Genomic DNA, 57,671 nt, shown 5'->3' with positions numbered 1-57,671 from the left:
GAGGTTGAAATATAAATCGGCCAGAATGGCGTTTGACTAATATACAAAAAAACTCACATAATGCTCTAAGCTCTGTTTTATCTGGATACTTATGTTTTATTTAAATAATGACTTCACGGTTAAAAAAATTACGATCCCTTCATCAAATCACATACTATTTATCATTGACGACTTCTTAAAGAACCCAGAAGTTCTTGTTAACTTCGCCAAAAACACAGCTTATTTTAACCCTCCAGGTGCAGATGGCACATTTTATCCCGGAAAAAGAGATAAAATGCCTGCACCTTATAAACGTGCTCTTAGTGAATTACTGCATACACTCACTACACAAGGTTATAGTGATAAATTTTTAGATGTAGATGTTTATAGAAGTGAAATTTCAATAACCACCTTAAAAGAAAATGAGCTCTCTATTTATCAAAAGCTACCCCATGTAGATTGTTACGAGAATAACGAATTTGCGACTGTTCATTATTTATGCAGCGAACAACATGGTGGGACTTCTTTTTATAAATACAAATCTACCGGTGAAACAGAAATTAATGGTGACAACGCTGTCATCGATATGATTAAATCATTAAAAGAGTTTGAAAATGAGCACTCTGGTTACTTACAAGGAAGCACACGCTTATTCGAACAAGTTTTTACCGTGAAGCCTAAGTTTAATCGCATCATTATTTATTCTGGAAATATACTACACTGTGCTGATTTAAAAGGTGAAATTAACCAAACCTCTGATTTAAGTTTGGGTAGATTAACCGTTGCTTCTTTCTTTTGTATCAAAAAATAAAAAGACAAGGTTTACCATGACAGATTTGAGAAATGTAATTGTAGTCGGTGGTGGCACCTCTGGATGGTTAAGTGCAACTTATCTAGCAAGTAGCTTTAAAAAAACAGGCCGTAATATCAAAGTTACTTTAATTGAATCAGCCAACATTCCAACGATTGGTGTCGGAGAAGGTACATTTCCGACTATAGTGAATACCTTGTATGAAATAGGTTTATCTGAAAAAGATTTCCTTGCCTCTTGTGATGCGAGCTTTAAACAAGGTGCACTGTTTAAAAATTGGCTCCATGACCCTCAAGAGCGCACTCATGGCTATTATCATCCTTTTGAACCACCTGAAATGCCAAAAGGCATAGACCTCAGTGCCTATTGGGTAAAAAGAAAAAAGGCAGGAACAATGTCACATGATTTTAGTCATGCTACCTGTGTTCAGGCCCAATTATGTGATCATAATTTAGCGCCCAAAACTACAGAAACACCCGAATTTTCATGGCTTGCTAAATATGCATATCATCTGGATGCCGCCAAACTCGGAAAAGTTCTACAAAAGCATGGTACCGAAAAGCTCAATATTGAGCATATCTTTGCTGATATTGAAGACGTGAATATAGATAACGATGGTTATATCGCGTCGATAACAAGTAATGAAGGTAAAACATTTTTAGCTGATTTTTTTGTTGATTGTACGGGTTTTAGATCTTTACTGTTAGGCAAAGCACTAACAGTACCATTCGTTAGTCAGTCGCAATATTTAAGTGTCGATTCAGCGGTAACGCTGCAAGTATCGTATGAAAAAGATGACTCACCAATAGCAACCCATACTATTTCAACGGCTCAAGAAGCCGGTTGGATTTGGGATATATCGCTTCAATCAAGACGAGGGACTGGTTATGTCTATTCATCAAAACATACTACTCCTGAACGGGCAGAAGCCGTTCTTAAGGCTTATCATAATATTGATGCAGACACTGATATTTCGCTAAGGCATATTCATTTTGATGTGGGTTACCGTGAAAAGTCATGGTACAAAAACTGCTGTGCGATTGGTTTTTCCAGTGGATTTGTTGAACCTCTTGAAGCGACGGCTATTGCGATGGTTGAGGCTGGAGTTCGCTCTCTTGCTGCACGCTTCCCACAACACAGAGCTGCGATGGACATAAGACAACAGCAATACAATGAAATTTTTGTATCGCGCTGGAAAAATATCATTGATTTCATCAAGCTTCATTATTGTCTCTCTAAACGAAAAGATACGGCTTTTTGGCAAGAACATACCAGTAGTAAGACACTACCTGCTAGTTTAAAAGCTCGGCTTGAGGCATGGAAATATTATGGTATTACCGATGGTGACTTACCATATAAATATGACTTATTTACCTTGGCCAGCTGGCAATATATTCTCTATGGGCTTGAGTTTTTACCTGATTACGTGGAATCAGCGCCATTACCCGATACATTAATCGATAAAGCATTTGAATCTATTCAAATCAAAGGCTCTAACGCGAAAAAGCAATTAAAAAATAATCGCGATTTAATTCAAAATTATCTATAAAAAAAGCCCTTAGGGGCTTTTTTTTATAGCTTACTGAAGTCAAATCTAGCAAGTTTATCTATTAATTCGCGATGTGAAGGAAGGCTCGCTATTAATTTTTGACTATGATCTTCTACTTGTTGAGCCAATATTTGATCTTGCTCGAATGACTTAGCGTCTATATATGATGGCTTAGTTAAATAATGCATTCCATACAAAACATATAAATAATTTTCTACATCAAACACTTCAAACTTTGAAAAGAAGTCGGTCGATAAAGGCGGATTATTTTGCCAAATCGCTAACTTTTGTTTTAGTTCATCAGATAAGCGATCGACGTTTTTCCAATCCAACCAAAAAGCAGAATCCTGTCTATCTGATAAATAATAATGCAATTGTATAAAATCAATAACGCGATCCCATGCATATTTTACATTACGGTTGAACCGGCTCTGACAAGCTGGTAGCTCTGATTTTGAGCGAGGAAAACGCTCTGCTAAATGTCGAGCACAAAAATCGGTTACTAAAATGGCAGTTGCTTCTAATGGTTCAACAAAACCTTGGGACAAACCAATTGCAACGCAGTTGCCTTGCCAAAACTGTTCTCGATAGCCAATTTTCATTGGAATTACTCGAGAAACTATGCCCTCTAAAGACTGACCGAGATAACGCTCAAACTTTTGTTTTGCCTCTTCATCTGAAAGATAGTTTGACGAATAAACAAAACCGGTTCCACGCCTATTTTTTAGCGCTATATCCCATATCCAACCTGCTTCATGTGCAGTAGCAATTGTATATGGAGGGATTTCAGCATCATCCTCAGTAGGTATTTGCGCCGTAATAGCTTTATCTATGGGGAGCTTATGGCTCATATCCACAAATGGTATATTTAATTTTTTACCCAACAAGTAACAATTAAATCCCGAGCAATCTACATAAAAATCAAAAACTTGCTCACCATGAGTGTCCGTTACTATCAACTCAATGTCAGTATTATTAACAGTCGCATCAATCACAGTACTCACTTGATGTGCAACAGAAAACTTATTTACTGCATGGTTTTGTAATAATTCGGCAAATTTTTTCGCATTAAGATGATATGCATAAGTCGTTTCGCCGACATATTCAGGTGTTGAAATCTTTTTTGGGGCTTTTTTAGCCTCGCATACATTTGCTTGAAATGAGACCGTTTGGGCAAATGACTTGTGTTGTGTGCGTAGCCAAAAAGGAGTTAAATCTCGATTATTTGGAAAAGGAAAATCAAATAAGTGATGATAAAAATTACCTTCACCGTGTGCCGTTTTGTCTAACCAATTTACAAACTTGATAGATTGCTTAAATGTCGCATCACATTCTTTGATAAATTGACTTTCGCTGATCCCAAAGTATTTGAGTGTTTCTCTCATCATAGGCACAGTCCCCTCACCAACACCTATGGTTGGTATATCAGGAGACTCAATTACGGTAATTGATATACCTTGCCCGATCAGAGCTTTACCTAAGTGATTTGCTGTTAACCACCCCGCAGTGCCCCCACCTAAAATAGCGACTTTTTTTATATCCATATTAAATCCAATGAAGATATTAATTGACTACGAAGTAACCCTATCATTACTATTTCAAAAAATACAATAGCTTATACTGATAGCGGCTATATAAAATGCTGTTGATTTTAATACATATAAAAAACCCGAGCTTAAGCTCGGGTTTTTTTGTCCAATTCGTTATTAGAAACGGAATTGAACACCTAGTGAGTAACGCGCTTCACCTTGGTAAGCGTATGCAGGATAACCTTTGCTAAAGCGTTTAGCATCTGAACCGCCCCACTTTTGATGATTACCAATCTGAACGCTATCTTCTTCAAGAAGATTTGTAATATCAGCAATTACAGTGAAGTTATCACTAATCTTATATGTAGCACTTAAATCAAGTGTACCAAAGTCTTGATGTTCACGAGCACCATAGAAACCTGTTTCACGGATCATATACTCTGAACGCCATGAATAAGCAGCTCGAGCTGAGAAATCATCATTCTCATAGAATAACACGGTATTAACTGTGTGCTCTGATGAATCAGAGAAGATTGGGTTGTGATCAACAAAGTTTTCAGCATTTGCATTTGCATCAGCGTAGGTGTAGTTAACAATTGCACCAAAACCATTATCAAATGAATGTTGTAATTGAAGTTCTAAACCTAAAACATCACCACCATCACCATCTTTATATGATTGTAATAACCAGCTATCTTCACCTGTACCTGGATCAACAATACCAATTGCTTGGTCTGCTACCTGAGAGAAAGTAGTAAATGTAGCTACATCTTTCCAGAATATCGCAGCAGATACTAAGCTCGACGGAGAGAAATAATATTCAACACCTAAGTCAGCTTGATTTGCTTTAAACGGGCTAAGTGTTGGAGTACCTTTAACAACTGTTTGGTTTTGTGGATCATTATCTGCGTAACCGCTAAGTGCAGAGTTTGCAAACATGTCGTTGTAGTTAGGACGAGAAATTACTGTTGATGCTGAAGCACGGATAATAATATCTTCAGAATAGTTATACGCAATATTTACACTAGGTAAAAACTCAGAATAATCATGATCTTCTGTTACCGTATTCATGCTGTAACCATTGTTAATAGGGTTAACAGTATCAACTAACGTCGGATCTAGTGCATATGCTGTTGAACTTGCATCTGTACTTACGTAACGAAGACCGAAGTTACCACGGAAGTTATCACCTTGGAAATTCGCCATTACATAAAGTGCAATCGACTCTTCATTAAGTGAGGCATAACCTGAACGAGCTCTTACCCAGCCATCGATAAACTCTTTAGAGTAAGCAACCATTGCTCCGCCATCAGCTTTAGGGATTGATGTATTATCCATACCCGCAGCAATTGTGCCATTCACAAAACGAGAAGAATCCACTAGCGCAGCTTGTGCGTCGCCATCAAATCCTTTTAGGATTGGACGATTTTGGTCACGAACAACATCATGATCAGACCAACGAGCACCCGTTTTAATTGACGTAATTAAACCAAAATCAGTATCAAATTCTAGATCAATTTGTGCATATGTTTCTTCGTCTGTACGTGGCTCGTTAACGATTGAGTTTGGTTGTAAACCTTCCCAACCAACATATTCGCCCGCAGATGGAAGTGGGAAAGACTTATCAACTAGGTCTAAATCAATGACATTACCAGTTGCATCGATAGTACCTACAGCACCACCCACACCTGAGATGTATGCAACATTCGTTTCAAAATTAGTACCACCAGTGGCTTCAGACGTACCGATTTGACCTTCAACTTTAAAACCATCACCTTGGAATTTAAAATCAAATGCAAAAAGTTCAGTTTCCATAGTCGCATTACGAGGACGCACATCGTAATAACCATTACCACCTAAACCATTCTCAGTAACCCAAGCTTGATCTGTAGTACATTTAATTTCAACACCATCAGCATTTTTTTCACATGCATCAGATAAATTTTGCGGTACCCAAACTTGATTGTTAACACCATCAGCACCTAATTCAAGGTTCATATAATGTAGGCCAAAATCTAGATTTTCAGTTGGAGCATATTGCAAAACAAAATCAACAGCTGTTCGTTCTCGTTCTTGAACAAATGCTGTAGGTGCGATACGACCACCCCAGTTAGGAAGCGCTTCAACACCGCGGCGTTCTAAAGAATAATCAGAACGAGCAATCGAGCCTAAAATACCAAAGTTTTCAGTATCATTTTTCCAACTAACTAATGCAGATAAAGCAGGATCAGTCTCATCACCAATTGAAGATTTTGTAGCTTTAGCTGAACCAAACACAGTTAAAGCATCTAAATCTAAAGGCTTGCGCGTTTTAACAACAACAGTACCACCCACACCACCTTCAAGAAGGTCAGCTTGTGAAGATTTATAAACATCCATGCCTGCAATTAACTCAGGTGGCAACATAGAATAGTTAAATGTACGATCGATTGCTTGTTGTGAATACCAACCAGCTGAGGCTACGTTTTGACCATTTAAAGTCGTTAACGTTAGTGAGTTAGAAGCACCACGAATTGATACTGAAGAGCCTTCACCGAATTGACGAGATACTGTAACACCTGGAACGCGGCCTAATGCTTCAGCAACATTGTTATCTGGAAACTTACCAATGTCTTCTGCTGACACTGCATCAACAACAGCATTTGCAAAACGTTTTGTATTCATTGAAGCTTCAAGTGAACGACGAATACCACGTACTTCGATTACTTCAACGTCTTCTTTAACTTTAACTTCATCTGCAGCATAAACAGTACCAGTCAAGCCAGCGGTCATAATTAGACCGATGTTAACTGCTAGTAAGCTTTTTTTAAAATTTTTAGCTAACACAGGATTCCCCTTGAATCAATTTTGTTGGTTTTTTAAATCACTTCTGCCCAGTGATGATGACAACGCTGTCATCTAGTAACAAACCATACACGCAAAATTACAACTTCGCTACATTTTTTTTGTGTACTTTGTACAATTTTTCCACTTAATTTAAACGAAAAAATACTTTGAATTAACAAAATAAGCACAAAAAAGCCCGCAAAGAGCATTTCGCTCCTTTGCTAAACTTTATCTTACCTATCGATGCATCATGATGTAAAGCCGAAAGCGATGAGAAACATAGTCACTAAAATGTAATAAAATATGAACAAGCTTAAATAAAAATAAAATATTGATTTAAAACAACAGGATAGAACTTTACACTTTGAATAAGTTAAACTGGAGTGACCAGCTCGACCTGATATTGATTTTTAAGTCAAATAAGCCTTAAAAGCTTATTCGACTTAAAAAAGAAATAAATAGCGCAGTAATTAGATTCAAAGGGGGAAAATCAATACACTATCACAGCAACAAATAATTCGGGCAGGAGTTATTTGCAAAGTAATAGTTAGAATACATAAATGACAGCGCTGTCATTTATGTATTCTAACTATTACTTTGCTGAAAATCTAGTATTAAACAGATTAATCCTAAAGATAAATTCAACTATTTGTATTTTAAAATGCTGGCACTGTTCTTTTGATTATCCAACTCACTCAGTATGCTATTGCTGGCTAAGGCGAGTTAAATTTTGAGTTTGGCTTGTATTAATAGAATTAACTGAAATTTAAGTGATTTTCTAAGATACAGCTATAGACCTTAAAAACTGATTGTTGGGTACAATAAAAAAGTGAGTTTGCATTATAAACTCACAAATTATAATTTTTAAATTTTGGATAAAGGCACCTTAAGATGCCCATTATTGATGCTAACCCCCGACTCATTCGAGGGTTATTTTTAACATTTAGTACAAACAACTAAAGTGATACCTTTATTGTGATATCAAGTTAAAAAGCTGTTTGATTTAAAATGCTTTTTACACCCTAAGGTGCCCAATATACCTCAACTAATACGTTATCTTGATGTAATACCGCACTAACTGGTGTTGCGTCGATATCAGCTTTTTCTTTTGCCTTCATGTACACATCTAATTTTTCTTGACCACTAATCAACAGTTTAATCACTTTTGAATTTAAAATACCATTTAAACTCAAAGTCATACGCTCGGTAATATCACCTGTTACTTCACTTTGCATTGCATTTATGGCACACACTAATTCCTTGGTAGTTAAACCATGCGCTAAACCATCAGCATGTGGAAAAAGTGACGCAGTATGGCCATCTGGCCCCATACCTAAAATAGTTACATCAAATGGCTGCTTTAACTTTTGATATTCAGCTTCGCACTGCGCTGTTCCCTGCACAGCTGACAAAGCACTATTTTTCATCGTAATGAAATTCGCTTCTTTGGCATAACCTTGTAATAAAGTCTCTTTAATAAATACTTCATTACTTTTCTCATGAGTCGCATCAACCCATCGTTCATCAACCATAGCCACATCAATATCATGCCAAGGCAATGCTAAACCAGATAAATGTTTGTATGCCGGTGCTGGTGATGAACCACCAGATACTAATAATGTTGCGCGACCATCAGCTTCAATACCTGCCACCAACGATTTTTCTAATGAGGCCGATAATTCTGCATTAAGCGCTTCTTTGGAATCAAAAAACTTCTCAACAATCGCCATCTTAAACATTATCTCCTGCGTTGTACCAAGTATGATTTCGCTCAGCTAATAACTCATCAGCATCAATTGGGCCCCAAGAACCAGCTCGATAAAGCGCTGGAACACCTGATTTTTGCCATTGTTCAACAATAGGATCAATCCACTTCCACGCTTGACGAACTTCGTCACGATGAATAAATAACGCAGGATTATTGGCTGCTGCATCAAGCATTAAACGCTTATAAGCATCACCTTGATAGTTATTATTATAATCTTCCGCTAATTCGATGTTTAACGTTACAGGTTCAAGTTGCATTTCTAGACTATCAAGACGTTTTGACATCAAAGTTAGTTGAATACTTTCTTCTGGTTGAATTTGGATCACCAGACGATTAGGTTGAATTGGACCGACATTTTGCTCATAAACATTATGTGAAACCGATTTATATTCAACCACAATCTCAGCGCAACGCTTTTTCAAACGCTTGCCCGTTCTTAAATAAAATGGCACACCTGCCCAACGCCAGTTATCAATGTGAGCGCGAATAGCAACAAAGGTTTCTGTGGTGGAGTTATCACCTAATTCTTCTAAATAACCAGGTACCACTTTACCATTCATTGTTCCAGGTACATATTGCCCACGCACAATGTTCTCTTTAACTTCTTTACCTACTATAGGGCGTAGCGCTTCAAGTACTTTTAATTTTTCAGCTCGAATACTATTCGCATTCAATTTATGCGGCGATTCCATCGCAACTAAACATAAAAGTTGTAATAAGTGGTTTTGCACCATGTCTCGCAGTGCACCTGCTTTGTCATAAAAACCAGCACGAGTTTCTAAACCAACGGTTTCTGAAATACTAATTTGAATATTATCAATCGTTTTAGCATCCCATAAATTCTCAAACAATACGTTCGAAAAACGCAATGCCATTAAATTTTGTACTGTCTCTTTACCTAAATAATGGTCAATACGGAAAATTTGCTCTTCTTTAAAATACAGAGCCACTTGAGAGTTAATTTCTTCAGCAGAAGCACCGCAGTAACCGATTGGCTTTTCCACCACGACACGCGAAGTTTCAGTAATAAGCTCCATCTGCGACAACAACTCACAACAACGACCGTAAACAGCTGGCGGTAAAGATAAATAAAACACCCGCGAACGATCTGAGGCTTCGGCTTCAAGACGTTCTTTTAATAAAGTCCAGTTTTCATCAATCTCTGTAACATTAATCGCTATCGGATGAATAAACTCTGCAAATACAGCCCAATCTTTTTTGTTATATTCGCCAGTGCTTAAATGGGCTTGCAAGGCGTTGTCTACTTTTTCAATAAATTCGGCTCGATCAGCTAATTCTCTTACTGTTGGCATAATACGACTACCAGCAGGCAAATTACCTTCTTGATAAGCGCGATACCATGCCGGTAGGAGTTTACGTAGTGATAAATCACCACCACCACCAAAAATAATAATATCAAATGGGTTTAGCATAATTAATTCTCTTTTATTAGGAGCGAGAGCTCTAAGTCTGGGCACTTCTTACTGTCGTGCTGAGGATAATAGTATCGTTTAATTGGCAATTGCTTTAATGAATTGCAGATTATTTAAAAGCTTTTTTAATGAATTCGTATGCAAGTTTAATTTTACAGATGATAAATATGCCCGAAGCACACTAAGGAGGCAATTAAAACATCTTGCTTTAATTCAGTTTTTTGCAAGATAAGGGGTTAAGAGCCTGCAACCCTCTCACAAATTGCAAGGCTCTAGGACACCCACGCTTACCCGTTCAAAGGTTCTTTTACCAGTTAAGGCAGATAATGAGCCTTGGGACACTGCAACTCCTCTCACAAAATTACAGGTCCAAAGTACTCAGCGCTACCCGTTCAAAGGTATATGGTTGAGTAAAATGGCTCTCGAAGATCACAGAGTTGAACCCCGATAATCTTCGAGCCGCCAGCGCTACTCATCATTAATCACAACTGTGATTAACTAAATTCTAGATTGTACGTTTTTGTTTAAAATAATTAACTAGGCCGTTAGTCGAGCTATCATGACCTAAAACAATATTATTAGTCGCAAGCTCGGCTTCAATATTACTCGCAAGCCCCTTGCCAAGCTCAACGCCCCATTGATCAAATGAACAAATTTCAAGCAAGATACCTTGGCAAAATATTTTATGTTCATAAAATGCGATTAAACGACCAAGGCCTCTGGCATCAATTTTATCTAAGATAATAGACGTTGTTGGTCGATTACCTTGATGAACTTTATGTGCTACTAACTGTTCTATTTCTGTATCGCTAAGCCCTTTTTTACCGAGCGCTGCACGCACTTCATTTGCATCTACACCATTCATTAATGCTTGGGTCTGAGCAAAGAAATTCGACATTAATACTTGATGATGATGACCAACCGCAACGCTTGGCTCAATTGAGCCAATAAAATCAGCAGGTACAATTGTGGTACCTTGATGCAGATACTGGTAAAAAGCATGCTGCCCGTTTATACCTGTCATCCCCCAAATTAATGGCACGGTCGTATAATCAACCGAGTCACCTGCAAACGTAACTGATTTTCCATTACTTTCCATTTCTGCTTGTTGTAAATACGCAGGCAACATATGCATAGTTTGATCATAAGGTAAAATTGCTTGCGCTTTTGCGCCTAAAAACGAGGTATTCCATACACTCAAAAGCGCCATAATCACAGGGATATTTTGGCTTAGCTCGGTATTAAAAAAGTGCTCATCCGCATCAGCAGCCCCAGCTAACAATTCAGTAAACGTATCAAAACCCAAATACAGTGCAATCGGTAAACCGATGGCAGACCAAAGCGAAAAACGTCCTCCTACCCAATCCCACATAGCAAAAACATTGGCACTATCAATGCCAAACTCAGCGGTTTTAGTGAGGTTTGAGCTAACAGCTACAAAATGTTTTGCTACTGCGCCTTCAACATCTGTCGCAGCATTTAGCCACGCTAATGCGGTGCGTGCATTGGTCATTGTTTCTGATGTAGTAAAGGTTTTTGAAGAAACCACAAACAATGTTGTTGCCGGATTTAACCTTGCTAATACTTGATGAATTTGAACACCATCAGCATTAGAGACATAATGCACGTTTAATCTGTCATCTGCATAAGGCTTGAGCGCTTCCGTGGCCATTTGTGGGCCAAGGTTTGAACCACCAACTCCGATACTCACCACATCAGTGATCGCTTGATTATCATAACCTAACCATGCACCTGAACGTACTTGTTCAACAAATACGCTCATTTTTTTTAATTCAGTATGTACCGCTTGATTAATATTCTCGCCATCAAGCATAAAAGGGTTGTCTGCGCGCTGGCGCAATGCCGTGTGTAATACTGAACGATTTTCGGTAAAATTAATTCTTTCGCCACGAAACATTTTTTCGCGCCATTCGATTAAATTAACGTCTTTGGCTAATGCTAATAATTGCTCGTGAATTTCAGGTGTAATTAAATTTTTAGAGTAATCAAAAAGTAATCCATCGATTGCAATTGAGTAGCGCTCAAAACGTTCAGCATCATCTGAAAAAAGCTGTTTTAGATGAACACCTTGAATGTTTTTTGCTAACAATTGCAATGATTGCCAACTAGGCAATGCAGTACGGTTACTCATATTAATTCCTCAAAAAGTTAGCTCTACCCCAAGGTAAAATTAACTACTTAACTACAAGTCAATCCTATTTATTAGAATGACTTTATTTGATAGAAGTTAACAATAAGTAAAAATGACAACGCTGTCAACACTCCAAAAGAAATATTTGACACCGTTGTCATCGCTAATTATGAAATATTTTCTGCTATCTTAGTCAGAAGTTAGATAGACTAGGTTAAATCAATTCGATTGATGTAAATAAAAAAGTTAAACATCAAGCTCACATGAGTTAAAGGGGTCGCGACAGGGTCTGTTTTTGTAATGATCCGGTCTGATATTTTACGCTGTATTCGAATATAGAATAACAATATGAAAGTAACGATTAATGACGTCGCAAAACTAGCTGGCGTATCAATGAAAACCGTTTCACGTGTGATGAACAACGAACCATCAGTACGCAAAAAAACCTATGATGAGGTAATGAAAGCGGTTAACGAATTAAAATACCAACCTAACCTTGCTGCACGTAGCTTGGCTGGTACAAAGTCTTTTACTGTTGGCTTAGTGTACGATAATCCAAACGCCTATTATGTCCTTGACATGCAAAAAGGTATTTTATCGCGCTGTAAAGATGAAGGATATGAATTACTTATTCACCCTTGCTCTGGTAAAGATGAAAATATGCTCGAAGAGTTAACTACCATGGTGACTCGTGCTCGTATTTCTGGGCTGATTTTAACGCCTCCACTGTCTGAACGTGAAGATGTTATTGAAGCGCTAGATAAACTCGAGGTGAACTACGTTCGAGTTTTATCTGGTCGCCAAACCGAAGAGACCCAAACTGACTGTATTTTTGTTAATGACCGAGATGCTTCGTTTGCTATCACCGAGCATTTAATTGGACTTGGCCATCGCAATATAGCTTTTTTATCTGGTGATAAAGAACATAAATCAACTCTTGAACGCCTTGCTGGCTATAAAGAGGCATTATCGAGCAATAACATCAACATTGATGATGCCTTAATCATCGATGGTCACTACTCATTTGAGTCTGGTGTTAATAATGCCAAAGCCTTATTAAGCGAGAATAAGTCAGTCACCGCTATTTTTGCCTGTAATGATGAAATTGCGGCTGGTGCCCTTTTCGCGGCACGGCTCATGACAATAAAAATCCCTCAGCAACTTTCGATTGCTGGGTTTGAAGATAACCCCTTCTCTCGCCAAACTTGGCCAAAACTAACGACTGCACATCAATCAATTGAGACGATTGCACAGCACGCAGCTCAGTTATTATTTACCAAAACACGAGGTACACGTAACAAGCCAAAAGAGTTACGCAAAATGTTTACACCTGAACTTGTGATCCGTGATAGCACTGGCGCTTTAGAATAAACATGTGATTGTTCATAACAAAAAAGCCATCGGATGATGGCTTTTTTGTTTAATTTTTAAAAATATTTAAGCCAGTGCCATTCCACCTTTAATGTTAAAGACATGCTCAAAGCCTAACTGTTTTAAATTCAGGCATGCTTGCCTTGAACGATTACCACTGCGGCATAACAATACATATGATTGGTTTTTAGACAGTTTACCTTGCCAAATCGCATCCGATATACGATTGAGCGGAATATTAATGACTTGTGAAGCATTAATGCCAAACATCTTTTGTGGAAGCGAAGCATTATGTTCATAAGACTCTCGAATATCAATCAGGACCGCAACGTTATCCGACACCATCTCAATAGCGTCCTCTAATGATTGCTCTATCAAAGGATCGGTTGCCACGTTCAATACCGCCCCACAAAAATACTCGTTTTGCTGCGCTAGGGTTTCATCAATTTTTACTTTTTGCGTAATAAAGTCATTTTGCGTAATGATACCATTAACAACTTGCTCTAAAAGATGATTTGTTCGTATTTGAGTTTGCCAATCAGTTGCAAAACTTTGCGAATAGTCATGTGATGAGCACATTAGCGTGTTCGCTGTTACTTGCTCTGATAATGCTTGTATCGATTGATACATAATTCCAGCATCGCCTTGTTCTAAGTTAGTTCGACCAAGCCCACCCGTTAAAATTAAATCGCCACAAAAACATAACTCAGTAACCCCATTATTTTTTAGTAGATAGCTCACACTATCTGATATGTGACCTGGTGTTGCTATCGCACTTAATTCGTACTGCCCTAATCTCAATGATTGCACACCCACTGGCCAACCTAAATGATTCATTGCAGCTAAAGGCTCAAGCTGCGCCATTTGGTAAAACAGCTCTATCATTGATTCTTGTTCAGGGTGCTGATGAGAGGCCAGCACAGCAACTAGTTCTAACTTTTGGCCTTGAATTACATTAATTAAACGAGGCATCAGCTCCAAAACAGGGTCAATAACCACGGCTTGTTTTTCATCGGTTACAAACAGCCAGCTACACGCGCCTTGATGCCTAAATTGGCTAAGACCAAGTGAACAAACTTCTTTATCACCCAGAGGCTCACGGTCAGAAACAATCAAACAAGCCGATGCTAAAACCGACTTAAGCTGCGAAATACGCTTACATGCCAAATCAATTTCTATTTGGGTTGCAGCAGGACCAAAAGACAAACGAATTGCATTTTCTGATTGCCAGTTTGGCACGCTCATGGCATCAAGCACATAACTGCGAGAAGCTCCAGAACTGCAGGCCGAACCCGCACTGACCCTGATGCCTGCGGCATCAAATAAGTCCATAATCTCTTTGCTAGATACATTCTTCACTGCAAAGTTTATTGTTGTGGGTACTGACTTATTAAAATCATGATTAAATACAATTTCAGGAAAAACAAACTGTAGGACTTGACTTAATTGCTCTCGATAAGCAAGCAATTGCGAATAAGATTTAAACACAGTTTGTTGTTCATCAAGTAATAAATTAAATAAACAATTAAGCCCCGCGATCCCAGGTAAGTTTTCGGTCCCTGAACGCATACCACTTTCTTGCCCACCCCCGGCAATAAAAGGCGTGTAAGCGCTGTTTTCTCTGATATATAAAAAGCCAATCCCTTTTGGAGCATATAACTTATGGCCAGAAAAAGGGGCATAATCAATACTGGTATCACTTAGTTTTAATGAGGTTTTACCGAGCGCTTGAACACAGTCAACCATCCAAGCAACTGTTGAATTATTATTTCGAATGGCATGTTCTAATTTTTCTAAATCTTGAAAAACCCCAGTTTCATTATTCACAGCCATAGTGCAAATCATTAATGCGTTTGGCACATGCTCTGCAATAAAAGTTAAATCCAACAAACCGTCAGGGTTAACAGGAATGGCCAAAATCTCTGCATTAATTTCAAGCACTGCATTCCAATGCTTTAACGTATTAGGCACAGCTTTATGCTCTGTTGCACCATACAGTAATACTGGTTTTTTAATGCTATGATTTTTCTGACTCAACAAAGCAGAGACTATCGCGGTTTGGATCCCTTCGGTTGCACCCGATGTGAACAGCACTTGCCCTGTTTTTGCACCTATTACCGTCTTAGCCAATAGCCGTGTTTGCTCCATCAAATGCTTGGCTTTAATACCGGTAATATGTGAACTAGAAGGATTACCAAAACATACTTTCATCGCATGAGACACGACTTCTGCAATTTGAGGTAATACGGCAGTTGTCGCATTTGCATCTAAATAAATTTGGTTATTATCTAGTTGCAATTGAATATTGTTTGGCATGGTCAACTCTATATCACTTTAAGTTATATCTTATAACCTATGTTACACAAATTTCGAAAAATCGCTAATAACCAATTTAAGTGATCTTGCTCATTTTTATGCTTTAACACACCGTTTTAACTACAAACAAAAAAAGGTCTGCATTTCGGCAGACCTTTTGTGAATGATTTACAGCACTAAAACTAAGTCAAAATTGTGATAACAACCACAAAAAGAAGTAACATTTGACCGAGTAAACTAATAGATGACATCACTCTTAATAAAAATAGGCTCCAAGGATGCTTGATATATGGGTATAAATTACATCGCTTAAGACTAACAGCATAAAACAGCATTAATAATGTGCTGATCACAATAAAGAATGAACTTTCAACTTTATAATCAAAATCGGGTTTAAAAAAGAAAAACAATTGTAATGGTAACAACCAACAAACCAATGCATGCAGTAAATGTACAATATCGATACGTTTAATTTGTTGCTTTGCACTGAGCTCCTTAATACCAAAATCTTTTTCAAACTGACGCAATACTAACCTAAAACCCTGATCTACAGCAGTTTGATAGGCTGTTTGCCCAGCTTTATTCTTTTTAGTGTAATCAACGCCATTTTTTAACAGTAACGCTATGCATGATTCACTTTGCCCAAGTACTGCATAATGCAACAAAGTATTGCCCGCTTTATCAACAGATTTAAGCGTTGTTGGAGATAAATTATTCACTAATATATCAACAAAGCCGCGTTCAGCCGCCCACATCATGGCTGTACAACCTTGCTCATCAGCAACACAACCCGTCGCACCTTGGGTTAAAAAACGCTTACACAAGCTTTGTTTTGCTGATTTATCTTTAATATGAGCCAATAGCGCTTGTTCGAGTAAATTTAAATCAGTGTCATCTTCTTGTAATGCCACCAGCAAGCCAAAATAATCTTCACCTTGCAATAAACGCTCAGTTAAAATTTGCACCAATTGTGGGGTTTGCTCAACCGCTGTTTTTAAATAAGGAGCGAGTAAAGCATGCAACTCTTCATCACGCCAAAGAGACATTACATCGTCTTGTGATAATACTAATCCTTGGGCCAATGAATATTGCAAAATTTGATACGCATGAAGCTGATGACACAAACGTGCCAAGCTTAATTGACTGTACTGAATAAACTGGCTTTTTATCGGCAAATAATTGAGCAACCGTTCGAGCAATAAAAATGTTACCTGCTCATTTGACATAGATTGGCTTTTTAAATGGGCAAGCACTTGTTCTATATAGCGCTGCTCATCATCATCATACTCATAAATATGTTGAAAGCAGCAACCTTGAAACGGCTCTGCAGGCTTTTGCCACAACAAATAAAATAAAGGTGGAAGTACCGTTAGTGCAATCCCTTTATCGTCAATTCTTTCCTGACAAACGGGCCATTGCTCTAAAGCATCTAAAATATGCGCGCCATTTTGCTCTAACAAGCCCTTTATTAACAAAGGATATTGCTTGGGCCAAATCAGCACATTTTCATTAGACAAAACATCTCTCCACACATAAAACACAGTCAACTTCGGCCGTAATGGTAACAGGAAAATCCCAGCGCAAAAAGCGTTAATCACTGCACTCAGCGCTTTTTAATAATGACTTTTGCTCAGAATTAACGCACACTTAATAAGCTGTAAATAAATGAGAAAATGACCATGCAAACGTGGCAAATTATCGGCATCATCGTGATTGTGGTTGGATTTATTTGGGGGAATTTAGCATTGTTGCGTTATAGCGCAAAATTTGACCTCACTAAATTTAATCAAGACCCAATCGAAAAAGCAAAAGCGTCGTTAGCGGAACAAGAAAAACGGCAAAATGCAGAAAAAACGGCAAAAAAAAACGAACACTAAAACGTGTTCGTTTTTTTCATTCTATAACCTTATACCAACCAATGAGCCATTAATGCAATAACCGGCAAAGTGATCAACGTGCGCAGCAAAAAGATTACAAACAACTCAAGGATATTGACCGGAATTTTACTACCAAGCAATAACGCCCCTACTTCTGACATGTAAATCAATTGAGTGACACTCATCGCAGCAATAATAAAACGTGTTACATCACTTTCAATCGAGTTGGCAGCCAAAATTGATGGAATGAACATATCGGCAAAACCCACCACGATTGTTTGCGCGGCTTTTTCAGCTTCAGGTATTTGTAACAACTCAAGGAATGGGATAAATGGTGTGCCAAGTATCTGGAAAACTGGTGTATATTCAGCAACTAATAACGCAAATGTCCCTACAGCCATTACAACCGGCAATACCGCAAACACCATATCAAACGCATTTTTCAAGCCTTCATCTAAAGTGCCTTTAAAACCTTTTGCGTTATAGGCCTTAGTTAATGCAACATGTAAACCATGCTTAAAAAGGGTTTTACCTTCTGGTAAAGCTTCGTTATCACCATCAGGAACCGTGCCATCAATGTACTGATGTTTTTTCCAACTAAGAGGTGGTAAACGCGGCACAATCAGCGCAGCAACGATACCCGCTAAACACACAGTTAAATAAAATGGGGCAAATAGATGCTCTAACTTTACTTGCCCTATTACAACTAAACTGAACGTGATTGAAACCGCAGAAAACGTAGTTCCAATAATAGCCGCTTCTTTGGCGGTAAAGAATTTTTCTTCATACTGTTTTGCCGTCATCAAAATACCGACACTGCCATCACCAAGCCAAGATGCTACACAATTGACCGCACTACGACCAGGCACGCCAAACAACGGGCGCATGACTTTAGTTAATAAGGTACCCACCAGTTCAAGTAGACCAAAGTTAAGTAACAGTGGTAATAATAATCCCGCCAAAATAAAGACAGAAAACAAAACAGGCATCAAATCATGCAATACCAAATGGCCTGTACTGTCTGAGTACACGGCTGCTGGGCCTATTTTAAAAAAGGTCATCACCACAAATACCATACCAACTAAGCGCGTTACAACCCAAACGTAACTCACCGCAAAAAGGTGATTTAAAAAACCAATGCGAGTAATAAATACAGGTTTAAAAATTTTAACCAGCAAGCCACTGATTGCAGTGAAACAAATTACACCAGTGACAATTGCAGTGATGTGGTTTGCAACCAATAATTGGACTTGTTTAGCAAGCACCGCAATTGGAATGGTAAACACCTCTCCTAAAGGGATGGGCGTCATAAATAGAAAAATACCAATTAAAGATGGGACAATAAACGCAAATAAAGTGCGCCAGTGATAGAGGTTATGTTCTTCAACGTGTTCTTGTTGCATGTTTTTGCCTTTTTTATTGTTACATTAAGGTGAGCGAGCACATTAATGACTGCTTTAAAACAGACAAAAGAAAAGAGCCGCACGTGCTCTTTTCTTTTGGCTATCATGCCTCATTCAAAGGATAAATGAGGCTGAGTTATTTCAAATAACGATTAAATATCAACGCCTTTTTTACGTAATACTTTAACAAGGGCTTGCTGTAAATCGTTCATGGTTCCTGGCTCTAATGTTTCACCTTCACCATCCATCCACGTCAAGCTAGTACCACCTGTTTGTAACTTCTCAATTAAGATTTGATATTTGCCACTTTCAAGCGGTAACTCTGATAAATCATCGCCCCAAATCGAATCCCAAACGCTGGCGTCTGGTTTATCGTAGGTGGCCGCAATTAACCCAGTTTTATCATCAAGCTCAGTAATTGCAAAGTTCAAACTTTCAAGCAAACCGGTAAAACGCTCAAATACTAATAAGTATTCTTGTTCTGTGACTAGCGATGCATTACCTTTATTATCAAAACCCATATTAAGCGAAATTAAACCGCGCTCTTGCTGCTGCTTAATCGCAAACTGGCGATAATTAAAATCGTATTGAGTCACAAACGAATTCAATGCAGCCACTTCAAGCTGTTGTTTTAATACGCCCGTTAAGGGTTCATTTTTGCTTTGATAATCGAGAAGCGTGACAGTCATAGATGCTGTACGCTGATGTTCTTTTTGCTCAATATTAAAGGCAAAACGTTGTTTGCTGACTTCATCTTGAGTTTGCCAAAACCACACATCTTCTGGTTTTGTTAACGCATACCAATCGGTTTCAAGGGTACCTGCTGCTTCATTTGATGCTGTAGGTGCTGCTTGATACTCAGTAATTAAATCTTGTAGTGATTGCCATAAAAATGCTTTGAGATCGATAACACCATCAGGCTTATCAAAAAAGATCCTCGCAATTTTATCACCCTCTTCAACCCAACTGCCACTTGCAATATTAAGCGCTTGTGCAGGTGGTTTTAAGCTGTCGCGGGCCGAAACCTTTTGATACTGCTTAGGCTCCATTGCATATTCAGGATCTTGGTATGGTTTTGTTAGATTCGCTGGAACTTTTAGCGGCTCTGAAACACGATAATTTTTTTCGTGATGGGCATCATTTGTAAATACGCTACAACCTGAAAGCCCTGCGATGACACTCAACACCAAAGTGTTACGAATCCAATACTGCACTAATAATTCTCCTTTGCATGCCGTGAAAAAATACCTAGCTTTGAGTCGGCGATGCCTAAATGGTTCAGTGTATTTTTAAGATCTTGTTAAGACCCTATTGTTATTGTTAGTAAGATTACACTAATTTGTGCATAACCCGATAGCTAAAACGCGCCTATGTTACGTTTACCTGTGCGCAAAAACAAGAATGGCTAATATTTTGTTGGCCTTTGTGTTAAGCTTCGCCGCCATAATGAACATCGGGGGGAATAAATGTCTGGATTTTCCAATCAACAACTGGTTGTGACTGCCATCGGCGAAGATCGCCCAGGTATTGTTGGTGCATTAACGCAATTAGTTAGCGACTGTAATTGCAATATCATCGATAGCCGCATTGCCATATTAGGTAACGAATTTTCCTTTATCATGTTACTTGCTGGCGATATGTCTGCCATTAGCCGAATTGAACATACCTTACCAACTAAAAGCGTTGAGCTGGGTTTGCTAACAATGATGAAACGCACATCAAGTCATCAAAGTAGTGAATACAGCGCAGGTTATACCATTGAATATTCAGGTGTAGATGCGCCCGGTACGTTAAGTCGTGTAACTAAATTATTAGCGCAATATCATCTTAGTATCAGTTCACTAAAATCGGATACCTTCGATTGTGAGGGGGCATTGCATATGCGCTCTGAACTTGAGATTAATTTACCTTTTGATGTTGAGTTTGACGAATTTAAACTTAAATTCGAAAACTTGTGTAATGAGTTTCAACTTGAACACATTTTAAGACGCATCCGCTGAGGAATAATTATGAATACATTAACAGCAGGCCAAACAGCCCCTTCTTTTACTTTATTAGATCAACAAGGCAACTCGGTTGCATTGGCTGAGCTATTAAAACAGCATCAAGTATTAGTTTATTTTTATCCAAAAGCCTCAACTCCTGGCTGTACTATTCAAGCTGAAGGCTTACGTGATCATAAAGCGGATTTTGATGCCCACAATACTGTAATTGTTGGAATCAGCCCCGACCCAGTAAAACGCCTAACCAATTTCACCGATAAAAAAGAGCTTAATTTTACTTTATTATCTGATGAAGACCATGCTGTTGCCGATGCATTTGGTGTATGGGGCTATAAAAAATTTATGGGTAAAGAATACGACGGCATTCACCGTTTAAGCTTCTTAGTAGGCCAAGATGGCACGATTAAGCATGTGTTTGATAAGTTTAAAACTAAAGACCATCATCAAGTGGTATTAGCAGTATTGAGCCAACAATAATTAATCTCAGTTTTGGTTAACTAGCTTTTAAAACGCTAAAAAATCCATTAAAAAAGGCACCTCGGTGCCTTTTTGCTTTTCCTGATACTGTTTATGACACAGCGTTATTCCACTGCGACTTTTTCTTGTTCACTCGACCAAGCATTGATTAATGCACGCACCAGTGATGCCAAAGGTATTGCGAAAAACACGCCCCAAAAACCCCACAAACCACCAAAAAATAACACCGCCACTATTATATAAACAGGGTTTAAATCGACTGCTTCAGAAAAAAGCACGGGGACTAATACATTACCGTCTAACGCTTGAATAATGCCGTAAGCAATAATGATGTACCAAAACTCAGGTGCTAAGCCAAACTGAAATAAAGCTACAGCAGCAACAGGAATGGTCACTAACGCAGCGCCAACAAATGGAATTAATACTGAAAAACCAACCAGCGCGCCAAGTAGTGCTGCATAACGTAAATCAAATAGCGCAAAAGTAATAAACGAAACGCCACCCACAATTAAAATTTCAATCACTTTGCCACGAATATAATTCATAATTTGCTGATGCATTTCACGCCACACCTGGCTCAATAAGCGCCGTTGCTCTGGCAGTAATCTGCTTACACCTCCTACTAATTCTTTTTTATCTTTGAGCATAAAAAAGACCAATAAAGGCACCAAAATCAAATAAATCAATAACGCTACAATATCTTTAAGTGATGTGAGCGAGCTCGATAAAATAATTTGGCCAAATTCAATAAACTTATTTTCAACTGCGCCGACTAAAGTTTGAATTTGCATCGAAGTAATCAGCTCTGGGTATTGAGCCGGTAACTGTAATAAATATGCTTTTCCTTTTTCGAGCATATGAGGGGCTTCTTGCAGAAAATTAGCTAACTGCTGCCAAAGCACCGGCACAATGCCAATAAACGATGCAATCGCTAAACTGCTAAAACACAACATAACTAAAGCAGAAGCGGTTAATCGCGAGCTGCCAATTTGAGTCATTTTTTGCACCGGCCATTCAAGCAAGAATGCGATGACAACGGCCACCAGCACAGGAATAATCAGCGAGCCGACAAAATACAGCAAAGCCACAATCGCAATGCTCACAAAAAACAACGTTACTGAATGAGGATCAGAAAATTTCCTTTCGTACCATAACTTTACAAATTCAAACACGGCGGCCTTGCTCCATAACAAAAATAGTTTTTAGTTTATTGGTAAGCGTAATTTGGTAAACAAAGTGATTAGCGGTTAAATAACGTTCTATATCGGCGCTATCACTTTGTGCTAAAAGAGTAAATTCAATACTTTGCTTGGTAAAATCAACCTGCTTTAACTGGTATTTAAACAAAACAAATAATTGCGGACAAACAAACGCCCTTAAATCACACGTTAACATATTTACTTAATCAAATTATAACGTTGTCATATCATACGCCTGCTCGGCCTAACTGGTAAACTGAAATGAAATTATTTGCCTAAATAGCATTCAAACAAGGTGAATTTTGCTATTTTTAAAACTAAGGGCGTATACCTCATAGTAACAATGAATTATGCTAAAACCTTCTTTGTGCAGGTAGATTTTATGTCAAGTCAAAACAATAAAGCGCAGTTACCCGCAAATCCAACCTTAAAAGAGATTAATTGGTATAAAAAACAGCTTAACTGGGGCGAACTCCCGCCGTTTTATCATTTAGTGGCATCATCGCTTGCAGAATCTGAAGGAATTTTAACCCACGGGTTTGATAACGCCGTTAAACGCCTAATCGATAAACGTAACTGGAATATAGAACTATTAGGTGGCTCCATCAATTTAGCTGGCATGATTGAGTCTGATACTAAACCTCGTATCGCTCTGTACCAAACCTTTACCGAACGCGGTTTTGAGCTCCATGCTTACCCATATGCCAAAGATAAAGAAATAGACCAATACATTAGTAACAATAAACATATGGAATTTCGAGTCTGGGACCCGTATTCTATGAAATTAGTATTAAGAATTAATCAGTTACATAAATACATTCAATTTTATTTTCAACGGGGTGACGATGCCGATAAAGCCCTACTGATTTATTCGCACAAAATTGTGTACAAAATAATTGAATTTTTAAAACAAGAATTGAACATAGTGAAGGTTAAAGGCGTCTCAATAAAAGATTTTTACGATTTATGTGAAAAAGAGCGTACTGTTGACCAAGACGAATTGGCATTAGCCCGCTTAATAAGCTCAGGTCCTGCTGACAAGGAATAAAATGAACAAAAAGACAAGACTCGCAGTTGTTTTAAGTAGTTATCTCGCATTCTCACCTTATGTTACGGCACAAACGTCGTTTAATTTACCAGACTTAGGCACATCCGCAGTCAGTGCACTTTCAATTGATAAAGAGCAAGCTGTGGGAGAATTGATGATGATGAAGGTAAAAAGTGCCTCACCAGTATTTGATGACCCTGTTTTAGATGAATACCTCACCAACATAGGTAACAAACTGGTTGCTAATGCCAATGATGTCCGTTTTCCATTTAAATTTTTTTGGCTTCGTAATTCAGATATTAATGCGTTTGCATTTTACGGCGGTCATGTAGGTGTTCACACAGGTCTGATTTTAAATGCTGATGACGAAAATCAGTTTGCATCTGTACTTGGCCACGAAATTGCCCACGTCACACAGCGCCACCTTGCGCGTCGAATTCAAGCACAACAAGAAAATGCTCCCCTCAGTATTGCAGGTATGATAGCGGGTATTTTAGCAACCATAGTGGCACCCGATGCTGGCATGGCCATTATTTCAGCTAACCAAACCCAATCTGCTTTAAGTCAAATGAGCCATAGCCGTGGTGCAGAGCAAGAAGCCGATCGTATTGGCATGACAATTATGAATAACGCAGGATTTGACCCGCGCTCATCGAGTGAGTTTTTAGGCAAACTCTCAGCACAGTTACGTTTTAAACAAAAACCACCGGTATTTTTACTTACCCATCCGTTACCTGATAGCCGTGTTTCAGATGTACGGCTGCGCGCAGAGCAATTCCCAGTCAAACATGTCCCTTCGAGCCTAGATTTTTTATTGGCTAAAAGCCGTGTTATCGCCCGCTTTGCCGACAAAACAGAAAATGCCGAACTTTTTTTTCGCAGCGAGTTAAAAAAATCAATCTCAATAGATAAACGCGCTCTACAATACGGTTTAGCGCTGGCATTAGTCGACTTAAAACAATTTGAAGAAGCTCAAACCTTATTAAGCGACCTATTAGCCGACGATAGCAATAACCCTTTTTATCTTGATACCAAAACCGATTTGTTATTAGCGCAAGATAAAGCCGCTGAAGCAGTTAAAATGCTGATCCCGCATCACGAAGTAAAACCAAATAATCAGGTCATTACTCTTAATTTGGCCAATGCTGCAATGAGCGCAAAACAACTCGACGAAGCAGAGTCATTGCTAAAAAACTTTCTGCTAGAAAAACCGAACCACAGCTTAGCAAAACAATTATTGGCTGATTGTTACAAACGCCAAGAGAAAAAAGCGGCGTATCACGAAACACTTGCCAGCATCATGGCCAGTAATGGTGGCTATCAACAAGCGTCTGACGAAATTCAAAAAGCGCTCAATTTTGTTGAATCGAACGAAGATATTAAACAACAGCGCTTAAAAGCATTGTTAAAACAATATCGCCAAATGCAAAAAGACCTAGCAAGGCTTTAAGTCTTGCTCGGCTTTGCCTACAATAGCCAAAATTGTTAAAAGGGTGCCAATATGTCGATTAAAATTTATCATAATCCTCGTTGTTCAAAATCAAGAGAAACATTATCGTTATTAGGTGAACACCAAATTCAGGCTGAAATCATCGAGTATTTAGCCACCCCGCCAAGTATCGAGACCTTAAAAACAATCATCGCGCAACTCGGGTATGATTCTGCCCGCCAACTAATGCGCACCAAAGAAGATCTTTATAAAGAGCTTGGTCTTAAAGATGAAAGCAATGAAGAGGCACTCATTGCAGCAATGCATCAATACCCTAAATTAATTGAGCGCCCTATTGTTGTCCACGGTGAGAAAGCTGCTGTTGGACGCCCACCCGAAAGTGTATTAGTGTTATTTTAATGGCTTATATTTTAGTACTTTATCATTCAAGCAATGGTTCTGTAAGAAATCTAGCCTATGAAATTGCGGATGCAATTGAACAACATGGGATGGAAGTTAAATTACGGACCTTTAGTGCGCAGCAACCGCAAGATATTGTGGTGACAAAAGATGATTTAATTCATTGCAGCGCTTTAGCGTTTGGTACACCCACCCGTTTTGGCATGATGGCAGCACAAGCAAAACTGTTTTGGGAAACTACCAGTGATATTTGGCTCAAAGGTCTATTGATTGATAAACCAGCTTGTGTATTTAGTGCCAGCTCAAGCATGCATGGCGGTAATGAAACAACCCTATTAGGCCTTGCGCTGCCTTTATTACATCATGGCATGATGTTACTGGGCGTCCCTTACGATGTCCCAGAGCTTGCCAGCACACAAAGTGGTGGCACACCGTATGGAGCTACTCACGTTGCAGGGCTTAATAACAGTAATACACTGAGCCAACACGAAATTAAAATTTGCCACGCTGTTGGTAAACGTTTAGCCACACTCACTAAAAAGTTACTCTAAATCATGATAGAAAAGAAAAGTATTACCAAAAAATTTCAGCGCCTTGCCCTCTTTGGTTACATTGGCCTGTTGATTTTAATGCCGTTATGGATGTTCATGTTTTCACCTCGGGACGCTCACAGCAATGGCTTTATTTTCCTAGTCTATATTTTGCCTTTATTGCTGCCACTCAAAGGCATTATTGAAGATAAAACCTATACCTATGCGTGGGCTAATTTCATTGTAATGATTTATTTTATTCACGGTTTTACCCTGCTATGGGTCAGCCCAGAAGAACGGTTATTCGTATTGCTCGAACTGCTTTTTGCCAGCGCTATGTTTGTTGGTTGCACCTACTATTCACGCCATCGCGGTCAAGAGTTAGGGTTAAAAATCAGAAAGTTAAAAGATGAGCTAGCCGAAGAAAAAGAAGCGCACAGTCACGACTCCAAATAGCTGCATACGGTTTTATTCAATAATAAAAAACGCTCAAATGAGCGTTTTTTTATTTTTAAGCACACATAAACAAGTTAATTAATACCTAAATACTTATGCACCTGTACCGATAACCGCCAGTTTTTAGCTTTACAGACTTCAATCGCCAATTGTGTTGCTTTCGCTTTTTGGCTAATTGGTTGCAGATAAATCAATTTTGGTGTGACACCACATTCAGCCATTAATTGCTCAAGCTCATCTACATGGCGCTGCATTGCAATTGGATGTTTAATTTCATTTGCGCGTTGCATTGCGCTTTTTAATACCGCATAACCACCACGCATATTAATTTTTGGCGACACCGTCACCCAGGTTTCAGCAGGCACTTTAATTTCAAATGTGCCACTGGTTTCAACCTGAGTGCCATAACCTGCTGCATGTAAACCTTCACATAAAGGCACTAAATCATACATACAAGGCTCACCACCGGTGATCACGATATGCTTCGCCTGATATCCTTTTTCAACAAATAAAGCCAACAGTTGCGCTACAGTAACATCAGCCCACAGCTCTGAGTCGGCCTTTTTCTCTACCGTTTTTTGTAAATCAACTTTATAAGTATCTGAGGTTTCCCAAGTTTGCTTGGTATCGCACCAAGCACAACCGACTGGACAGCCTTGTAAACGCACAAAAATAGACGGCATCCCAGTAAAGCTGGCTTCACCTTGGATGGTTTCAAATATCTCATTAATTTTATACAAAAAAGATTTCCTATTAATTTAAACGCTATGGAGCAGATAACAATCCTGCGTCAATAAAACAAAATAAAGCACTAAAATTGTTATTTTGTCAGCTAACGTGTAGTATATCGCGCCCTGACAAAAACCTCTATTATACTGAGAGCGAGACAAATATGCCGCAAAAAGTTGTTGTAATTTATTCCGGAGGAATGGATTCTTTCACCGTGCTTAACAAAGCCATTTCCGAAGGCCATGAGGTCTATGCGCTATCATTTGATTATGGCCAGCGTCATGTTAAAGAATTAAAAGTTGCGGCGCAGGTCTGTCAGGCTCTGAATGTTCCTCATAAAATTGTTGATATTTCTGCTATTAATCAATTAATTGGTGGCTCTTCGCTTACTGATGATATTGATGTGCCAGAAGGACATTATCAAGAAGAAAGCATGAAAAGTACCATAGTGCCTAACCGAAACATGATTTTATTATCGTTAGCGGTCGGTTACGCTGTTTCTTTAAAAGCAAGCCAAGTCTATTATGGTGCCCATTCAGGTGATCACGCAATTTATCCAGATTGTCGCCCAGAATTTGTGCAAAAAATGAGTGACGTGTGCAAAATTGCTAACTACGATGCCGTTGAAATCGTCAGCCCATATTTAAATAATACTAAAATTGATATTTTAACCGATGGTTTAAAAATGGGATTAGATTACAGCCATACATGGACCTGTTATAACGGCCGTGAAAAAGCCTGTGGAAAATGTGGAGCCTGCCAAGAGCGTTTAGAAGCATTTCGCCTTAATGATGTGGTTGACCCTCTGCCATACGAAGCTTAATCAAACGCTAAAATCAGCCCTGCTTTTGCAGGGTTTCTTTTTTGTACCAAATTAAGTATGGTGATCTGCTCAAAGACGGAGAAACCACATGATTAAGCATACTTTTATGCTCATAAGCTTATTGCTCATGGGCTGCAATAACCAAGATAAAGCAACTGCTCCCCCTATTATTAATGTACCGCCCGTTTCCAATACGCCCATCACAGATAACAGCAGCGAAAACAATTATTTTATTTTGCTATTTGGTAATAGTCATGTTGCCTCAAATGATTTAGGCGGCCTCATTAGCGCGTTGATCACGACCAATTACCCTCAAAAAACGGTTAGTTACACTCGTGCAAGTAAGGCTCTTTTCTTAGATGAAAGAGTCACCGACCCAGAAAGTAATCAGTTAATACAGCAACAGCCTTGGACTCATGTCATCTTACAAGCACAAAAATATTCCGTATCAGGTACAGTGGACTACCCCATAGATGGTGCTTTACATTGGATTGAACAAGTTAAAAACATCAGTGCTACGCCAATTTTATTTCCAGAGCATGCCCAACAAGGCAACCCTGAAGAAGGCACCCGCGTACACCAGTTGCATCAGCGGATCACCCAGCAGAATTCAAGCTGCATCGCTCCTATCGGTTTGGCATGGAATGAAGCACTGAGCCAATATCCTCAGCTACAACTCTATCGACCCGATGGCAACCATGCGCAGTTATTAGGCAGCTTCTTAACTGCTTTGGTGTTTTATTACATTATTAGCGCAGATCAGCAAGTTACGCTCGAACCGTTAACAACAGTGGCAATTGATGAGATAACACAGCAGCAACTAGCTGACATTGCACAAAGTACCTTAGCAGCATATCCTGCGTGTACCGCATAATTAAATCGATGACGTTTGTCACTTGGCGAGGCCCTAATTATTACAGATAATGCAGATTAACCCATACTCAGATAATCATAAAAATGAACGGAGAACAAACATGACAGGTACAACCATGGTGGTATTAATTGTATTTATTTCGGTAGGATTTGGTGTGATGTACGATATGTATAAAAAGCACCTTGAATTTAAAGAAAAAACGCTTAAACATAACCTGTCGAGTGACGCACAAGCGCAAGAATTACAACAAACAATCACCGATCTCAAACGCCGCGTTGCAGCACTTGAGACCATAGTGACAGATAAAAACTACTCATTAAAAGATGAAATTAATCGTCTGTAATATTACAGACGATTTTTTACACTTTTTTATATACCAACGCTTTTAAACTACGGTCGCTATCTACTTCAATAAACCCAGGGGCAGCAGCTAAGCGCTCAATAAAAATGAGTTGATTATCACAGTGCGCTGCAATTAAGGCTTTAAACGCAGGTTCACTTAATTCTGGGCTATTAGCACACAGTAATACAACACTGTCCGGGGCCATCAACTCAGGCAAGCGACGAATAATCTTTTGATAATCTTTGGTTAAAACAAAGCTGCCTTTTTGAAAACTAGGTGGATCTATAATAAGCAAATCAAATGGCGCGAGTTTTTTTAACTTACCAAACGATTTTAAAATATCGTGCGGAAAGTAACTGACGTTTTTATCAAACTGATTTAAACGGTGGTTATTTTGCCCGACTTTTAATACGCCTTTATTCATATCCATATTAACAACGGTGTAAGCACCTCCTTGCATGGCAGCAAGCGAAAATCCACAGGTATATGAAAACAAATTTAATACTTTGGCATCACGAGCATGGCGCATTACAAACTCACGCCCCACTCTCATATCAGGAAAAATCCCGGTATTTTGGCTGCGTGTTAATTCAACGTGGTACTGAATACCCAGCTCTTGGATCACAAATGAGCCCGGATCAGTGCCAATTAATACCTGTGACTGCACTGGCTGAACTGAACGGTCTTGATAAATAAGCCCATCAATTTCACTTGGCCAATCACTGGCAATCACCTTGGTAATTTGGCTGGTTAAAGCTTCTAAATCTTGCTCAGCTAACGGTTCATAACCCACTAAAAACAAATAAGGGGGATAAAAATCTAAGTTTAAGTGTTCAAGGGTTGCAAACGAGTGGCCTCGGCCATGAAAGACACGAGCAAGCTCTTTGTTTGCAATTGGCGCTGCTTTAAGAGCAGTAATGAGTGGGGTAAAATCTAAATTAGGCATTAATTAAACTATGTTGTAAGTGTTGGATTTGATCTCGTACTTGAGCGGCTTTTTCAAACTCTAACTCACGAGCATGTTGCATCATTTTGCTTTCTAATTTCTTAATTTTTTCAGCGATTTGGCCTGCTGACAAGACAGCATAACTTGCATCATTAACCGCCGTCATTTGCTCCGAAGTAACCGTTGTGCCCACGTCCATAATATCCGTTACTTTTTTCTGTAACGCCATGGGCACTTTGCCATGTTTTATATTATAAGCATGCTGAATTTCACGTCGTCGCTCGGTTTCCTCAATCGCAGCAGCCATTGATTTTGTGATTTTATCGCCGTACAAAATTGCCCGACCGCTTAGATGGCGCGCAGCACGGCCAATGGTTTGAATTAACGAGCGAGTTGAGCGTAAAAAACCTTCTTTATCAGCGTCCAATATAGCGACTAATGATACTTCAGGCATATCAAGGCCTTCGCGCAGCAAGTTAATACCAACTAAAACATCAAATACGCCCAATCGTAAATCACGAATAATCTCAATGCGCTCAACGGTATCGATATCTGAGTGCAAATAACGCACTTTAACGCCATGATCTGCCAAATAATCAGTTAAATCTTCTGACATTCGTTTTGTTAGCGTCGTCACTAAAACCCGCTCTTTTAATTCAACCCGTTTATAAATTTCAGAAAGTAAATCATCGACTTGGGTCGCAACCGGTCGCACTTCAATTTCAGGATCAAGTAAGCCAGTTGGTCGAATAACTTGCTCGGCGACTTCACCGCACGAACGCGTAATCTCATATTCGCCAGGGGTGGCCGATACATAAATGGTTTGCGGCGCAATGGCTTCAAATTCATCAAATTTAAGTGGGCGATTATCCATCGCTGATGGCATCCGAAAACCATATTCAACTAAGTTTTCTTTACGACTGCGATCGCCTTTATACATGGCACCAATTTGCGATACAGTGACATGAGATTCATCGATAATCATTAAACTATCGTCAGGCAAATAATCTAACAAGGTTGGCGGTGGCTCGCCAGGAGCTCGACCCGATAAATAACGGCTGTAGTTTTCAACCCCAGAGCAATAACCAAGCTCCACCATCATCTCAATATCATATTGAGTGCGCTGCGCTACCCGTTGTTCTTCCACTAATTTATTGTGTTTGAGTAAAAATTCACGGTGTTGTTTCAGCTCTGCTTTAATTTCTTCAGTCGCTTTTAAAATAGTTTCTCGCGGGGTAACGTAATGAGATTTAGGATAAATAGTCGCCCGAACTATATGCTTTTCAACCGCACCAGTCAGAGGGTCAAAAATGCTCAGTCGCTCAATTTCATCATCAAACATCTCTACCCGAATCGCATAGGTTTCAGATTCAGCCGGAAAAATATCGACCACTTCACCGCGTACTCGATAAGTCGCACGCTGAAAATCGATATCATTACGGGTATATTGCAATTCAGATAAACGCCGCAGCATATCGCGCTGATCAACCTTTTCGCCCACTTTGAGCAACAGCATCATTTTCATATATGAATCAGGGTCACCCAAACCATAAATGGCCGACACCGATGCCACAATAATAACGTCTCTGCGCTCAAGCAAGGCTTTGGTGGCCGACAAACGCATTTGCTCAATGTGCTCGTTTATCGAAGCATCTTTTTCAATAAAGGTATCGCTCGCGACAACATAGGCTTCTGGCTGATAATAGTCATAATAAGAAACAAAATATTCAACACAGTTGTCAGGAAAAAATTCCTTCATTTCACCATAAAGCTGCGCCGCTAAGGTTTTGTTGTGCGCCATAATAATGGTGGGCCGATTCAAATTATGAATAATATTGGCCATGGTGAATGTTTTACCCGTACCTGTGGCACCCAGTAAGGTTTGATGGGCAAGCCCCGCGTCTAACCCCTCACAAAGCTGTTTGATTGCAGTGGGTTGATCGCCACTTGGCTGAAAATCAGACTGCAAACGAAAGACATCACTCATACTGTACACTCTTGTTTTTTATTTTGTTTACTTACATTCACTAACGAATGAGTAAACCAATAATACGCAATCGCTGCGGTAAACACATTGCCGATTACCGCACCAATAAACAACCCTTCTAAGCCAGCAATTACATTACCTAAATACGCAAAAGGTAAATAGAAAATAAAGAGTCGAACTATGCTCAACAGCAAAGCATTCATCGGTAAGTGTAAGGCATTAAACGAGGAGTTTGATAAAATAATAATTCCTTGAATGCCGTACCCAAGTGGCAAGATCCACATAAAAAGCTGAATCACTTCAATAACATGTGGGTCTGACGCAAACGCACGGCTTAACCAGTAAGAGCTCGCTACTAGCACCAAATAAATACCTAACTGCCAGCCCAAAATAAATTTTAATGCGGTTTTATACGCTTCTTCAACCCGTTCGATTTTCCCCGCCCCAAAATTTTGGCTCACAAACGGCGGTAATGTCATAGACAATGCAAGCACCACCAAACACGCAATCGATTCAATTCGGCTACCAACACCAAATGCTGCCACCGCGGTATCACCATGTTTAGCCACCATTGCCGTCATGACAGCCATGGCTATTGGTGTAAGCATATTTGCACTCGCTGCAGGCACGCCAATTTTAAGGATTTTTCTCGCGGCACGCATAAAGGTTTGCTGGCCAGCATCTAAACTCAATAACTTTTTTTGACTAATTAAAATATACAAAATAAGCACCACAGCCGAACTCCAAGCTATCACGCTCGCAACGGCGGCCCCTTTGATACCCATTGCCGGAATTGGGCCAAAACCAAAAATCAGCATCGGATCTAAAATCGCATTCACTATGCCAGCAAAGCCCATAATAATGCTTGGTGTTTTAGTATCACCACTGGCGCGTAGCACCGCATTGCCTATCATGGGCGTAATTAAAATCACACTACCAATAAACCACACCGCCATATAATCATGAATGTACGGCATTAAAGTTTGGCTTGCGCCAAGTAACGCAAAAATATAATCAATGCTGAGATAACCGATAAAAGCCAATACTGCCACAAAACAAGCTGATACGATCAGCGCCACCACCCCATCAAATCGTGCTTGGGCTAAATCACCCGACCCCAATGCTTTTGCAATAACAGCAGAGGTACCAATGCTCAAGCCAATGGCGAGACTAATAACGGTAAACGTCACCGGAAAGGTAAAACTAATGGCAGCTAAGGGATCGGTGCCGAGTAAACTAACAAAAAAGGTATCAACTAAATTAAACAGCATGAGCGTGATCATGCCGATTAACATAGGAACTGTCATTTTTTTGAGTGTTGCAGGGATCGGATCTGCGAGTAAATCGATTTTTTTAGATGAATTATTTTGCATACTGACGCCTATTTTCAGGGGCGTCCATTCTAAAACATCCCTCAGCCTGCTTCTATCTAAATGTCGTAAAACACTTGAAATAAACTGTAAACAGAAATGAATTGTGAATAACAGAAAATAAATAGCTAAAGCAACAGAAAAAAATAAAATCAAAAATGGTAAAAACAAACAAAACAGATCAAATTAATTTACATGTTAGTAACAACTCTCGCTGGAGATGTTTTATTTTTGCACAACTTGATTTGTTTAATCTCTGTCCAGTGTAATTTTACATTTTTTTTAAATTAAATAATTTGACTTATACAACCAACTGATAATAAAGGAAAAAATAAAAATGAAATAAATCTTGATCTGGCTGTAGGGCTCTATTTTAAAGGCTTGAAATACCTTTTCAAAGTTTCATAAACAGAGTTATCCACAGAAACTGTGGGTAACTAAATCAAATCCTTTCCAAACAAGGCTTGCGCTAATCAGACCACCTTACAGATCCCCTAAAGTAAAAAATTTTAACTTTTTTTGAGTGCTGTAACCGACGACCAAAAATGATAAACGCCACGGGGTAAAATGATAAAAAGCACAATTATCAATTAAGGGCGCGGGGTAAAATGATAAAAACACGCTAAACAACGTAAAATCAGTTTTAAACTGTTTCCTACTTAATTACCTTGAATTTATTAGGCTAAGCGCTAACGTCTCTGAGATTTAATTTTATATAGCTTTAAGCAGGGTTTAAACCCTGCTTAAAGCAGCACCAATAGACGATAAAGTAAAGTTTTGAGTGGTTTCTGGGGTAATAAAATCTCAACATATTCACCACCAAGGCTATCAAGGCGCTTCGCTCATTGATTTTTTTGTGTGCTTAATAGCTTAGAATGTGCAAGGCGGTTGGATTGAGCAAACTGCCCAGTTATGCCAACGACATTTTTACCACAAAGGGCACCGTGACGCGTCGCGACCCGAGGGAGTAAGTATTTAAGCGCTAAGAATCTATCAAAGGGTTCAATTGCAACACTTTGAAATAAAGCCAACCAATTATGCTGCACTCTACAACTAAGTGAACTGAATGAAAAATTAATAGTCTTGATTTTATTGCAATTTTATATAGATAATGTGATGCATGCTAAGGATAGCAGTTACCCACCCTCCTCATTTCTTAGTTGCCACATTTAAATTCACTCACTAGTACCTTTGATAAAAATAACGGTATTAATTTAAAAAAATTAAGGATGATTACATGAATATCAATCAACTTCGCCACCCAAAAGAAGTGTTATATCGCACCCTCTGTTTAGTTTTTGGCCTAATCCTTTGGGTGCCATTAATATTTGTCGCCATATGGTTTATTCCATTTGTCGCGCTTTTTTTATGGGTCGCAAGTATGTTTTTTAAAGCGTCGTTATATGGCAACGCGGTAAAAGTTTCTGATAACCAATTTAAAGAACTACATAAAATAAAAGTAGATTTATCAAATCAAATGAACATTAAAAATGATCCCGAATTTTTCATTTTTAATGCTGAAGGTGCTATGAATGCGTTGGCAGTTAAATTTTTAAGCACTAAATATATTTTATTGTTTAGCAGCCTAATTGATTTACTCGATACCGAAGATAAACAACAATTAAAAGCGATTTTAGCGCATGAGTTAGCCCACCACGCAGCCGGCCACACTGATTTTTGGCTTAACCTTGCCATGAAACCAGCCATGTTTATTCCATTTTTAGGTGCTGCGTATAGCCGTGCCTGTGAATATACCGCAGATAGAGTTGCGGTTTATTTTGTTGGAGATGCAGTTTCAAATGCACTATTACAACTTGCTTGTGGCAGCTCGGCATTAAGTAAAAAGTTGAGTACCGATGAATTTTTAGCACAAGAAACTGCTGTGCCTTCTGTGGCAGGATTTATTAATGAGATCTATTCATCCCATCCACGTATGACAAGACGCATCGCAGAAGCTGCTAAATACCATAATAACGCATCGACATCGATTGCAACTCGCCAAGCGGCATAAACATAATCGTCTACTCACTTCAAAACATTTTTTGAAGTGAGTAGATAGCAATTAAGAGCAACACAGAGAAAAGATTAATTAACCTGAGCTTTGGTTAAGAGATTGACTAACGTATTGATATTGAATTGGTAAATTTTTTTTCAAGTCTGCAGCCGGAAACTTTTAAGGATAACAAGGCGAATTTACGCGTCAATAGCTGGCCTATTGCAAGTAAATTCAACGCCGTTAGCGTTGAAAGTAGCCGCTGGAGATAAATTTATTATCCAGAGCTCAGGTTAATTAGTTTGCTTTTCTCGGTGTGCGAAGCCTTGGTGTAGTCTGTGGTAAAAAGGTGCTGAAAAAGCACTCTGAGTTAAAGAATCACAATTTAATAAGCACCAGGCTAAAGCCCGACCATAAAAAACGACTGAGCTTTGCTCGCCTTCTGAAACAGGCTTGCACCTACCTAACATCAACCTTGGGCGGACCAAACCCCAAAATTGCACCTAACTTAACTGCAAAACTTTGCAAAATGCCTTTTTTGGTAAGATTAAGTACGTTTAAAATTTGTTCAAACCTGAATTAAAACAGTCACTTTTCAAACTGATTGCGTATAAAAACAGCGAACGAACGCAATTATTGAATTATTACAAGATTAGTTGTTGACACTTAGGGGCACTGTCATTAATATTTCGCCCCGTTGAGAGAGACACGCTTCCCCCTTAGCTCAGTTGGTTAGAGCGACGGACTGTTAATCCGCAGGTCCCCCGTTCGAGTCGGGGAGGGGGAGCCAAGTTTCTAAACACAATGTAGTTCCCCCTTAGCTCAGTTGGTTAGAGCGACGGACTGTTAATCCGCAGGTCCCCCGTTCGAGTCGGGGAGGGGGAGCCAACTACATAACTTAATTCGTTCCCCCTTAGCTCAGTTGGTTAGAGCGACGGACTGTTAATCCGCAGGTCCCCCGTTCGAGTCGGGGAGGGGGAGCCAAATTAAGTACACTGCCCCATTATTGTTCCCCCTTAGCTCAGTTGGTTAGAGCGACGGACTGTTAATCCGCAGGTCCCCCGTTCGAGTCGGGGAGGGGGAGCCAAATAATTTTTGTTAGACAATCCTTTCTTAATACTTTACTCTCCTACTTTAGATTTAAAACCATAAAAAATAGATATTTAACTCTCTATAAACTAAATTTGGTTTAATGTTCATAACTAGATAATAAGAAACGGACCATGGCTGGACTTACACGATTTTTATTGATTCAAATTTTCTTTTTCATTACTACTTTAAGTATTGCTAGTTATACCTTTATCTCGCAGTTACAGAGCCTTGCGTCACAGCAACAGCTTGTGGCACAAAAATCAATCGACTATTACATAAAAAGTTATAACCCAACCGACGATACCCCACTTGGGCGTAAAGTTGCGATTACGTTTAATTTAAATAGCCTGATTGTTCGTGATAATGAGGGAAAAATCCAAGAGTCTATCCAAGGTGATTTTGATTACCTACCGTTATTTGCAAAACTAATTCAAAACAGCTCCCCTTTTATTCGTCCACAATTTGTTGTTAATACCGAATCTAACCTAAAACTTGAATTCACGATTAAACTCGAAGAAGAAGCCAGCTCTATTCATACTCAGTTTATTATTTTGTTGATTATTATCTTTATTTTATCTTTCTTGCCGCTTTTAAGTGTCAAAAGCATTATCAAACGCGCTCAAGAAAATATCGGCAATAATATGTCATTGATGGTTGATAACTTTATCGAAAAAAATGATAAAAACATTCAACTTGATAGCTCAATCGCGGCCACGAGCGTGTCATCTATTTTTCCAAGCATTGTGCGCCTAAATGCGTATTTACGTAAAAAGCAGCAAGAAATTGAACAATCTGCCCTTTCGATTAAACAAAAAGCCTTTAAAGATTCCGTCACAGCACTCGGTAATCGAAATTTATTTGTAGAATATTATGAAGATCATGTTGAAAGTGCCGAAAATCAATTTGGTAGCTTAATTATGGTGCGTTGCTCTGAGCTGCAATTGATTAACCAAACTCGTGGTTATTATCATGGTGATGAATACATTAAAGAAGTCGCGCAGCTATTATTAAAATCAACAGGCACTTATGCAGGCGCGACTTGTTACCGCCTTAATAGTTCTGACTTTGCTGTTTTGCTACCAAATATTCCGTTAAAAGAAGCAGAGCGTTTTGGTCAAGATTTACAATCAAAATTTACTGAATATCAACGCAGTGCTGAACTCTCTTCGGTGGGCAACTCTGGTATTGTTTCTTATTCATCAGCAAAACCGCTTGGTGAATTATTATCACAAGTTGATACTGCGCTGAGCCTTGCGCAAAGTAAGCAAACAAACGCATGGCATGTGCTAAAAGACAGTGATTTAATGGATAATGTCAGTGCTAATTTTGGTAATCAAAACTGGCGTGAAGTGATTGATGATGTACTTAATAATTCCCGCGTACAGTTATTAATCCAAACCATTATGCCGACCAATCGCAGTGCTAAAGTGTACTCAGAAATTTTGGCGCGCTTTAAAACTGCCGAAGATCAAATTTTGCCAACTGCGTCGTTTTTAGCCATGGCTGAAAAGTTAGAGCAAATTTATCACGTTGATAAAATGATCGTTGAAGCTGCTCTGACCTCAATTAAAACCATGAATTTAGGTGGTCAATTTTTTGGTATTAACATCACAGCTCGTAGCGCACACGATGAACAGTTTATGATTTGGCTTGAAAGACGCCTCTTAAAAGACAGTAATATCTCAACAAAACTCATTTTTGAGATTAGTGAATTTGGTTTACAACAAAACATCAAAGCCAGTAAACGCTTTATTGATATGATCCACCGCGTGGGTGCCCGTATCACAGTTGAGCGTTTTGGTGTCGGTTTAACCTCATTTAAGTTTTTCCGCGACTTAAAACCAGACTTCATTAAAATGGATGCAAGTTACACTCGCGGATTAGAAGAAGATAAAAACAATCAATACTTTATGCGCTTAATTGTCGACCTTGCTCACCGTATTGGGGTGACAGTACTTGCTGAAGGTGTTGAAAGCCAAGAAGAAAAATACATAATTGAGCAACTTTGCCTCGATGGTGCTCAAGGTTATTACATCGAACGACCGCGCGAAATTTAATCCTTCCCTATCACGAATCGAATACTTTTTTCGGTTCGTGATAATTACAAATGATAGTTATTCAATTAATTACCGCTCAAACCGTCTTGGAAGTTGTTAATTTGCTAAGAAAACTGGATAATAAGCCAGTTTTTTAATGTGCTGGAACTCAACCATGTCTGAATACCTGTTACTTTTAATAGCAACAGTGCTGGTTAATAATTTTGTGTTAGTGCAATTTCTTGGACTTTGCCCTTTTATGGGGGTGTCGGGTAAATTGGAAACGGCCATTGGTATGTCTTTGGCGACCACATTTGTATTAACCTTAGCGTCAGTTTGCAGTTATCTTGTCAGCCATTATATTTTAATTCCGCTTGATTTAGCGTTTCTTCGCACAATGAGCTTTATCTTGGTGATTGCTGTGGTAGTTCAGTTCACCGAAATGGTGGTTAAAAAAACCAGCCCTACTCTCTATCGTTTATTGGGTATCTTTTTACCTCTAATAACCACGAACTGTGCCGTTTTAGGGGTTGCATTGCTCAACGTCAACAAAAACCATAATTTTATTGAGTCTGCGATTTATGGTTTTGGTGCGGCTGTTGGTTTTTCATTGGTGCTGGTTTTATTTGCGGCGCTGCGCGAACGCTTAACAGCTGCCGATGTACCCTCTCCTTTTAAAGGTGCATCGATTGCGATGATCACCGCAGGATTAATGTCTATGGCCTTTATGGGCTTTACTGGTTTGGTTAAGTTTTAATGATATTATTGTACGCCCTCGCCGCGCTTGGCATTCTTGCGCTGATTTTTGGTTTAGTTCTCGGCTACTCTGCGATTCGTTTTAAAGTTGAAGGCGATCCGATTGTCGATCAAATCGACGCTATTTTACCGCAAACTCAATGTGGGCAATGTGGCTACCCTGGTTGTCGTCCTTATGCCGAAGCAATTGCCAATGGGGATGAAGTGAATAAATGCCCACCAGGCGGCGAATCAACCGTTAAAGAATTAGCCGAACTTATGGGTGTTGAAGCCAAACCACTGGCAGGTGGTGAAGCAAAAGAACCGATTAAAAAAGTGGCCTATATTCGTGAAGACGAGTGTATTGGTTGTACTAAATGCATTCAAGCCTGCCCTGTTGATGCCATCATAGGCGCCACTCGTCAAATGCATACAGTACTTATTGATGAATGCACAGGTTGCGATTTATGTGTTGAACCATGTCCTGTTGATTGCATTGATATGTTACCGGTTCAAGAAACCAGCCAAAACTGGAAATGGCAGCTTAATGCCATTCCTGTTACCCAGCTTGATTAAGAGGTTTTAGTGGATAGTTTACTTACTCAAATCGATAATGGGACTATTTGGCCAATTCCAGGTGGTATTCATCCTGTTGGGCACAAAGAGCAGTCATCCCAAACCCCTATCGAACGTTTAGCACTGCCAAATGAATTTGTTATTCCATTAAAGCAACATATTGGTACCCAGGGCACGTTATTAGTCAATATTGGTGATAGAGTACTAAAAGGCCAAGCTTTAACCGAGCCAAAAGGTCACTGGGCGTTGCCTGTTCACGCTCCAACATCGGGCATAATCAGCAACATTGCAAGCCTGCCTTCGGCGCACCCATCGGCGTTACCTGAACTCAGTATTGTATTAACTGCTGATAACAACGATACCTGGTGCGAACTCACACCTTGTGATAATTACCTTGAGCTTTGTGCCAGCGAAATCATCAATAAAATTCGTAGCGCTGGTATCAGTGGCATGGGTGGCGCTGGTTTTGCAACTTATGTAAAAGCGCAACCGTTACAAAAAATCGACTACTTAATTGTTAATGGTGTCGAATGTGAGCCTTACATCACCTCCGATGACCGATTAATGCAAGAACACGCCACAACCATCATCGAAGGCAGCCTAATTTTAGCGCACGTACTAAAACCTGAACGTATTTTAATTGGCATAGAAGATAACAAGCCCGAAGCTATTGCAGCGATGCAAGCCGCTGCTAAGCCTTATCCACATATTCTAATTCGAGTTGTGCCAACTAAATACCCATCGGGCGGCGAAAAGCAGCTGATTCAGTTGTTAACCGGTCAAGAAGTTCCCAATGGTAAAATTCCTGCCGATATCGGCATTGTGGTGCAAAATGTTGCAACCCTTTTTGCTATCGAACAAGCGGTTGTGCATGGTAAACCATTAATTGAACGTGTTGTGACCATTACAGGCCACACAATAAAATCACCTGGTAATGCTTGGGTGCTGCTTGGGACACAAGTACGCGAACTGCTATTGCAACGTGGATTTGAGCCTGAAGCTGAACAACGAGTCATTATGGGTGGCCCAATGATGGGTTTTACCCTGCCAACCGTTCGTGTGCCTGTAATTAAAACCACCAACTGTATTTTAGCGCCAAGCCAAGTAGAGCAACCTTTTGCTGGCGATGAAAAAGCGTGTATTCGCTGCAGTGCCTGCGCCGATGCTTGCCCTGCCTCATTATTACCGCAACAATTGCAGTGGTTTGCAAAAAGCCAAGAGTTCGACAAACTCGAACAGCACAATTTATTTGATTGTATTGAATGTGGCGCATGTGCCTTTGTCTGCCCAAGCGAAATTCCACTGGTGCAATATTACCGTGTTGCCAAAGTGCAAATAAAAGAGCAAAAAGCAGAAAAAGCAAAAGCCGAACGTGCAAAAGAACGTTTTGAAATACGAAATCGTCGCTTAGAAAAAGAACTCGCTGAACGACAAAACCGCGGTAAACGCCCTGCAGCTAAAGTATCAGAACAAGCTGCTGATGCCATTCAAGCAGCGCTTGCTCGCACTCAAAATACGGCTTCGACCTCTGACGATAGCACGCAAGATATGGCCGCAATAAGAGCGCAGCGCAAAGAAGCGGCGCGTCTTTATAAAGAGCAAAAAGCCGCCGAGCATCAAGATACTCCGAGCAATATAGAAAGCAGCGCAATACCGGCTGAAGATAAAAAATCGGCCGTTGCAGCCGCCATTGCTCGTGCTAAAGCCAAAAAGCTCGCAGCTGAGCAGCCAAGTGATGAAGCTGAGCCTACACCAGATACAGGCAACAAAGATAAAAAAGCAGCTGTTGCTGCCGCCATTGCCCGCGCCAAAGCCAAAAAGCTCGAAGCTGAATTATTAAGTGATGATGAAATAGCAGATTCTGCCGCAAACGATAAAAAAGCAGCGGTTGCCGCAGCAATTGCCCGAGCAAAAGCAAAAAAACTTGCCGCTGAACAACCAAATAATGAAGCTGAGGCCTTACCAGACACCAGTGCGAACGACAAAAAAGCCGCGGTGGCTGCTGCCATCGCCCGCGCTAAAGCCAAAAAACTGGCCGCGCAAGCTCAAGATAATGCACCTGCGAGTACAACAACTGACACAGAAGTTAGCGATAGTCTAACTCGCTCAAGCGATGCAGCAACACCGCAAAATGAGTTATCTGACGCTGACGATAAAAAAGCAAAAGTTGCTGCTGCCATCGCCCGTGCTAAAGCCAAAAAACTGGCCGCGCAAGCTCAAGACAATGCACCTGCGAGTATAATAACTGACACAGAAGTTAGCGATAATTCAACTCGCTCAAGCGATACAGCAACGCCGCAAAATGAGCAAACAGTGTTATCTGACGCTGACGATAAAAAAGCAAAAGTTGCTGCTGCCATCGCCCGTGCTAAAGCCAAAAAACTGGCTGCGCAAGCTCAAGATAATGCACCTGCGAGTACAATAACTGACACAGAAGTTCGCGATAATTCAACTCGCTCAAGCGATACAGCAACGCCGCAAAACGAGCAAACAGTATTATCTGACGCTGACGATAAAAAAGCAAAAGTTGCTGCTGCCATCGCCCGCGCTAAAGCCAAAAAACTCGCTGCTGCACAACAAGCAGCTTCACCTAATCACAGCACCACAGAGGACGATACTCAATCATGAAACTCAACATGTTAAGTTCTCCCCACAGCCATAGTCAAAAGTCGCTATCAACCTTAATGTTGAGCGTTATTTTTGCCTGTATTCCGGGGCTGATTGCACAGTGTTATTTTTTTGGGACTGCTGTTTTAATTCAATTACTACTTGCGGTGATCACCGCTGTTGTGTGTGAAAGTGCGGTAATGATGCTACGAAAACGCGCGGCACTGCCTGTTATCACCGACTTTAGTGGGATCTTAACTGCCGTTTTATTAGCGTTAAGTATTCCCTCTTTAGCACCGTGGTGGATTATTGTAATTGGTACTTTTTTTGCTATCGTAATTGTGAAACAGCTTTACGGCGGGCTTGGCTTTAACTTGTTTAACCCTGCGATGGCCGCTTATGTATTATTACTGGTGTCGTTTCCTCTACAAATGACATCATGGTTACCCGTCGAAAGCTTGCAACTTCATCCAATTAACTTTGCCGACCAACTCAATGTCATTTTTACCGGATATAGCCAAAGTGGCTTTAGCCTCACACAGCTTAAAATGGATATTGATGGTATTACTATGGCGACCCCGCTTGATACGCTCAAAACTGATTTAGGCAAAGGTTTAACCGTTTCGGAATCCATGAAACATAATGTTTTTGGTCAATACGCAGGATTGGGCTGGCAATGGGTTAATATTGGCTTTTTTATCGGTGGCTTATATTTAATAAAAGCTCGGGTAATTAATTGGCATATTCCAATCTCGATTTTAGCGAGCATCACAGTATGTGCTTCAATTGGCTATATTCTTTCGCCAGACCAAGCGGCAGGCCCCGTGTTTCATTTACTGAGTGGCGCCACCATGTTTGCCGCATTTTTTATTGCCACCGATCCGGTTAGTGCTGCTACGACAAATAAAGGCCGTTTAATTTATGGCGCCTTAATTGGCCTGCTGATTTATTTAATTCGTACTGTGGGTGGTTATCCCGATGCCGTTGCATTTGCAGTTTTGCTGCTCAATATGTCAGTGCCGTTGATAGACCATTACACTCAGCCACGTACTTATGGCCATAGGAAATCATCATGATTTTATCTTCGATGCGTAAAAATGGACTCATTCTGACTTTATTTGCCATAGCCACTACGGGCGCTGTGACCTTGGTTCAACTTGCAACAGCTGAGCAAATTGCGCTGCAAGAACAAAAAAAACTGATGAACACCCTCTCACAAATTATTCCCAATGACGCGTACGACAACGAACTTTACCTTGATTGCACCCAGATCACCGCAGCTGAACTAGGAGAAAATCAAGCACATACCTTGTATCGCGCTCGTAAAAATGGCCAAAACGTTGCTTTGTTAGTGCAAAGCACCGCTCCCGATGGCTATAGCGGTAAAATTGAAATTATTTCAGCGACTTATCGTGATGGGACGTTAGCAGGTGTGCGCGTATTAAAGCACAAAGAAACCCCAGGGCTTGGCGATAAAGTAGAGCCTGAAAAATCAGATTGGATCCATTCATTTATCGGCCAGCAAGTTGAGTCACTTAACGACCCTCGCTTTAGAGTAAAAAAAGATGGCGGTGTGATCGATCAGTTTACTGGTGCAACCATAACACCTAGAGCCGTGGTGAAAAGTGTTAAATCGGCTAATGTGTATGCTCAAACTCATTTTGATGCGCTGTTTGATGCTAAAAATGACTGTGCTGGAGTGCAATAATGAACACTGAATTTCAAAATGTTACCGAACAAGGTCTTTGGAAAAATAACCCTGCGCTCGTGCAACTGCTAGGCTTATGCCCTTTATTGGCTGTAACCGCCACCATTACTAACGCCATGGGCTTAGGGTTTGCAACCTTATTGGTACTAATGGGCTCTAACATTACCGTCTCAATGGTCCGTAACTTTGTGCCAAAAGAAATTCGCATTCCGGTATTTGTCATGATCATTGCCGCCTTTGTTACCATTATCGAACTGCTGATGAATGCCTACACCTTTTCGCTTTATCAATCGCTGGGGATTTTTATTCCACTCATAGTTACCAACTGCGCCATTATCGGCCGTGCCGAAGCCTTTGCTTCAAAAAACACGGTAATTTTATCGGCTTGGGATGGTTTTATGATGGGCTTAGGTTTTACCTTAGTATTGATAGTACTTGGTGCTATGCGTGAGTTATTAGGCCAAGGCACCCTATTTGATGGCGCACACTTATTGTTTGGCCAATGGGCTACAGTATTACGCATTGAAGTATTTCAGTTTGATAGCCAGTTTTTACTTGCCATTTTACCACCTGGTGCTTTTATCGGTATGGGATTTTTAATTGCGGCAAAAAATATCATTGATCAGCAACTTAAAGCTAAACAAGCCCCTATAGCTACCACAGAAAAAGCGCCTCGCGCCCGTGTAACGAGCTTAAATTAATGAATAAAGAAAAACGCCATGAAATTTTAGTACGCTTGCGCGAAAACAACCCACATCCCGAAACCGAACTTGAATACAGCTCGCCGTTTGAGTTGCTAGTCGCGGTCACACTCTCAGCACAAGCAACGGATGTCGGCGTCAATAAAGCGACCCGCAAGCTCTTCCCTGTTGCCAATACACCACAAGCGATTTTAGCTATTGGCCACGACACGTTACGTGATTACATTAAAACCATCGGTTTATTTAACTCAAAAGCCGCCAACGTTTATAAAATGTGCCAAATATTGGTTGACAAACATAACGGCGAAGTGCCAGAAAACCGCGAAGCGCTCGAAGCTTTACCCGGTGTTGGCCGTAAAACTGCTAATGTAGTGCTTAATACCGCCTTTGGCTGGCCGACGATTGCCGTAGACACGCATATTTTCCGTGTTTCTAACCGTACCAAATTTGCTATGGGTAAAGATGTGGTTGAGGTCGAAAAGAAGCTAGATAAAGTGGTGCCGGCCGAATTTAAGGTTGACGTACACCACTGGCTCATTTTACATGGACGTTATACCTGTGTAGCGCGTAAGCCAAAGTGTGGCAGCTGTATAATTGAAGACCTGTGTGAATTTAAAGAGAAAACAGAGTAATCAAAGCCTGCTTTGTGCCATGAACGGACCTTGAGGCGTAACTCGTTTCTGCCCCATTATGAGTTAACGTAAATACTCTATAGGTCGACTTTGAGCGAGAAGCAGTCAATCAAAAGTTTTGATGTCTGAAGTCAAGATTTGACCCTCGTTGACTTAAAGCGCTTGTTAGCTGTTTTTCAACTTCGATGTAAATTGCATCAGTAGTATCACAAATGGTTGATGCTTCAGCGGTAACTCCCCAAAATTCATCGCTAAACATCTCGATTGCAACGAGTAAATGCTCCGCAGATAGCTTTATATCAAATTGTTGCGATGGTATGTGTAATTTATTTTTGCATCTTGCGAAATACAAAGATTCTTCTCGGAAATTTGAATATTCACCAGTTTGATATTTCCTAAAAAACTCTTCAGCTCGATCCTTTCCCATACTATTTTCAAGTCTATCACCAATAAGGTACATATTATCAAGAGCAATCTTATGTTTTTTAACATGTTGGAATAATGGATCTTTACTTCGTCTTACCTGTTTTATTTCTTGCCCCCATGAACGCATATGACCAGATTTTATTTTTGCTATTTCTTCAAATATTGTGATACTTAAAAAAACAGAAGGCGCATAACTCTTAGCCATAAATAAAACATTTGCAGCATTAATTAATTCTTTTACATGCATAATCGCAGAATTATATTCGTCACGATCCATCAAGCCTATATAGTCATCGGAAATAACCCTAGCGGCATCCGCGGTATAATGGAAACTTTGTTTATTCATTGTGACTCCAGATGACAGCTAACGCCCAAAGAAGGGGCAGTAACATGTGGGCTAAAATACGGAACGAAGTGACGGGGCCCATATGTTATTGTCCCGCTTACTTTGTTTGTTATACACATCACTTCTCGGTGGCTGGTAAAAGGACTTTTAGCCCATTGTACCAAGCTAGAAAAGCAACGGTGCCATGAGTTTCATTTTCGAAGTATTGCTGTTGAGATATACCGTTTGTCGCATCTATTACAGATGAGGCAAAAGTAGTACCCCATTTGTAATTAGTTAATCCGATTTCTCCCAGGTGAGAATTGTCTGCAAAAGCAAAGTAAGCTCGAGAACGAATCTTTACTTCTCCATTTGTAGCACTAAATTCTCGATTTAAATAGTCGTTATCCCATAGAGATGTTGGATCAATGATTAGGTAGTCTGTAAAAACAGATGGTGACTTTAGAAGAGTGGTTGCAGCAAACAAACCTCCAAACGATTCACCAACCAATAACCGCTTTTTAGAAGTTCTGTATTTAGTATCAATGGCTGGTATTAGCTCCTTTTGAAGGAACTCGGCGAACTGTTGCGCATTTCCTGTTTGTTCAAATGTGTCCAAAACTCGGCCTTTAAATTTCCACTCTCTCAGATATGAAGGTGTGAGGTCTCGTGATCTATTTGTATTCGGAATGGAAATGACGATTGACTCTTGAACCTGCTTTTCTAACGTTTCTGTACTCAAGGATTCAAGCACCCCGACAAATCCTTTAAATCTATGGGTATCACCGTCAAGAAGATAAATGACAGGGTAAGTATTTTCGCTTTTTTCGTAAGACGGGGGTAAATAAACCATATAAGGTCTATTCTCACCCATTATCTTTGATTCTAACGATGTGGATGTGCCTAATAAAATCGAGTCTTCCGCTAATACTGGCAAGGTAAACAACAAAATTGAGAACGCTGATACCAACTTTTTCATACTAACTTCCCTGATGTGTATAACGATTAAGCTAAGGGGCCGGCTTTAGCCGGTCCCAGTGAGCGAAGCGAACGATTTGAGCGCATTGTTATACCCGTGCTCAAGGTAACTGCTTGATCGCAACGACTAAGGCTGCAATACCTACAACTAAGCCTGATAGCCCAAGCCAATGAGTCTTAAACCATACCCTAACTGGATAAGCCAACTTGCTAGCCGCTAAAAACCCTGAATCAGTAAACACAAAACTCATACCATCTCTCTTGATGTAGCCCAGTTCATCCATCCTCATAACATAAGCTGCATAGTTAACTTTTGGTATAGATTTTTGCCTATCAACTACTTCAGGCACTTGAACTTCCATGTCACGATCAAAGGCATGAAACTTATATCTGTTTAGATCAAGTACCCCATCATTCTCTTGTTCAACGATACGATGATAGAGGGTAAGCATCACTTTTTTCAGGACTTTTTCACTAACCACATACGATTTCAATACCAACTCCTTTCAAGGGTATAACGCTGCCAGCAGGCGTGACGTTGTTTGGCGTCGCTTGACTGGCCTTGTTAGCAGCCTGAACCGGACTTTCGCGGCTTGCCGCACTGGCAAACCCAAACAAAGGCAGACTGCTGATATTAAAATTAAACCTGTTAACTGCGACACGGCGAGCCAACACTGTTAAGCGAAGCCAAGAAGAGCAACGCTACCGCCACAATCGCTTGCAGCAAACCTACAAACTGGCGAGCTTTGACTATTTGCCAGTGCCGCTAGGAAAGCCAAACACGCGCAATGCCCGAACAAAACTACTGACTAAAACCGTTCAAACCCGAAAACCTGCTAACGCCCGCCACACACGCGAGCAACTTGTTGCGAGTCGAGCGCCGAAGGCGCATTGTGCTGGGGTTTGTTAGCTGATTTTATTTAATTTATTTATATTTTTAATGTAACCCAACTCAAAAAGCTCTTGCCCGATAGCTTTTACTATCTGCGTTTCCTCTGCTGTTCTATCCATTTTTGATACAAGGTTTGAATATTTAACTTGCATTTGCTTTATTTCAAAGTCTCTTTTTCGGCAATTGATGCACTTGATACAGTGTGAATCAACCCAAAATTTTAGTTCTTCAAACCAGTACTTTTGCTCAAGCGCAAAAAATATAAACTCTCTCTGGCAACCTTTACAAGACTCTTCGATATCAACGTACAGTTTTCGAGAATATTCTGCATAATTCTGTTTTTCTGCTTCAGCAGGTATTGCCGTTTCAGGAAAATATTTCAAGCTAGCATAGCGCCAGTGGGCACTTTCAATTTCATCTTTAGAATAAACGTGACCAGAAGTAATTGGTTGAGATCCATATCTTGGATGAGGCACATAATTCTTCATTTGGAGTACTACTCAAAATTTCAATAATCAGCTAACGAGGCTGTAGAATTTCTATTTTTATAAATTTGGCCATTTTTTTGACCTCCTGTATCGCTTTCTAAGCGACAATCTCGTACTAAGCAATGCATTTGAGACCCCTTAAAGCACCTAAAAACTTGACCAAATGAGTAATTCTACAACCTCAACGCCCAAATCAGCGGCTAGCTTTGGCTAGTCCGCTGGATTTGCTTGTTAGCTGCTCTTCTTTACTAACTGAATAATCAGTTACATGAATATCTTCACGAGCTTTCTTTAAGGAAGTTGCAAAGTGAATGACGTATTCTCGATCATTTTTTAACTCTAATTCCTTGTTTAAGGACTCATTACTAAAAGCCTTTATAAAGAAACTTATGACTTGGTTCATGCCACACTCCTAGATTTGTTTGTGTGAAACTCATACTGCCATCTTTTAATTGAGTTTAGTGTAAGTTCTAAATCTATTCTCCGGCAAATATCTGAAAAAATTTCTGATATTGCGTCTGCTTGCTGTTCATCCAGCGGATCACATAGCCTGCGCCCATATGTGACTATCGAAATGATGTAGTTATCTCTATAGTCATTATTGACAGTGAATGCTGGGTAGCAAAATACGCTTCCATCCCCAGTTCTATTATCGCGCTCGGATAAAAAGTAATTCCCCTTTTTATGAGCCTGTCTTTTACAAGCGTGAAAAATTGGTTCACCGATTTTAAGGCACTCAGCAGCAGTTGATTTACCCTCTATGAGCTTAATAGCTTTCGTATGTTTCCAACTTCGATTCGTTTCGTATTCGTAATACCAATTATTGTTCTTCGGGTCATTGTGCATGATTGTTATACAAACTTGGTTACGTTTTAAAGAAAAATTATTAAGTAATAACGCCTCTATTTCACCTAAGATCAAATTTATTTGCTCTTTTGGCTGAGTAATTTGCTTAAACGTATTTCCATTTGGCTTCAACTTTCCAGATTCATCTTTAAAACGATCAAGCTTCTTCTGGACCACTCGTGTAGTTAGTAAGGCAAAGCCTTCCAAAAACTTTTTGTATGCATCACCTGATTGTTCCTCGTACCAATCCGCAATCCCTCGAATTAACAAAGCAGTTAAAGATACAAATATTAGTATCGAAAAGGCAATTTCATGCTTCTCTATGTGGTTCTTTATTATGTCCCATTTATCACCCCAGACATCCAATGTAATGAAGTAAGCGCCTGTTAATCCGGGTAGGAAGACTTGTAGAAATCTATTTCTAATAGTTCGTACTATTGTGTTTTCATATAATACTTTTCTAAACAGCTTCCTATGTAAATACCTAGACCTTTCAAATAAAAAGCTAAGTACCCAAACAACTATTACCGCTATCAATATGAAATTTTGATAGTCCTTCGATACATCTTCCAATCTAGCTTCATCCTTTTAAAAATTTAATGCCCAAGCCTAAAGCTTATGGCAGCTAACGAGGCTGTAGAATTTCTATTTTTATAAATTTGGCCATTTTTTTGACCTCCTGTATCGCTTTCTAAGCGACAATCTCGTACTAAGTAATGCATTTGAGACCCCTTAAATCACCTAAAAACTTGACCAAATGAGAAATTCTACAGCCTCAACGCCCTGTTAACAGGCAAAATGCAGTTGGCTAAAATAAGGAACGAAGTGACAAAAAGCCAACTGTATTTTGTCCTTGTTTAACAGCTTGTTAGGGGTACATTTACCCATACTTTTGAATCAACTCTTTAGTATACTTAGATGCATCCTGCATTTGTTTAGTTGATAAATTTAAACCTGAAAGAATACTCTTTGCGGTTACTTGATCTTCTAGCTTTCGATGGACTGTGACTTGTAACCAAGCATATCCCTTAACTAAATCTACATTCTCAGGACCACCCATTTTGTAATAAAGAACACCTAAATCAAATGGTGCTCTCTCATGTTTTTGTTGAGCTGCAATAGTTAATAATGGAATAGCTTCTTTAACATCGGGAGTGCCAAAACTGCCAGATAAAATTAGGATTGCAAGGTTATAGGCAGAACGACCATTTCCTTGTTCAATTGATTTTGAGTACCAATACTTCGCTTTGTTTAAATCTTTGGGGTTGCCGTCACCTCGCTCGTAGCTATACCCCAAAAGGTATTGAGCATAGTTATCACCACCCTCAGCAACTTTTGCTAAATCTTCCATTTTCTTATTTGAAGTAGATTGGCAACCAGAAATGGCTAATACCAATGCTACGATGATTACTCTGAAATCCATTTGTACCCCTAACAATTCAGTATCGAGCGATTGGGTCGTTTTGCGACAGCGGCCACGCTCGATTTCCTACCAGCCATTTTAATCGCCGGCTCTTGCATCCCTTACCAGCTTGAACTTCTAAGGAATACGCGTATCTTTCACTCTGCAGTAAATCGAGTGTCTTGCTCGTTTTCATGACTATACGAGAAACGAGTACCAACTGTTTATATTCACAGTTATTTAACCCGCAATTCTATCAATCGACTTATTTTATTGATATTACAATAGATTACGTTAGTACCGCAATGCATCATGTATTCCTTGCCACAACCGTTAATGCCAGCACAGCCAAACCTACCCCAACAGCGCATTAATCGCCTTCTCTAAACAAATCTCAAAGGCCGCAACACTACTAAACCCAAACGAACATAGCGCACCGCGCTCAACTTGCAAAACAAACCTAACCCGAATCGCAGTCATATAATTTTGTGGCAACTGGGCAATACGGCCATCAATCAACTCTAAATACTCAGGCACATTGCGTTCTTCAGCGGCAAAGCTCGACCCATGCACACCCAACTCACAAAACTCACGTATTTTTTCAGTTGGCGACTTACTCGCATAACCATTACCCAACTCCTGCCTTGCCTGGTAACGGCCCCACTTCTTCAACAGCATCACCACTATTTCTATTAGTTTTAAACACAGCTCAAATCTCATTTAAATACTTGTTAAATGGGGTCTAGATAAGTTTTATTAGTGTGCCAATAATTGCGCCTAGCATACCCGAAAAACCTGATATAGCAGCAATCCACCACCTTGAGTCCTTTTTCTGGTCAAGCTCACGAGTATGAAGATTGATTGCTGTATTGATCAAAGTGGAAATATCAGAATCTTCTAAGGGAATTCGAGAAATTCTTTTTTTCTCTTCTTGAGTTAAAGATTTAAATTTATCCCTTGAAATTTTTTCTTCAAGCTCCACATCATATAGCTTTTGGTAGCTTCTTCGCCAAACTAGAGATGCTTTCTTTCGCTCCCCACCTAAACGAAAAAATTCTGGGTGCTCTTCAAAAATTTTTTTCCAATACTCACCTTTAGATTCATTTCCTTCTATTCTTTTAGCCCAAGCTGAAAAATCTGCTTTATAAAACTTATAAGTTGCCATTACTTGAATTGCAGCTATGACATCAGCCAACCTATTTTTATTTGTAGAGTATGGATTATCCAAAATGCCCCCAATGTTAGAATGAGAAATTTAACGAGCCTTTATAATAAGTAAGCTCGTTTTAAATTTGTTTTCATTAACCTTCAAACATACCTAAGCTCCTATTTTGATTCAATCGTTTAATCTGTTTTGAGTCGATATTTTAAATGGAGGTTTTCTTGCGGTTTCTATGAGATATTAAGTCATTATTAAGGTTAATTAAGAGTTCCCTGCTTAATGCATACAATCAAACCATGTTTTCAAATCAAACTATCCGTGATTCGGTGCTGGGAAATCGAATAAAGTAGCATTTAATGGTTCTGTTCTTAAATTCAATGCTCAGAGATTGTGTTATGTAGGAAGGGTCAAAAGCTTAAAGGTTGCAATGGACCCAAAACCTCTTTTTAGGAATAGTCTACAAGACGCCTTGCAGAAGCAATGCCTGAGTAAATTATCAAATTAAACCATGCAAAAGAACTCAAACAGACTGATGATATTAAAAATACTTTCATCATTTCAGGGTTCTGTATTTTGAATGAGATTGCTGCTAATTGAATTGAACCAATACATAAAATTGAAGATAAATAGTATAAAATGATGCTCAAAATAAATTTAACATCTAAGGCGAGTTTATTTTTAATTTTAAACGTTTTATCAAATTCAATATGTGATCGCCCTTTTTTATAATCAATAATCCTTAATAAAGGATCTTGCATTTTGGCAAGAAACCTTATTTCATTAGATGGTGAAGAAACCTTATGTTCATTCTTAAATGCTATATGAAGCTCGGTATCATTTATGCTATCGACATCATTAACAATCATTTTCTCAAAACTTGATAAAGTATGGTCAGGCTTAACGTCTTTTCTTGTATTCCGAAACAGAATGATTGAAATTGCAACGAGTAATACACCAAAAATTGCAATCCAGTTTTCGGGACCAAACTCAAAAACTATCGACACATTCAGATTGTCAGAATTATATTTAGCCTCAGCTTTCTTGCAAAACATATATATATTCGAAGACAATATCAGCACACTACCTAATGAAAAAAGCCCTTTTATATATTTTTGTTCAAAAGGAGCATTCAGAATTGAGTGGAATTTTGTAGCCACACTATCCAAAATTCGTTCAATGAAACTCACATTTCCTCCATGTATAAGTTAATCGTTAAGTAAACCCATTTATAAACATACAGCATAAGAGTTTTATCAATGTAATCAACTGATTTTTTTTAATTTATAACTTTTATTGAAAACTAATTCCTATTGAATAGGATTAAAGAGGTTGTAATTATTGATAGTATTCTTTTGGCTCTTTCAATTTGAAAAATTCTATTGCAAACCTTGCTTACTGTCTGACTACATAAATCTACCCCAACAGCGCATTAATCGCCCTTTCTAAACAAATCTCAAACGCCGTCACGCTACTAAACCCAAACGAACAAAGCGCACCGCGCTCAACTTGCAAAACAAACCTAACCCGAATCGCCGTCATATAATTTTGTGGCAACTGGGCAATGCGGCCATCAATCAACTCTAAATACTCAGGCACGTTGCGTTCTTCAGCTGCAAAGCTCGACCCATGCACACCCAGCTCACAAAACTCACGTATTTTTTCAGTTGGCGACTTACTCGCATAACCATTACCCAACTCCTGCCTTGCCTGGTAACGGCCCCACTTCTTCAACATCATCACCACTAGTTTTCTATTGTTCATTATTAAATAACTCCCAAGCAGTGCCCGCATCGAATTTGTAAAAATCAACCAAACTTAAAAAATCATCCACACTTACAGCCGTTTTGCACTTTTCCCAATTGCGCAACGTGCGCTCAGTCACCCCATAAACCAAGGCAACTTTCTCTTGAGAATACTGGCGAGCCAAGCGCAACTCACGCAGCACGTCCCCCGCGCTTTTTTTGCGTTTGGCTCCTTCTGTATTGTGGATCATCTTATTCACTCCCAACCCCACACACTAAGCCGCTTTCAACTTCAGCTGCAAAAAATAATATCTCGGCAATATCTCGGTCAGCACGCCATTCAAACCCAACCCAAACACATACCCATGATAATCACTCAAAACCGCACCCTTCTGCTTTTCCGCATGCGCGTGAATGTATGTTTTATCTAGCTTTTTTAGCTTATGGTTCAACAAAAGCTCACACACAAAATAATCACCCCCCCTATCAAGCCACATAGAACGCGCAAATTTACGTAAATCATGAGCCGACCACTCACCCCCACTTAAATCACGTATCAAACGGCTCGCATCTTGGGCACTAAACGCACGGCCATTACCCACACCAAACAAAAAAGCACCTTTGGCATAATCACGATAAGCCAAAAACGAGTTTACCCAACCGTCCGCTCCTCGCTCAAAGCAGTCTTGCAAAAGTAAGTATTTTCGCTCTAGGTTCATTATATTTTGGCTGGCCGACAATCGCTGTCGACACCCACATATTTCGTGTTTCCAATCGCACTAAATTTGCCATGGGTAAAGATGTGGTTGAGGTCAAAATGAAGCTAGATAAAGTAGTGCCGGCCGAATTTAAGGTTGACGTACACCACTGGCTCATACTGCACGGACGTTATACTGTGTTGTTCGAAAACCAAAGTGTGGCAGCTGTATAATTGAAGACTTATGTGAATTTAAAGAGAAAACAAAGTAATCAAAGCCTGCTTTGTGTCATGAACGGATGTTGAATAGATCCCCTGCCAAAATTAGTACTTCATGCCTCATTTAGTATTGCCCACTGTTGCTTTCTCCATGCTGCGGGGGTATCGCCATATGCTTTTTTAAATTGTCTGATGAAGTGAGTAGTATCATTCCAACCAAGCTCTTCAACGATCAAATTTATGGGAGCTTTTGTATGTAACAATCTTGAACAAGCTTCTGTTAAACGACTCCTAGTAATCCAATCTCCAATAGAGTATCCCGTATCTTTTTTCACTAACGTAGCTAAGTGTGATGGGCTGCAATGGATGGCCTTTGCTACATCTTTCAGTGAAATCGGCTCTAAAAAGTGCCGCTGAATATAATCCAACGCTGAGACAACTTTGTTAGAGCCTGTAACAACGTACTTTTCTAATTGTGTGGCTTTCTCAATTTCATATAAAATCAAAATTAGTAGACTCCTATAAACCTCCAAATAGTTAGTATGTGCATTTTTTAATGCTTGCTGAAGTTCATTAAACAAAAATGTTATGCTCGATAAACGCTTTTCATCCAACTTTAAAATAGGTAGAGCACCTAATCGAACTTGTCGAAATGGACGCATTAAGGGATCATTTTCATTGAGACCAAGGCAACTTGGGCAAAAACTGACCCACCACACATCCAAGTTTTCGCCTTCAATTAAACTATGGGGCATACCTGCTGGAATTAGTGTGAACATATTAGCGTCTAATTCCACTACTCCTCTATGATGCATTTTTAGAGTGCCTTTATTAATAAAGGTAACAATATATTCCGTTTGAGAACCGTGTTCTTCGCCACTTAAGTTGTCAATAAATTCATGCCCAATACTAATCGTATGTTCCGAATGCATTTACCCCCCTTTTTCAGCTAAACGAACAATAAGCCGATTATAGCGTAGAGGTATCCATATAAAAACTGGAACATTGAATGGATAATAGATTCTAACAAAACAAAAAGCCGATATTTGGCATACCTACAATTTAATGACTGGAGATTTTTAGATGAGTTTAACATTGGCTTTGTTGGGATTAGCTCTACATACATTGATATGGGAAAAGCTTCCTGATTGGGGAAACTGGTTCAATTGGATAGTGAAGCGATTGCCTAAACCTTTAGCTTATCTATATGATGCATGGCGTTGTCCATTTTGTTTTGGCTTTTGGATTGCCTTAGCATTGCACGGTATAACTGGCATTAGTACGCTTGAGAGCTTAACTTCTATGCCACAATATCTTGGTGTGCTAGGTGTGCCAATAGCTTGGTTTTTAGATGCTTTAGCGACAGCATTACTCATTATGTTTGGCAATTTATGTTTTAGCGCAATCGCAGTCCCAGCTATTAAGGGGCATCAAATGACACAAGAGTTTCGAAAAGCAATGCTAGAAGATGAAAGTGCTTAATTGAAAATAGGATGGCAGATATGACAACTAATGATATATCAAGTGATAACAGTTTATTCACGAGTGAACATCTTTCGGTTTATTCCTGTGCTTCGATATTTTTAGAAAATCAAACTTTTATGGTCGAAAAAGTAGTAGAGCTGCTTACACCGCAAGTAGTGAAGGCACTCCCTATTGGCTGGCAAGGTATTGAAACGCCTAAACAAGCACTTAATTGGTTGAATGATAGGTTTAATGAAAGCAATTTACTTGCAATTAAGTTAAAGCAATCACATGAAATTATTGGGTTTGTTTTTATCCATAAGACGGAAGAAAATGTAAGTCCTGCCTCTTTTAATATAGGGTATTTGATTGGTGAAAAATATTGGGGGAAAGGTTATGCAAGCGAGGTTTTAACTGCGTTGGTCAATTATTATAAAAACCAAGCTAAAGCCAGCATCCTGCTTGCAGGCGTTGAAACTGACAATATTGCTTCTATTAAAGTGCTAGAGAAATGTGGATTTGAGATAAGCAAATCAAAAATGGCTCAGGAATGTAATTTATTTTATGAACTCAGGCTTTAAATTTCATAACGTAATAGGCGCAGATTTTAGCTGAGCGGCTGCTTCTCGCTCAAAGCAGCCTGGCAAAAGTCTACGTTCATTATCTTTCGGCTGGCCGACAATCGCTGTCGACACGCATATTTTCCGCGTTTCCAACCGTACCAAATTTGCCATGGGTAAAGATGTGGTTGCGGTTGAACAAAAACTCGAAAAAATGATCCCCAAAGAGTTTAAAGTGGATGTACACCACTGGCTCATTTTAATGGACGTTATACCTGTGTGGCGCGTAAGCCAAAGTGTGGCAGCTGTATTATTGAAGACTTGTGTGAGTTTAAAGATAAGACTGAATAACTCCAGCCTGTTACGATACCAAAGCGGATGTTAGCTTTTGCTTACCTAGCGCCAAGTTGCGACATAGCTGACTTAAGCTATGTCGATTCCCCCCCTAAAAAGAACAGATAGGTAGCAAACTGATCTTTTAAATAAATTAACAACAAGATGTGCCAAGTTAACTTTTAACGATTCACTCACTTCTTTTAGCAGCTAAATGTGCTCGTTGAATGGCTCAAAAGTTATGCTGCTATAGTAACTGTCTTAAGTACATTAATGTTGCATCTATACTCTTGCGGGGGGTTATGAAGCAACGCCTTTCTTGAACGATAAAAAAGCTAGATGTGCTGCTTGAACTGAACTGTAATTATCTAAATGACTCATCTTGTAACCTGCGTACAATAAACCTTCA

At 39.5% G+C, this 57,671-nt stretch carries 56 protein-coding genes, 4 tRNA genes and 2 pseudogenes (1 of these 62 running past the window's edge); 31 read left to right on the top strand and 31 right to left on the bottom strand.

The window, feature by feature from the left end; translation table 11 throughout:
• Positions 1-91 precede the first annotated feature (91 nt).
• The gene (locus PTUN_RS06965) at positions 92-790 is read left to right on the top strand and encodes a DUF6445 family protein (protein ID WP_009839505.1); all 699 of its coding nucleotides are present in this window, start codon (positions 92-94) and stop codon (positions 788-790) included.
• Between the two features lie 16 nt (positions 791-806).
• Positions 807-2,339: a tryptophan halogenase family protein gene (locus tag PTUN_RS06960; protein WP_009839504.1), complete on the top strand. Its 1,533-nt coding sequence runs from the start codon at positions 807-809 to the stop codon at positions 2,337-2,339.
• Positions 2,340-2,362: 23 nt separating this feature from the next.
• Here the strand turns inward: PTUN_RS06960 and PTUN_RS06955 are convergent, their stop codons facing one another.
• The 5 genes from PTUN_RS06955 to pgi all read right to left on the bottom strand — a co-directional run bounded on the left by PTUN_RS06955 (position 2,363) and on the right by pgi (position 12,047).
• The gene (locus tag PTUN_RS06955) at positions 2,363-3,883 is read right to left on the bottom strand and encodes a tryptophan halogenase family protein (RefSeq protein WP_009839503.1); all 1,521 of its coding nucleotides are present in this window, start codon (positions 3,881-3,883) and stop codon (positions 2,363-2,365) included.
• Between the two features lie 162 nt (positions 3,884-4,045).
• Positions 4,046-6,694 (bottom strand): TonB-dependent receptor, encoded by a 2,649-nt coding sequence (locus PTUN_RS06950; RefSeq protein ID WP_009839502.1) that lies wholly within the window; start codon positions 6,692-6,694, stop codon positions 4,046-4,048.
• Between the two features lie 1,022 nt (positions 6,695-7,716).
• Entirely contained in the window at positions 7,717-8,433 is a 717-nt protein-coding gene (gene pgl / locus PTUN_RS06945) for a 6-phosphogluconolactonase (protein WP_009839500.1), read from the bottom strand.
• A complete protein-coding gene (gene zwf, locus PTUN_RS06940; RefSeq protein WP_009839499.1) occupies positions 8,426-9,895 on the bottom strand; it encodes a glucose-6-phosphate dehydrogenase in 1,470 nt (489 codons plus the stop codon). Before zwf ends, pgl begins: the two co-directional genes overlap by 8 nt.
• A 505-nt stretch (positions 9,896-10,400) precedes the next feature.
• Positions 10,401-12,047, bottom strand: coding sequence for a glucose-6-phosphate isomerase (gene pgi / locus PTUN_RS06935; RefSeq protein ID WP_009839498.1), 1,647 nt, complete (start codon positions 12,045-12,047; stop codon positions 10,401-10,403).
• 348 nt (positions 12,048-12,395) lie between these two features.
• Here pgi and PTUN_RS06930 point away from each other — a divergent pair, with 348 nt between their 5' ends.
• On the top strand, positions 12,396-13,418 hold the full coding sequence (locus PTUN_RS06930) for a LacI family DNA-binding transcriptional regulator (protein WP_009839497.1): 1,023 nt from the start codon (positions 12,396-12,398) through the stop codon (positions 13,416-13,418).
• A gap of 66 nt (positions 13,419-13,484) precedes the next feature.
• Here PTUN_RS06930 and PTUN_RS06925 read toward each other — a convergent pair whose 3' ends face one another.
• Together PTUN_RS06925 and PTUN_RS06920 are read right to left on the bottom strand one after the other, a co-directional pair.
• Positions 13,485-15,734 carry an aminotransferase class V-fold PLP-dependent enzyme gene (locus PTUN_RS06925; RefSeq protein ID WP_009839496.1) on the bottom strand — a complete coding sequence of 750 codons (2,250 nt, stop codon included), beginning with the start codon at positions 15,732-15,734 and terminating at the stop codon, positions 13,485-13,487.
• Between the two features lie 182 nt (positions 15,735-15,916).
• Positions 15,917-17,251, bottom strand: coding sequence for an ankyrin repeat domain-containing protein (locus PTUN_RS06920; protein ID WP_050760045.1), 1,335 nt, complete (start codon positions 17,249-17,251; stop codon positions 15,917-15,919).
• A gap of 162 nt (positions 17,252-17,413) precedes the next feature.
• On the opposite strand from PTUN_RS06920, the gene PTUN_RS06915 reads away from it, so the two are divergent.
• A complete protein-coding gene (locus PTUN_RS06915) occupies positions 17,414-17,611 on the top strand; it encodes a DUF2897 family protein (RefSeq protein WP_119081553.1) in 198 nt (65 codons plus the stop codon).
• Positions 17,612-17,640: 29 nt separating this feature from the next.
• On the opposite strand, the gene PTUN_RS06910 is transcribed toward PTUN_RS06915, so the two are convergent.
• Both PTUN_RS06910 and bamC read right to left on the bottom strand, forming a co-directional pair.
• Positions 17,641-19,014, bottom strand: a complete 1,374-nt coding sequence (locus tag PTUN_RS06910; protein WP_009839493.1) for a YjiH family protein — start codon at positions 19,012-19,014, stop codon at positions 17,641-17,643.
• Positions 19,015-19,166: 152 nt separating this feature from the next.
• Positions 19,167-20,228: an outer membrane protein assembly factor BamC gene (gene bamC / locus PTUN_RS06905; RefSeq protein ID WP_009839492.1), complete on the bottom strand. Its 1,062-nt coding sequence runs from the start codon at positions 20,226-20,228 to the stop codon at positions 19,167-19,169.
• A gap of 252 nt (positions 20,229-20,480) precedes the next feature.
• Here bamC and PTUN_RS06900 point away from each other — a divergent pair, with 252 nt between their 5' ends.
• Together PTUN_RS06900 and bcp are read left to right on the top strand one after the other, a co-directional pair.
• Entirely contained in the window at positions 20,481-21,014 is a 534-nt protein-coding gene (locus PTUN_RS06900) for a glycine cleavage system transcriptional repressor (RefSeq protein ID WP_009839491.1), read from the top strand.
• Between the two features lie 9 nt (positions 21,015-21,023).
• Complete coding sequence (gene bcp, locus PTUN_RS06895; RefSeq protein WP_009839490.1) at positions 21,024-21,494, top strand: thioredoxin-dependent thiol peroxidase; 471 nt, start codon at positions 21,024-21,026, stop codon at positions 21,492-21,494.
• 104 nt (positions 21,495-21,598) lie between these two features.
• On the opposite strand, the gene PTUN_RS06890 is transcribed toward bcp, so the two are convergent.
• Both PTUN_RS06890 and PTUN_RS06885 read right to left on the bottom strand, forming a co-directional pair.
• Positions 21,599-22,666 (bottom strand): AI-2E family transporter, encoded by a 1,068-nt coding sequence (locus PTUN_RS06890; protein WP_009839489.1) that lies wholly within the window; start codon positions 22,664-22,666, stop codon positions 21,599-21,601.
• On the bottom strand, positions 22,659-22,889 hold the full coding sequence (locus tag PTUN_RS06885) for a hypothetical protein (RefSeq protein WP_009839488.1): 231 nt from the start codon (positions 22,887-22,889) through the stop codon (positions 22,659-22,661). Before PTUN_RS06885 ends, PTUN_RS06890 begins: the two co-directional genes overlap by 8 nt.
• Positions 22,890-23,075: 186 nt before the next feature.
• On the opposite strand from PTUN_RS06885, the gene PTUN_RS06880 reads away from it, so the two are divergent.
• The 5 genes from PTUN_RS06880 to PTUN_RS06860 are packed head-to-tail and all read left to right on the top strand — an operon-like array spanning position 23,076 to position 26,576.
• On the top strand, positions 23,076-23,741 hold the full coding sequence (locus PTUN_RS06880; RefSeq protein ID WP_040644195.1) for a hypothetical protein: 666 nt from the start codon (positions 23,076-23,078) through the stop codon (positions 23,739-23,741).
• A gap of 1 nt (position 23,742) precedes the next feature.
• Complete coding sequence (bepA, locus tag PTUN_RS06875) at positions 23,743-25,191, top strand: beta-barrel assembly-enhancing protease (protein WP_009839486.1); 1,449 nt, start codon at positions 23,743-23,745, stop codon at positions 25,189-25,191.
• A 51-nt stretch (positions 25,192-25,242) separates the two neighbouring features.
• The gene (gene arsC, locus PTUN_RS06870; RefSeq protein ID WP_009839485.1) at positions 25,243-25,590 is read left to right on the top strand and encodes an arsenate reductase (glutaredoxin); all 348 of its coding nucleotides are present in this window, start codon (positions 25,243-25,245) and stop codon (positions 25,588-25,590) included.
• On the top strand, positions 25,590-26,141 hold the full coding sequence (gene wrbA, locus PTUN_RS06865) for an NAD(P)H:quinone oxidoreductase (protein WP_009839484.1): 552 nt from the start codon (positions 25,590-25,592) through the stop codon (positions 26,139-26,141). Before arsC ends, wrbA begins: the two co-directional genes overlap by 1 nt.
• 3 nt (positions 26,142-26,144) lie before the next feature.
• Entirely contained in the window at positions 26,145-26,576 is a 432-nt protein-coding gene (locus tag PTUN_RS06860; RefSeq protein WP_009839483.1) for a DUF2069 domain-containing protein, read from the top strand.
• 74 nt (positions 26,577-26,650) lie between these two features.
• Here the strand turns inward: PTUN_RS06860 and queE are convergent, their stop codons facing one another.
• Positions 26,651-27,316, bottom strand: coding sequence for a 7-carboxy-7-deazaguanine synthase QueE (gene queE / locus PTUN_RS06855; protein WP_009839482.1), 666 nt, complete (start codon positions 27,314-27,316; stop codon positions 26,651-26,653).
• 152 nt (positions 27,317-27,468) lie between these two features.
• Here queE and queC point away from each other — a divergent pair, with 152 nt between their 5' ends.
• The 3 genes from queC to PTUN_RS06840 all read left to right on the top strand — a co-directional run bounded on the left by queC (position 27,469) and on the right by PTUN_RS06840 (position 29,345).
• Positions 27,469-28,128, top strand: a complete 660-nt coding sequence (queC, locus tag PTUN_RS06850; protein ID WP_040644113.1) for a 7-cyano-7-deazaguanine synthase QueC — start codon at positions 27,469-27,471, stop codon at positions 28,126-28,128.
• Positions 28,129-28,216: 88 nt separating this feature from the next.
• On the top strand, positions 28,217-29,002 hold the full coding sequence (locus tag PTUN_RS06845; protein WP_009839480.1) for a hypothetical protein: 786 nt from the start codon (positions 28,217-28,219) through the stop codon (positions 29,000-29,002).
• Between the two features lie 100 nt (positions 29,003-29,102).
• Positions 29,103-29,345, top strand: a complete 243-nt coding sequence (locus PTUN_RS06840) for a hypothetical protein (RefSeq protein WP_009839479.1) — start codon at positions 29,103-29,105, stop codon at positions 29,343-29,345.
• Positions 29,346-29,361: 16 nt separating this feature from the next.
• Here PTUN_RS06840 and PTUN_RS06835 read toward each other — a convergent pair whose 3' ends face one another.
• The 3 genes from PTUN_RS06835 to PTUN_RS06825 are packed head-to-tail and all read right to left on the bottom strand — an operon-like array spanning position 29,362 to position 33,651.
• Complete coding sequence (locus tag PTUN_RS06835) at positions 29,362-30,291, bottom strand: class I SAM-dependent methyltransferase (RefSeq protein WP_009839478.1); 930 nt, start codon at positions 30,289-30,291, stop codon at positions 29,362-29,364.
• Complete coding sequence (uvrB, locus tag PTUN_RS06830; protein ID WP_009839477.1) at positions 30,284-32,278, bottom strand: excinuclease ABC subunit UvrB; 1,995 nt, start codon at positions 32,276-32,278, stop codon at positions 30,284-30,286. Before uvrB ends, PTUN_RS06835 begins: the two co-directional genes overlap by 8 nt.
• On the bottom strand, positions 32,275-33,651 hold the full coding sequence (locus tag PTUN_RS06825) for an MATE family efflux transporter (RefSeq protein ID WP_009839476.1): 1,377 nt from the start codon (positions 33,649-33,651) through the stop codon (positions 32,275-32,277). Before PTUN_RS06825 ends, uvrB begins: the two co-directional genes overlap by 4 nt.
• 1,234 nt (positions 33,652-34,885) lie before the next feature.
• Here PTUN_RS06825 and PTUN_RS06815 point away from each other — a divergent pair.
• The 13 genes from PTUN_RS06815 (at position 34,886) to nth (ending at position 45,728) form a co-directional block, all read left to right on the top strand.
• Positions 34,886-35,659, top strand: a complete 774-nt coding sequence (locus PTUN_RS06815) for a M48 family metallopeptidase (protein WP_119081452.1) — start codon at positions 34,886-34,888, stop codon at positions 35,657-35,659.
• A gap of 695 nt (positions 35,660-36,354) precedes the next feature.
• Positions 36,355-36,431: transfer RNA gene (locus PTUN_RS06810), tRNA-Asn, on the top strand.
• A gap of 21 nt (positions 36,432-36,452) precedes the next feature.
• Positions 36,453-36,529: transfer RNA gene (locus tag PTUN_RS06805), tRNA-Asn, on the top strand.
• A gap of 19 nt (positions 36,530-36,548) precedes the next feature.
• Positions 36,549-36,625 (top strand) — tRNA-Asn (locus PTUN_RS06800).
• A gap of 26 nt (positions 36,626-36,651) precedes the next feature.
• A tRNA-Asn gene (locus PTUN_RS06795) sits at positions 36,652-36,728 on the top strand.
• A gap of 136 nt (positions 36,729-36,864) precedes the next feature.
• Complete coding sequence (locus tag PTUN_RS06790) at positions 36,865-38,790, top strand: EAL domain-containing protein (protein ID WP_009839470.1); 1,926 nt, start codon at positions 36,865-36,867, stop codon at positions 38,788-38,790.
• Positions 38,791-38,944: 154 nt separating this feature from the next.
• Complete coding sequence (gene rsxA, locus PTUN_RS06785; RefSeq protein WP_009839469.1) at positions 38,945-39,526, top strand: electron transport complex subunit RsxA; 582 nt, start codon at positions 38,945-38,947, stop codon at positions 39,524-39,526.
• Positions 39,526-40,080, top strand: coding sequence for an electron transport complex subunit RsxB (gene rsxB, locus PTUN_RS06780; RefSeq protein ID WP_009839468.1), 555 nt, complete (start codon positions 39,526-39,528; stop codon positions 40,078-40,080). Before rsxA ends, rsxB begins: the two co-directional genes overlap by 1 nt.
• Before the next feature lie 9 nt (positions 40,081-40,089).
• Positions 40,090-42,708 carry an electron transport complex subunit RsxC gene (gene rsxC, locus PTUN_RS06775; protein WP_009839467.1) on the top strand — a complete coding sequence of 873 codons (2,619 nt, stop codon included), beginning with the start codon at positions 40,090-40,092 and terminating at the stop codon, positions 42,706-42,708.
• Positions 42,705-43,763, top strand: coding sequence for an electron transport complex subunit RsxD (gene rsxD / locus PTUN_RS06770; protein ID WP_009839466.1), 1,059 nt, complete (start codon positions 42,705-42,707; stop codon positions 43,761-43,763). Before rsxC ends, rsxD begins: the two co-directional genes overlap by 4 nt.
• On the top strand, positions 43,760-44,395 hold the full coding sequence (gene rsxG, locus PTUN_RS06765) for an electron transport complex subunit RsxG (protein WP_009839464.1): 636 nt from the start codon (positions 43,760-43,762) through the stop codon (positions 44,393-44,395). The genes rsxD and rsxG overlap by 4 nt, the downstream gene beginning before the upstream one ends.
• On the top strand, positions 44,395-45,096 hold the full coding sequence (locus PTUN_RS06760; protein ID WP_009839463.1) for an electron transport complex subunit E: 702 nt from the start codon (positions 44,395-44,397) through the stop codon (positions 45,094-45,096). Before rsxG ends, PTUN_RS06760 begins: the two co-directional genes overlap by 1 nt.
• Positions 45,096-45,728, top strand: coding sequence for an endonuclease III (nth, locus tag PTUN_RS06755; protein ID WP_009839462.1), 633 nt, complete (start codon positions 45,096-45,098; stop codon positions 45,726-45,728). The genes PTUN_RS06760 and nth overlap by 1 nt, the downstream gene beginning before the upstream one ends.
• A gap of 109 nt (positions 45,729-45,837) precedes the next feature.
• On the opposite strand, the gene PTUN_RS06750 is transcribed toward nth, so the two are convergent.
• The 14 genes from PTUN_RS06750 to PTUN_RS06680 form a co-directional block, all read right to left on the bottom strand.
• Positions 45,838-46,500 carry an AbiV family abortive infection protein gene (locus PTUN_RS06750; RefSeq protein ID WP_009839461.1) on the bottom strand — a complete coding sequence of 221 codons (663 nt, stop codon included), beginning with the start codon at positions 46,498-46,500 and terminating at the stop codon, positions 45,838-45,840.
• 118 nt (positions 46,501-46,618) lie between these two features.
• Positions 46,619-47,458, bottom strand: coding sequence for an alpha/beta hydrolase (locus PTUN_RS06745; protein WP_009839460.1), 840 nt, complete (start codon positions 47,456-47,458; stop codon positions 46,619-46,621).
• A gap of 100 nt (positions 47,459-47,558) precedes the next feature.
• On the bottom strand, positions 47,559-47,951 hold the full coding sequence (locus PTUN_RS06740) for a hypothetical protein (RefSeq protein WP_069358450.1): 393 nt from the start codon (positions 47,949-47,951) through the stop codon (positions 47,559-47,561).
• Positions 47,952-48,363: 412 nt separating this feature from the next.
• The gene (locus PTUN_RS06725; protein ID WP_009839456.1) at positions 48,364-48,837 is read right to left on the bottom strand and encodes a zinc-ribbon domain containing protein; all 474 of its coding nucleotides are present in this window, start codon (positions 48,835-48,837) and stop codon (positions 48,364-48,366) included.
• Positions 48,838-49,030: 193 nt separating this feature from the next.
• A complete protein-coding gene (locus PTUN_RS06720; protein ID WP_009839454.1) occupies positions 49,031-49,240 on the bottom strand; it encodes a hypothetical protein in 210 nt (69 codons plus the stop codon).
• Complete coding sequence (locus PTUN_RS06715) at positions 49,237-50,256, bottom strand: hypothetical protein (RefSeq protein ID WP_009839453.1); 1,020 nt, start codon at positions 50,254-50,256, stop codon at positions 49,237-49,239. The genes PTUN_RS06720 and PTUN_RS06715 overlap by 4 nt, the downstream gene beginning before the upstream one ends.
• A gap of 23 nt (positions 50,257-50,279) precedes the next feature.
• Positions 50,280-50,405 (bottom strand): hypothetical protein, encoded by a 126-nt coding sequence (locus PTUN_RS22415; RefSeq protein WP_269725595.1) that lies wholly within the window; start codon positions 50,403-50,405, stop codon positions 50,280-50,282.
• A 158-nt stretch (positions 50,406-50,563) separates the two neighbouring features.
• The gene (locus PTUN_RS22410) at positions 50,564-51,106 is read right to left on the bottom strand and encodes a tetratricopeptide repeat protein (protein ID WP_050760043.1); all 543 of its coding nucleotides are present in this window, start codon (positions 51,104-51,106) and stop codon (positions 50,564-50,566) included.
• A gap of 333 nt (positions 51,107-51,439) precedes the next feature.
• Positions 51,440-51,805, bottom strand: a complete 366-nt coding sequence (locus PTUN_RS06705) for a hypothetical protein (protein WP_009839451.1) — start codon at positions 51,803-51,805, stop codon at positions 51,440-51,442.
• Positions 51,806-51,827: 22 nt separating this feature from the next.
• Positions 51,828-52,313, bottom strand: a complete 486-nt coding sequence (locus PTUN_RS06700) for an N-carbamoyl-L-amino acid amidohydrolase (RefSeq protein ID WP_119081450.1) — start codon at positions 52,311-52,313, stop codon at positions 51,828-51,830.
• A 380-nt stretch (positions 52,314-52,693) separates the two neighbouring features.
• Positions 52,694-53,434 (bottom strand): hypothetical protein, encoded by a 741-nt coding sequence (locus PTUN_RS06695; RefSeq protein WP_040644111.1) that lies wholly within the window; start codon positions 53,432-53,434, stop codon positions 52,694-52,696.
• Between the two features lie 226 nt (positions 53,435-53,660).
• A complete protein-coding gene (locus PTUN_RS06690; RefSeq protein WP_009839448.1) occupies positions 53,661-54,008 on the bottom strand; it encodes a hypothetical protein in 348 nt (115 codons plus the stop codon).
• A complete protein-coding gene (locus PTUN_RS06685) occupies positions 53,998-54,240 on the bottom strand; it encodes a helix-turn-helix transcriptional regulator (protein WP_009839447.1) in 243 nt (80 codons plus the stop codon). Before PTUN_RS06685 ends, PTUN_RS06690 begins: the two co-directional genes overlap by 11 nt.
• A gap of 24 nt (positions 54,241-54,264) precedes the next feature.
• The gene (locus PTUN_RS06680; protein WP_157579388.1) at positions 54,265-54,729 is read right to left on the bottom strand and encodes a hypothetical protein; all 465 of its coding nucleotides are present in this window, start codon (positions 54,727-54,729) and stop codon (positions 54,265-54,267) included.
• Between PTUN_RS06680 and PTUN_RS06675 the strand changes: the two are divergent.
• Positions 54,714-54,958 (top strand): annotated as a pseudogene (locus tag PTUN_RS06675) (endonuclease III); the annotation flags it as partial. The gene PTUN_RS06680 and the pseudogene PTUN_RS06675 sit on opposite strands and share 16 nt — an antisense overlap.
• A 60-nt stretch (positions 54,959-55,018) precedes the next feature.
• Here PTUN_RS06675 and PTUN_RS06670 read toward each other — a convergent pair.
• On the bottom strand, positions 55,019-55,837 hold the full coding sequence (locus PTUN_RS06670) for an AraC family transcriptional regulator (RefSeq protein ID WP_009839444.1): 819 nt from the start codon (positions 55,835-55,837) through the stop codon (positions 55,019-55,021).
• A 151-nt stretch (positions 55,838-55,988) separates the two neighbouring features.
• Between PTUN_RS06670 and PTUN_RS06665 the strand changes: the two genes are divergently transcribed.
• The 3 genes and pseudogenes from PTUN_RS06665 to PTUN_RS06655 form a co-directional block, all read left to right on the top strand.
• Complete coding sequence (locus tag PTUN_RS06665) at positions 55,989-56,387, top strand: hypothetical protein (protein WP_009839443.1); 399 nt, start codon at positions 55,989-55,991, stop codon at positions 56,385-56,387.
• 20 nt (positions 56,388-56,407) lie between these two features.
• Positions 56,408-56,950, top strand: a complete 543-nt coding sequence (locus tag PTUN_RS06660; RefSeq protein ID WP_050760042.1) for a GNAT family N-acetyltransferase — start codon at positions 56,408-56,410, stop codon at positions 56,948-56,950.
• An 82-nt stretch (positions 56,951-57,032) separates the two neighbouring features.
• Positions 57,033-57,280: pseudogene (locus PTUN_RS06655) on the top strand (endonuclease III); the annotation flags it as partial.
• 282 nt (positions 57,281-57,562) lie between these two features.
• Here the strand turns inward: PTUN_RS06655 and PTUN_RS06650 are convergent.
• Positions 57,563-57,671, bottom strand: the 3' end of a protein-coding gene (locus tag PTUN_RS06650; RefSeq protein ID WP_009839439.1) for a TetR/AcrR family transcriptional regulator. It continues 446 nt past the right edge of the window; the window shows 109 of its 555 coding nt (coding positions 447-555); its start codon lies beyond the right edge, outside the window; it ends in the stop codon at positions 57,563-57,565.

Source organism: Pseudoalteromonas tunicata (assembly GCF_002310815.1).
Lineage (GTDB): Bacteria > Pseudomonadota > Gammaproteobacteria > Enterobacterales > Alteromonadaceae > Pseudoalteromonas > Pseudoalteromonas tunicata.
Note: the sequence above shows the minus strand (reverse complement) of the source record. Positions and strands in the feature narration are given on the sequence as shown.

Coding starts and splice junctions, on each gene's coding strand:
- PTUN_RS06690 (WP_009839448.1), bottom strand. CDS start 54,008: ATGAACAATAGAAAACTAGTGGTGATGATGTTGAAGAAGTGGGGCCGT.
- bepA (WP_009839486.1), top strand. CDS start 23,743: ATGAACAAAAAGACAAGACTCGCAGTTGTTTTAAGTAGTTATCTCGCA.
- queC (WP_040644113.1), top strand. CDS start 27,469: ATGCCGCAAAAAGTTGTTGTAATTTATTCCGGAGGAATGGATTCTTTC.
- PTUN_RS06750 (WP_009839461.1), bottom strand. CDS start 46,500: ATGAATAAACAAAGTTTCCATTATACCGCGGATGCCGCTAGGGTTATT.
- nth (WP_009839462.1), top strand. CDS start 45,096: ATGAATAAAGAAAAACGCCATGAAATTTTAGTACGCTTGCGCGAAAAC.
- PTUN_RS06815 (WP_119081452.1), top strand. CDS start 34,886: ATGAATATCAATCAACTTCGCCACCCAAAAGAAGTGTTATATCGCACC.
- PTUN_RS06660 (WP_050760042.1), top strand. CDS start 56,408: ATGACAACTAATGATATATCAAGTGATAACAGTTTATTCACGAGTGAA.
- PTUN_RS06720 (WP_009839454.1), bottom strand. CDS start 49,240: ATGAACCAAGTCATAAGTTTCTTTATAAAGGCTTTTAGTAATGAGTCC.
- PTUN_RS06900 (WP_009839491.1), top strand. CDS start 20,481: ATGTCTGGATTTTCCAATCAACAACTGGTTGTGACTGCCATCGGCGAA.
- PTUN_RS06840 (WP_009839479.1), top strand. CDS start 29,103: ATGACAGGTACAACCATGGTGGTATTAATTGTATTTATTTCGGTAGGA.
- rsxB (WP_009839468.1), top strand. CDS start 39,526: ATGATATTATTGTACGCCCTCGCCGCGCTTGGCATTCTTGCGCTGATT.
- PTUN_RS22415 (WP_269725595.1), bottom strand. CDS start 50,405: ATGCATTACTTAGTACGAGATTGTCGCTTAGAAAGCGATACAGGAGGT.
- bcp (WP_009839490.1), top strand. CDS start 21,024: ATGAATACATTAACAGCAGGCCAAACAGCCCCTTCTTTTACTTTATTA.
- PTUN_RS06745 (WP_009839460.1), bottom strand. CDS start 47,458: ATGAAAAAGTTGGTATCAGCGTTCTCAATTTTGTTGTTTACCTTGCCA.
- PTUN_RS06965 (WP_009839505.1), top strand. CDS start 92: ATGTTTTATTTAAATAATGACTTCACGGTTAAAAAAATTACGATCCCT.
- PTUN_RS06670 (WP_009839444.1), bottom strand. CDS start 55,837: ATGCATTCGGAACATACGATTAGTATTGGGCATGAATTTATTGACAAC.
- PTUN_RS06885 (WP_009839488.1), bottom strand. CDS start 22,889: ATGTTAACGTGTGATTTAAGGGCGTTTGTTTGTCCGCAATTATTTGTT.
- PTUN_RS06665 (WP_009839443.1), top strand. CDS start 55,989: ATGAGTTTAACATTGGCTTTGTTGGGATTAGCTCTACATACATTGATA.
- PTUN_RS06915 (WP_119081553.1), top strand. CDS start 17,414: ATGCAAACGTGGCAAATTATCGGCATCATCGTGATTGTGGTTGGATTT.
- PTUN_RS06880 (WP_040644195.1), top strand. CDS start 23,076: ATGTCAAGTCAAAACAATAAAGCGCAGTTACCCGCAAATCCAACCTTA.
- zwf (WP_009839499.1), bottom strand. CDS start 9,895: ATGCTAAACCCATTTGATATTATTATTTTTGGTGGTGGTGGTGATTTA.
- rsxA (WP_009839469.1), top strand. CDS start 38,945: ATGTCTGAATACCTGTTACTTTTAATAGCAACAGTGCTGGTTAATAAT.
- PTUN_RS06960 (WP_009839504.1), top strand. CDS start 807: ATGACAGATTTGAGAAATGTAATTGTAGTCGGTGGTGGCACCTCTGGA.
- PTUN_RS06860 (WP_009839483.1), top strand. CDS start 26,145: ATGATAGAAAAGAAAAGTATTACCAAAAAATTTCAGCGCCTTGCCCTC.
- arsC (WP_009839485.1), top strand. CDS start 25,243: ATGTCGATTAAAATTTATCATAATCCTCGTTGTTCAAAATCAAGAGAA.
- PTUN_RS06835 (WP_009839478.1), bottom strand. CDS start 30,291: ATGCCTAATTTAGATTTTACCCCACTCATTACTGCTCTTAAAGCAGCG.
- PTUN_RS06825 (WP_009839476.1), bottom strand. CDS start 33,651: ATGCAAAATAATTCATCTAAAAAAATCGATTTACTCGCAGATCCGATC.
- PTUN_RS06845 (WP_009839480.1), top strand. CDS start 28,217: ATGATTAAGCATACTTTTATGCTCATAAGCTTATTGCTCATGGGCTGC.
- uvrB (WP_009839477.1), bottom strand. CDS start 32,278: ATGAGTGATGTCTTTCGTTTGCAGTCTGATTTTCAGCCAAGTGGCGAT.
- wrbA (WP_009839484.1), top strand. CDS start 25,590: ATGGCTTATATTTTAGTACTTTATCATTCAAGCAATGGTTCTGTAAGA.
- PTUN_RS06725 (WP_009839456.1), bottom strand. CDS start 48,837: ATGAAGAATTATGTGCCTCATCCAAGATATGGATCTCAACCAATTACT.
- PTUN_RS06705 (WP_009839451.1), bottom strand. CDS start 51,805: ATGAGATTTGAGCTGTGTTTAAAACTAATAGAAATAGTGGTGATGCTG.
- PTUN_RS22410 (WP_050760043.1), bottom strand. CDS start 51,106: ATGGATTTCAGAGTAATCATCGTAGCATTGGTATTAGCCATTTCTGGT.
- PTUN_RS06760 (WP_009839463.1), top strand. CDS start 44,395: ATGAACACTGAATTTCAAAATGTTACCGAACAAGGTCTTTGGAAAAAT.
- PTUN_RS06930 (WP_009839497.1), top strand. CDS start 12,396: ATGAAAGTAACGATTAATGACGTCGCAAAACTAGCTGGCGTATCAATG.
- PTUN_RS06955 (WP_009839503.1), bottom strand. CDS start 3,883: ATGGATATAAAAAAAGTCGCTATTTTAGGTGGGGGCACTGCGGGGTGG.
- pgl (WP_009839500.1), bottom strand. CDS start 8,433: ATGTTTAAGATGGCGATTGTTGAGAAGTTTTTTGATTCCAAAGAAGCG.
- PTUN_RS06925 (WP_009839496.1), bottom strand. CDS start 15,734: ATGCCAAACAATATTCAATTGCAACTAGATAATAACCAAATTTATTTA.
- PTUN_RS06910 (WP_009839493.1), bottom strand. CDS start 19,014: ATGCAACAAGAACACGTTGAAGAACATAACCTCTATCACTGGCGCACT.
- PTUN_RS06790 (WP_009839470.1), top strand. CDS start 36,865: ATGGCTGGACTTACACGATTTTTATTGATTCAAATTTTCTTTTTCATT.
- PTUN_RS06685 (WP_009839447.1), bottom strand. CDS start 54,240: ATGATCCACAATACAGAAGGAGCCAAACGCAAAAAAAGCGCGGGGGAC.
- pgi (WP_009839498.1), bottom strand. CDS start 12,047: ATGAGTAACCGTACTGCATTGCCTAGTTGGCAATCATTGCAATTGTTA.
- rsxG (WP_009839464.1), top strand. CDS start 43,760: ATGATTTTATCTTCGATGCGTAAAAATGGACTCATTCTGACTTTATTT.
- rsxD (WP_009839466.1), top strand. CDS start 42,705: ATGAAACTCAACATGTTAAGTTCTCCCCACAGCCATAGTCAAAAGTCG.